The 57,236-nt window shown below is 64.2% G+C and carries 46 protein-coding genes and 2 pseudogenes (2 of these 48 only partly in view); 29 read left to right on the top strand and 19 right to left on the bottom strand.

Features of this window, described 5'->3' with window-relative positions; genetic code table 11:
• Positions 1 to 1,027 carry the 3' portion of an L-serine ammonia-lyase gene (locus tag E3U47_RS05020; RefSeq protein WP_134689909.1) on the top strand. The gene continues 350 nt to the left of window position 1, outside the view, so the window shows 1,027 of its 1,377 coding nt (coding positions 351-1,377); the start codon falls outside the window, past its left edge; it ends in the stop codon at positions 1,025 to 1,027.
• Between the two features lie 390 nt (positions 1,028 to 1,417).
• Positions 1,418 to 2,524, top strand: coding sequence for a GlxA family transcriptional regulator (locus E3U47_RS05015; RefSeq protein WP_134689908.1), 1,107 nt, complete (start codon positions 1,418 to 1,420; stop codon positions 2,522 to 2,524).
• 110 nt (positions 2,525 to 2,634) lie between these two features.
• Here E3U47_RS05015 and E3U47_RS05010 read toward each other — a convergent pair whose 3' ends face one another.
• The 5 genes from E3U47_RS05010 to choX form a co-directional block, all read right to left on the bottom strand.
• Positions 2,635 to 2,892 carry a hypothetical protein gene (locus E3U47_RS05010; RefSeq protein WP_134689907.1) on the bottom strand — a complete coding sequence of 86 codons (258 nt, stop codon included), beginning with the start codon at positions 2,890 to 2,892 and terminating at the stop codon, positions 2,635 to 2,637.
• A gap of 275 nt (positions 2,893 to 3,167) precedes the next feature.
• Entirely contained in the window at positions 3,168 to 3,647 is a 480-nt protein-coding gene (locus tag E3U47_RS05005; protein ID WP_134689906.1) for a thioesterase family protein, read from the bottom strand.
• An 11-nt stretch (positions 3,648 to 3,658) separates the two neighbouring features.
• Complete coding sequence (locus E3U47_RS05000; RefSeq protein WP_134689905.1) at positions 3,659 to 4,624, bottom strand: L-carnitine dehydrogenase; 966 nt, start codon at positions 4,622 to 4,624, stop codon at positions 3,659 to 3,661.
• Positions 4,625 to 4,706: 82 nt separating this feature from the next.
• On the bottom strand, positions 4,707 to 5,591 hold the full coding sequence (locus tag E3U47_RS04995) for a 3-keto-5-aminohexanoate cleavage protein (RefSeq protein WP_134689904.1): 885 nt from the start codon (positions 5,589 to 5,591) through the stop codon (positions 4,707 to 4,709).
• Between the two features lie 56 nt (positions 5,592 to 5,647).
• Positions 5,648 to 6,592, bottom strand: a complete 945-nt coding sequence (choX, locus tag E3U47_RS04990; protein WP_134689903.1) for a choline ABC transporter substrate-binding protein — start codon at positions 6,590 to 6,592, stop codon at positions 5,648 to 5,650.
• Positions 6,593 to 6,750: 158 nt separating this feature from the next.
• Here choX and E3U47_RS04985 point away from each other — a divergent pair, with 158 nt between their 5' ends.
• On the top strand, positions 6,751 to 7,701 hold the full coding sequence (locus tag E3U47_RS04985) for a GlxA family transcriptional regulator (RefSeq protein WP_134689902.1): 951 nt from the start codon (positions 6,751 to 6,753) through the stop codon (positions 7,699 to 7,701).
• Between the two features lie 76 nt (positions 7,702 to 7,777).
• On the top strand, positions 7,778 to 8,866 hold the full coding sequence (locus tag E3U47_RS04980) for a metallophosphoesterase (protein WP_134689901.1): 1,089 nt from the start codon (positions 7,778 to 7,780) through the stop codon (positions 8,864 to 8,866).
• A gap of 114 nt (positions 8,867 to 8,980) precedes the next feature.
• Here the strand turns inward: E3U47_RS04980 and E3U47_RS04975 are convergent, their stop codons facing one another.
• Positions 8,981 to 9,382, bottom strand: coding sequence for a lysozyme inhibitor LprI family protein (locus E3U47_RS04975; protein WP_134689900.1), 402 nt, complete (start codon positions 9,380 to 9,382; stop codon positions 8,981 to 8,983).
• 287 nt (positions 9,383 to 9,669) lie between these two features.
• Here E3U47_RS04975 and E3U47_RS04970 point away from each other — a divergent pair, with 287 nt between their 5' ends.
• From E3U47_RS04970 to E3U47_RS04945, 6 genes are all read left to right on the top strand, one after another.
• Positions 9,670 to 10,647 carry a dipeptidase gene (locus tag E3U47_RS04970; protein WP_134689899.1) on the top strand — a complete coding sequence of 326 codons (978 nt, stop codon included), beginning with the start codon at positions 9,670 to 9,672 and terminating at the stop codon, positions 10,645 to 10,647.
• Between the two features lie 78 nt (positions 10,648 to 10,725).
• Positions 10,726 to 11,256, top strand: a complete 531-nt coding sequence (locus E3U47_RS04965; protein WP_003255698.1) for a DUF5943 domain-containing protein — start codon at positions 10,726 to 10,728, stop codon at positions 11,254 to 11,256.
• A 15-nt stretch (positions 11,257 to 11,271) separates the two neighbouring features.
• A complete protein-coding gene (dgcA, locus tag E3U47_RS04960; protein WP_038707195.1) occupies positions 11,272 to 13,332 on the top strand; it encodes a dimethylglycine demethylation protein DgcA in 2,061 nt (686 codons plus the stop codon).
• A 208-nt stretch (positions 13,333 to 13,540) separates the two neighbouring features.
• Positions 13,541 to 15,493 carry a dimethylglycine demethylation protein DgcB gene (gene dgcB, locus E3U47_RS04955; protein ID WP_134689898.1) on the top strand — a complete coding sequence of 651 codons (1,953 nt, stop codon included), beginning with the start codon at positions 13,541 to 13,543 and terminating at the stop codon, positions 15,491 to 15,493.
• Positions 15,493 to 16,725, top strand: a complete 1,233-nt coding sequence (locus E3U47_RS04950; protein ID WP_134689897.1) for an electron transfer flavoprotein subunit alpha/FixB family protein — start codon at positions 15,493 to 15,495, stop codon at positions 16,723 to 16,725. Before dgcB ends, E3U47_RS04950 begins: the two co-directional genes overlap by 1 nt.
• Before the next feature lie 10 nt (positions 16,726 to 16,735).
• Positions 16,736 to 17,506: an electron transfer flavoprotein subunit beta gene (locus E3U47_RS04945; protein ID WP_134689896.1), complete on the top strand. Its 771-nt coding sequence runs from the start codon at positions 16,736 to 16,738 to the stop codon at positions 17,504 to 17,506.
• Positions 17,507 to 18,067: 561 nt separating this feature from the next.
• Here the strand turns inward: E3U47_RS04945 and E3U47_RS04940 are convergent.
• Positions 18,068 to 18,523, bottom strand: coding sequence for a transposase (locus tag E3U47_RS04940; protein ID WP_134689895.1), 456 nt, complete (start codon positions 18,521 to 18,523; stop codon positions 18,068 to 18,070).
• 219 nt (positions 18,524 to 18,742) lie between these two features.
• Positions 18,743 to 20,035 carry a glycine-betaine demethylase subunit GbcA gene (gene gbcA, locus E3U47_RS04935; RefSeq protein WP_134689894.1) on the bottom strand — a complete coding sequence of 431 codons (1,293 nt, stop codon included), beginning with the start codon at positions 20,033 to 20,035 and terminating at the stop codon, positions 18,743 to 18,745.
• Positions 20,036 to 20,333: 298 nt separating this feature from the next.
• Between gbcA and gbcB the strand changes: the two genes are divergently transcribed.
• Complete coding sequence (gene gbcB / locus E3U47_RS04930) at positions 20,334 to 21,434, top strand: glycine-betaine demethylase subunit GbcB (protein ID WP_134689893.1); 1,101 nt, start codon at positions 20,334 to 20,336, stop codon at positions 21,432 to 21,434.
• Here the strand turns inward: gbcB and E3U47_RS04925 are convergent.
• Positions 21,428 to 22,279, bottom strand: a complete 852-nt coding sequence (locus E3U47_RS04925) for a nitrilase-related carbon-nitrogen hydrolase (RefSeq protein ID WP_134689892.1) — start codon at positions 22,277 to 22,279, stop codon at positions 21,428 to 21,430. The two genes, gbcB and E3U47_RS04925, sit on opposite strands and share 7 nt — an antisense overlap.
• Positions 22,276 to 23,688, bottom strand: coding sequence for a cytosine permease (locus E3U47_RS04920; protein WP_134689891.1), 1,413 nt, complete (start codon positions 23,686 to 23,688; stop codon positions 22,276 to 22,278). Before E3U47_RS04920 ends, E3U47_RS04925 begins: the two co-directional genes overlap by 4 nt.
• Positions 23,689 to 23,870: 182 nt before the next feature.
• On the opposite strand from E3U47_RS04920, the gene E3U47_RS04915 reads away from it, so the two are divergent.
• Positions 23,871 to 25,757 carry an NAD(P)/FAD-dependent oxidoreductase gene (locus E3U47_RS04915; RefSeq protein ID WP_134689890.1) on the top strand — a complete coding sequence of 629 codons (1,887 nt, stop codon included), beginning with the start codon at positions 23,871 to 23,873 and terminating at the stop codon, positions 25,755 to 25,757.
• Here E3U47_RS04915 and E3U47_RS25405 read toward each other — a convergent pair.
• On the bottom strand, positions 25,726 to 26,589 hold the full coding sequence (locus tag E3U47_RS25405) for a methyl-accepting chemotaxis protein (protein WP_372239480.1): 864 nt from the start codon (positions 26,587 to 26,589) through the stop codon (positions 25,726 to 25,728). The two genes, E3U47_RS04915 and E3U47_RS25405, sit on opposite strands and share 32 nt — an antisense overlap.
• A pseudogene (locus E3U47_RS25400) lies at positions 26,581 to 27,336 on the bottom strand (MCP four helix bundle domain-containing protein); the annotation flags it as partial. The pseudogene E3U47_RS25400 and the gene E3U47_RS25405, both read right to left, overlap by 9 nt.
• A gap of 291 nt (positions 27,337 to 27,627) precedes the next feature.
• On the opposite strand from E3U47_RS25400, the gene E3U47_RS04905 reads away from it, so the two are divergent.
• The 4 genes and pseudogenes from E3U47_RS04905 to E3U47_RS25390 all read left to right on the top strand — a co-directional run bounded on the left by E3U47_RS04905 (position 27,628) and on the right by E3U47_RS25390 (position 30,322).
• The gene (locus E3U47_RS04905) at positions 27,628 to 27,858 is read left to right on the top strand and encodes a hypothetical protein (RefSeq protein ID WP_134689888.1); all 231 of its coding nucleotides are present in this window, start codon (positions 27,628 to 27,630) and stop codon (positions 27,856 to 27,858) included.
• On the top strand, positions 27,855 to 28,157 hold the full coding sequence (locus E3U47_RS04900; protein ID WP_134689887.1) for a cell division protein ZapA: 303 nt from the start codon (positions 27,855 to 27,857) through the stop codon (positions 28,155 to 28,157). The genes E3U47_RS04905 and E3U47_RS04900 overlap by 4 nt, the downstream gene beginning before the upstream one ends.
• Positions 28,158 to 28,219: 62 nt before the next feature.
• Positions 28,220 to 29,458, top strand: a pseudogene (locus tag E3U47_RS25395) (cache domain-containing protein); the annotation flags it as partial.
• 126 nt (positions 29,459 to 29,584) lie between these two features.
• Entirely contained in the window at positions 29,585 to 30,322 is a 738-nt protein-coding gene (locus E3U47_RS25390) for a methyl-accepting chemotaxis protein (RefSeq protein ID WP_372239479.1), read from the top strand.
• Between the two features lie 68 nt (positions 30,323 to 30,390).
• Here the strand turns inward: E3U47_RS25390 and E3U47_RS04890 are convergent, their stop codons facing one another.
• Complete coding sequence (locus E3U47_RS04890; protein WP_134689885.1) at positions 30,391 to 31,431, bottom strand: low specificity L-threonine aldolase; 1,041 nt, start codon at positions 31,429 to 31,431, stop codon at positions 30,391 to 30,393.
• A gap of 292 nt (positions 31,432 to 31,723) precedes the next feature.
• Between E3U47_RS04890 and E3U47_RS04885 the strand changes: the two genes are divergently transcribed.
• The 8 genes from E3U47_RS04885 to E3U47_RS04850 all read left to right on the top strand — a co-directional run bounded on the left by E3U47_RS04885 (position 31,724) and on the right by E3U47_RS04850 (position 41,429).
• Positions 31,724 to 32,977: a serine hydroxymethyltransferase gene (locus tag E3U47_RS04885; RefSeq protein ID WP_134689884.1), complete on the top strand. Its 1,254-nt coding sequence runs from the start codon at positions 31,724 to 31,726 to the stop codon at positions 32,975 to 32,977.
• A gap of 15 nt (positions 32,978 to 32,992) precedes the next feature.
• Entirely contained in the window at positions 32,993 to 34,243 is a 1,251-nt protein-coding gene (locus E3U47_RS04880; protein WP_134689883.1) for a sarcosine oxidase subunit beta family protein, read from the top strand.
• A gap of 16 nt (positions 34,244 to 34,259) precedes the next feature.
• Positions 34,260 to 34,595, top strand: coding sequence for a sarcosine oxidase subunit delta (locus E3U47_RS04875; protein ID WP_134689882.1), 336 nt, complete (start codon positions 34,260 to 34,262; stop codon positions 34,593 to 34,595).
• A complete protein-coding gene (locus tag E3U47_RS04870; RefSeq protein WP_134689881.1) occupies positions 34,592 to 37,609 on the top strand; it encodes a sarcosine oxidase subunit alpha in 3,018 nt (1,005 codons plus the stop codon). The genes E3U47_RS04875 and E3U47_RS04870 overlap by 4 nt, the downstream gene beginning before the upstream one ends.
• Positions 37,610 to 37,769: 160 nt before the next feature.
• Entirely contained in the window at positions 37,770 to 38,402 is a 633-nt protein-coding gene (locus tag E3U47_RS04865; RefSeq protein ID WP_134689880.1) for a sarcosine oxidase subunit gamma, read from the top strand.
• An 11-nt stretch (positions 38,403 to 38,413) separates the two neighbouring features.
• Positions 38,414 to 39,271 (top strand): formyltetrahydrofolate deformylase, encoded by an 858-nt coding sequence (gene purU / locus E3U47_RS04860; RefSeq protein WP_134689879.1) that lies wholly within the window; start codon positions 38,414 to 38,416, stop codon positions 39,269 to 39,271.
• Positions 39,272 to 39,528: 257 nt separating this feature from the next.
• Entirely contained in the window at positions 39,529 to 40,728 is a 1,200-nt protein-coding gene (gene fdhA / locus E3U47_RS04855; protein ID WP_134689878.1) for a formaldehyde dehydrogenase, glutathione-independent, read from the top strand.
• Positions 40,729 to 40,856: 128 nt separating this feature from the next.
• On the top strand, positions 40,857 to 41,429 hold the full coding sequence (locus E3U47_RS04850; RefSeq protein ID WP_134689877.1) for a DUF2780 domain-containing protein: 573 nt from the start codon (positions 40,857 to 40,859) through the stop codon (positions 41,427 to 41,429).
• A 36-nt stretch (positions 41,430 to 41,465) separates the two neighbouring features.
• On the opposite strand, the gene E3U47_RS04845 is transcribed toward E3U47_RS04850, so the two are convergent.
• A complete protein-coding gene (locus E3U47_RS04845; protein ID WP_134689876.1) occupies positions 41,466 to 42,353 on the bottom strand; it encodes an acyltransferase in 888 nt (295 codons plus the stop codon).
• A 182-nt stretch (positions 42,354 to 42,535) separates the two neighbouring features.
• On the opposite strand from E3U47_RS04845, the gene E3U47_RS04840 reads away from it, so the two are divergent.
• The 4 genes from E3U47_RS04840 (at position 42,536) to creD (ending at position 46,696) form a co-directional block, all read left to right on the top strand.
• On the top strand, positions 42,536 to 43,036 hold the full coding sequence (locus E3U47_RS04840) for an ATP-dependent zinc protease (RefSeq protein WP_134689875.1): 501 nt from the start codon (positions 42,536 to 42,538) through the stop codon (positions 43,034 to 43,036).
• A gap of 108 nt (positions 43,037 to 43,144) precedes the next feature.
• Positions 43,145 to 43,825, top strand: coding sequence for a two-component system response regulator CreB (gene creB / locus E3U47_RS04835; protein ID WP_134689874.1), 681 nt, complete (start codon positions 43,145 to 43,147; stop codon positions 43,823 to 43,825).
• Positions 43,825 to 45,258: a two-component system sensor histidine kinase CreC gene (creC, locus tag E3U47_RS04830; protein ID WP_134689873.1), complete on the top strand. Its 1,434-nt coding sequence runs from the start codon at positions 43,825 to 43,827 to the stop codon at positions 45,256 to 45,258. The genes creB and creC overlap by 1 nt, the downstream gene beginning before the upstream one ends.
• A gap of 109 nt (positions 45,259 to 45,367) precedes the next feature.
• Positions 45,368 to 46,696: a cell envelope integrity protein CreD gene (gene creD / locus E3U47_RS04825; protein WP_134689872.1), complete on the top strand. Its 1,329-nt coding sequence runs from the start codon at positions 45,368 to 45,370 to the stop codon at positions 46,694 to 46,696.
• Between the two features lie 170 nt (positions 46,697 to 46,866).
• On the opposite strand, the gene E3U47_RS04820 is transcribed toward creD, so the two are convergent.
• The 5 genes from E3U47_RS04820 to aceE all read right to left on the bottom strand — a co-directional run bounded on the left by E3U47_RS04820 (position 46,867) and on the right by aceE (position 55,557).
• On the bottom strand, positions 46,867 to 47,475 hold the full coding sequence (locus E3U47_RS04820; protein WP_134689871.1) for a glutathione S-transferase: 609 nt from the start codon (positions 47,473 to 47,475) through the stop codon (positions 46,867 to 46,869).
• Positions 47,476 to 47,478: 3 nt separating this feature from the next.
• Positions 47,479 to 48,147 (bottom strand): peptide-methionine (S)-S-oxide reductase MsrA, encoded by a 669-nt coding sequence (msrA, locus tag E3U47_RS04815; RefSeq protein ID WP_134689870.1) that lies wholly within the window; start codon positions 48,145 to 48,147, stop codon positions 47,479 to 47,481.
• Positions 48,148 to 48,278: 131 nt separating this feature from the next.
• Positions 48,279 to 50,969, bottom strand: coding sequence for a bifunctional diguanylate cyclase/phosphodiesterase (locus tag E3U47_RS04810; protein WP_134689869.1), 2,691 nt, complete (start codon positions 50,967 to 50,969; stop codon positions 48,279 to 48,281).
• 303 nt (positions 50,970 to 51,272) lie between these two features.
• Positions 51,273 to 52,898 (bottom strand): dihydrolipoyllysine-residue acetyltransferase, encoded by a 1,626-nt coding sequence (gene aceF, locus E3U47_RS04805; protein WP_134689868.1) that lies wholly within the window; start codon positions 52,896 to 52,898, stop codon positions 51,273 to 51,275.
• A 13-nt stretch (positions 52,899 to 52,911) separates the two neighbouring features.
• On the bottom strand, positions 52,912 to 55,557 hold the full coding sequence (aceE, locus tag E3U47_RS04800) for a pyruvate dehydrogenase (acetyl-transferring), homodimeric type (protein WP_134689867.1): 2,646 nt from the start codon (positions 55,555 to 55,557) through the stop codon (positions 52,912 to 52,914).
• A gap of 383 nt (positions 55,558 to 55,940) precedes the next feature.
• On the opposite strand from aceE, the gene glnE reads away from it, so the two are divergent.
• Positions 55,941 to 57,236, top strand: the start of a protein-coding gene (gene glnE / locus E3U47_RS04795) for a bifunctional [glutamate--ammonia ligase]-adenylyl-L-tyrosine phosphorylase/[glutamate--ammonia-ligase] adenylyltransferase (RefSeq protein WP_134689866.1). It continues 1,638 nt past the right edge of the window; the window shows 1,296 of its 2,934 coding nt (coding positions 1-1,296); its start codon is at positions 55,941 to 55,943; its stop codon lies off the right edge, out of view.

Below are 57,236 nucleotides of genomic sequence, written 5' to 3'. Positions count from 1 at the left end.
CGAGAACCTGCCGTATCACCCCAACGCCATGACCCTGATCGCCCAAGGCCAGGGCGGCGAATTGCACCGCGACACCTACTATTCGGTGGGCGGCGGCTTCGTCGTCGATGCCGCCCAGGCCGCCAGCGGCGTGCTGGATGCCGACCAGACCGTGCTGCCCTACGATTTCAACAGCGCCGCCGAACTACTGCGCTTGTGCAGGCAAAACGACCTGAGCGTGTCGCAATTGATGCTGGCCAACGAAAAGGTCTGGCGCAGCGAAGACGAGATCCGCGCCGGTTTGCTCAAGCTGTGGCAGGCCATGCAGGAATGCGTGAACAACGGCCTCAAGCACGAAGGCATCCTGCCCGGCGGGCTCAATGTGCGGCGCCGCGCCGCCCGCCTGCACCGCAGCCTGCAAGAGCTGGGCAAGCCCAACGTGATCGGCTCGACCATGAGCGCCATGGAGTGGGTCAACCTGTTCGCCCTGGCGGTCAACGAGGAAAACGCCGCCGGTGGGCGCATGGTCACCGCGCCCACCAATGGCGCGGCCGGGATCATCCCGGCGGTGCTGCATTACTACATGCGCTTTTCCGATGCGGTGGACGAGTCCAACGTGGTGGACTTCTTTCTTGGCGCGGCGGCGGTGGGCATCTTGTGCAAGAAGAACGCCTCGATCTCCGGCGCCGAGGTCGGCTGCCAGGGCGAGGTCGGTTCGGCCTGCGCCATGGCCGCCGCCGGCCTGGCCCAGGTGCTCGGGGCTACCCCGGCGCAACTGGAGAACGCCGCCGAGATTGCCCTGGAGCACAATCTTGGCCTCACCTGCGACCCGGTCGGCGGGCTGGTGCAGGTGCCGTGCATCGAGCGCAACGCCATCGCCGCGGTGAAGGCGATCAACGCCGTGCAGATGGCCCTGCGTGGCGACGGCGAGCACTTCATCTCCCTCGACCAGGTGATCCGCACCATGCGCGACACCGGCGCCGACATGCACGACAAGTACAAAGAGACCTCCCGCGGCGGCCTGGCGGTCAGCGTCATCGAGTGTTGATGCGCCGTTCTGGCCCAATCGTGACCGTTGCGCCACATTCTGGCGCAGCGGTGCCGCTGACCGACCGTCGGCTGTCGTTACCAGTAGCGTCGTTGTCGGTGACACTCAAGTCTGTCGCTTCTGGGCAACCTTCCCATAAGTGCTACCGAACTGCTCAGCAGCAAAACGCAGAGGCGCTGGTGCGCTGTTTTGCGTGGCAATACCCACTCGATGAAAAAGGCTCTGGCGGCAACAGGATGAGGTCGTTTTTGGGTTTTTTTGGATGACCGTTCAATTTCAGGCACGGCGTTTGCGTCGAGATTGACAAAGCCCTTGCATCCGAACGGGGGCGCTAACAAGAAACCCGTGCTCGCCTGAAGCACACCCTGCATTGTGTGAGGAGAAATCGCGATGACGTCGTACACCTCCGGGAACCCAGCCCAGAACCGCACAGCACCCCAGTCCATCGGCTTTCTCCTGCTGGACAACTTCACCCTGATTTCCCTGGCCTCGGCGGTCGAGCCGCTGCGCATGGCCAACCAGCTGTCCGGCCGCGAGCTGTACCGCTGGCATACCTTGACCGTCGACGGTGGCCAGGTCTGGGCCAGCGACGGCTTGCAGATCACCCCTGACGCCGCCATGCACAGCGCCCCGCCGATCGACACGGTGATCGTCTGTGGCGGCGTTGGCATCCAGCGCACCGTCACCCGCGAGCATGTCACCTGGCTGCAAGCCCAGGCTCGCCAGTCGCGCCGCCTGGGCGCGGTGTGCACCGGCAGCTGGGCGCTGGCCTGTGCCGGGTTGCTCGACGGCTTCGATTGCAGCGTGCACTGGGAATGCCTGGCGGCGATGCAGGAAGCCTACCCGCGGGTGAATATGAGCACCCGCCTGTTCACCCTCGACCGCAACCGCTTCACCAGCTCCGGCGGCACCGCGCCGCTGGACATGATGCTGCACCTGATCAGCCGTGATCATGGCCGCGAGCTGTCGGCGGCGATCTCCGAGATGTTCGTCTACGAACGCATCCGCAACGAGCAGGACCACCAGCGCGTGCCGCTCAAGCACATGCTCGGCACCAACCAGCCGAAGTTGCAGGAAATCGTCGCGTTGATGGAGGCCAACCTGGAAGAGCCGATCGACCTGGACGAACTGGCGGTGTACGTGTCGGTGTCGCGGCGCCAGCTCGAGCGCCTGTTCCAGAAGTACCTGCACTGCTCGCCGTCGCGCTATTACCTGAAGCTGCGCCTGATCCGCGCGCGGCAACTGCTCAAGCAGACGCCGATGTCGATCATCGAGGTGGCGTCGGTGTGCGGGTTCGTCTCCACGCCGCACTTCTCCAAGTGCTACCGCGAGTACTTCGGCATTCCGCCACGTGATGAGCGGGTGGGCTCGAACACCACCCAGCAAGTGGCGATGATGCCGATTCCCCAGGCCATGGCCTTGTCGCCGCACAGCGGGCCGATGGCGGCGCTGAGCCAGGCGCGCAACGAGTCGACCTTTGCCAGCGTAAGGCTTTAGGTCCATTCGCCGGCAAGGCCGGCTCCTACAGGTATGCGCCGCCCTTTAAACCGACCGGGCAACTGTAGGAGCCGGCCTTGCCGGCGAAAAGGATCAAGAGGGACGAAAGCTCAGGCGCGCCTGTTGAACTGCGCCAGTGCCGGCAGCAACTGCTTGTCGATGGCCTGGCGCACCGCCGGCAGGATCGTCGCGCTACCGGTGTACATCTGCTCCACCATGCCCTTGAGTGCCCGCGCGTTGGGCTCGGTCAGACCCCGCACCACCACCTCGCAGGCCTGCTCGGCACTGGCGCCGGCTGGAATATCGAAACCCCGCGAGCGCAATTGGCCCAGCAGGTCGTCCTGGTCGATCAGATCTGCATGCATCATGGCTGTTGTCCTTCGCTTGTGTTGTTTGCGACCGATTCTGTGACCGCCAGGGACAGACCGGCAAGGGCAGATTGTCACGATGGCCGCTTTGGCTAAGAACAGGTCGTTTACGGCTAAATCGACAGGTGGGGAAGGCCGCACACTGAGGTCATTCACGGCACCGAGGGTTTGGTCACCCTCCTGCGCGCCCAGTGGATGTTGCTCGCTCTTGGCCCCGGATGCTCACGGCTTTCCGGGGTTGTTTTTTGTGGGGGGGAAGCGGCTGGTTCCTACACTTACCTGGGGTGTTCAGGCAGCTGCAAGGTGCGCCCGATGAATTGAGGGGCTGGCAGATCACGCTGATCCTGCGCCAATGCCTGCAGCAATTGCACACTGCTTTCCCCGAACGGCGCCGACCGCGGCCCCGCCAGGTCCACATGCAGCAGCATCTGTTCACTGGCCGCCAATGCCTCGTCGAACCCCTCCCGGTGCAGGCTGTGGTACAGGTGCAGGCGCTTCTTGTCGAAGCCGATGATCTGCGTCTGCACCCATGCCTCGGTATCGAGCTTCACCTCGTGCAGGTAGTTGATATGCGCCTCCAGGGTGAACAGCGAATGCCCGCTCTGGCCTCGCGCATCGGCATCCAGGCCGATGCGCTCCATCAGCGCATCGGTGGCGTAGCTGAAGATCAGCAGGTAGTAGGCGTCGCGCAGGTGGCCGTTGTAGTCGACCCAGTCCGGCAGCACCCGGGTGCGGTAGGTGATCAGTGCGGGCATCGTCGTCTCCTTTAGTCGCCGAAGGCCATGCCATGGCTGGCCTTGCTGGCGCGTACCGCCTCCAGCACCGCCAGCAGGGTGTCGTCACGATAGCGCTCCAGCGCGGCGATGCTGCGCTCGCCCAGTTGCCCGGCGGTTCCTTCGACCACATCGTCGATCAGCTTGTCGGTCAGCTCCGGCGCCGGCAGGTAGGTCCAGGGTAGCTTCAGCGCTGGGCCGAACTGGGCCATGAAGTGACGCATGCCGGCGTCGCCGCCGGCCAGGGTGTAGGTGAGGAAGGTGCCCATGAACGACCAGCGCAAGCCTGCGCCGAAGCGGATTGCATCGTCGATCTCGCCGGTGCTCGCGACCCCGTCGTTGACCAGGTGCAGGGCCTCGCGCCAGAGCGCTTCGAGCAAGCGGTCGGCAATGAAGCCGGGAACTTCCTTGCGCACATGCAGCGGGCGCATGCCCAGGGCGGTGTAGATGGCTTTCGCCGCTTCGATGGCGTCTGGGGCGGTGCGATTACCGCCGACGATCTCCACCAGCGGCAGCAGGTAAACCGGGTTGAACGGGTGGCCGACCACGCAGCGCTCGGGGTGGGTGGCCGACTCGTAGAACTCGCTGGGCAACAGGCCCGAGGTACTGGAGCCGATGATGGCGTTGGGCTTGGCCGCGGCGCTTATCTTCGCGTGCAGGTCGAGCTTGAGGTCCAGGCGTTCGGGTGCGCTTTCCTGGATGAAATCGGCGTCGCGCACGCACTCCTCGATGGTGGCGACGAAGGTCAGGCGCTGCTGCGCGGCGCCGGGCGCCAGGCCCTGTTTCTGCAGGGCTGGCCAGGCGTTGGCGATGCGTTTGCGCAGGGCTGCTTCGGCGCCGGGCGCCGGGTCCCAGGCGATCACGTCCAGGCCGTGGGCCAGGGCGCGAGCGACCCAGCCGCTGCCGATCACGCCGCTACCCAGGGCGGCGAAGGTCTTGATCTCGGTGATGAAAGGCATGTCGAACTCCAGGGCATCTGATTGGGCGGTGGCTGGCACCGGCTTTGCCGGTGTTCGCAGGCTTTGCCGGCTCCTACAGGGGTTAGCGGCGCTTGAGATTCATTTTTTCCCGGCCTTGTGCCGGGCTGAGCACGCGACCACCCATGCGGGTGATGATCTCGGCGGCGCGTTCGACCAGCTGGCCGTTGCTGGCCAGCACGCCGCGGTCCAGGTAGAGGTTGTCTTCCAGCCCCACCCGCACGTTGCCACCGAGCAGCACCGCCTGGGCGGCCATGGGCATCTGCATGCGGCCGATGCCGAAGCCGGCCCAGGTGACGTTGGCTGGCAGGTTGTCGACCATGGCCTTCATGGTGGTGGTGTCGGCCGGGGCGCCCCACGGGATGCCCAGGCACAGCTGGAACAGTGGGTCTTCGAGCAGGCCTTCGTTGATCATCTGCTTGGCGAACCACAGGTGGCCGGTGTCGAAGATCTCCAGCTCCGCCTTCACGCCCAGTTCGGTGATGCGCTTGGCGCCGGCACGCAGCTGCGCCGGGGTGGAGACATAGATGGCGTTGCCGTCGCCGAAGTTGAGGGTGCCACAGTCCAGGGTGCAGATCTCCGGCAGCAGCGCTTCGACATGGGCCAGGCGCTCCAGCGGGCCGATCAGGTCGGTGCCGGCGCCGAACTCCATGGGGGTTTCGCCGGGGCCGATCTCCAAGTCGCCACCCATGCCGGCGGTGAGGTTGACGATGATGTCGACGTCGGCCTCGCGGATGCGCTCCATCACTTCGCGGTAGAGCTTGACGTCGCGGCTGAAACGGCCGGTTTCTGGGTCACGGACGTGGCAGTGGACCACGGTGGCGCCGGCCTTGGCGGCTTCGACGGCGGATTCGGCGATCTGTTTCGGGGTGACCGGGACCAGGTGGCTCTTGGCTACGGTGTCGCCGGCGCCGGTGAGGGCGCAGGTGATGATGACGTCATGGTTCATGGCGGGTTCCTGGTAATGATTTGGGCGATAGATTTTTGTAGGAGCGGGTAGACCTGTCAGTTGGCGGTGAGCTTGAGGTTGTCCGCGGCTGGCTTGCCGTCGAAGGTCGTAACCCCTTCAAGCCAGCGCGCCTGGTCCTCGGGGTGGTCCTTGAGCCACTGGCGGGCGGACTCCAGGGCATCCTTGTGATCGAGCAGCGGCTGCATCATCCGGCTCTCGTCTTCGGCGCTGAAATTCAGGTTGGCCAGCAGGCGGCTGGCATTGGGGCAGCGCTGGGCGTAGTCCGGCGCGGTCACGGTCCACACCGTGGCGCGGCCTTCGTCCGGGCCGAGGGCGTCCTGACTGTCGCCCAGGTAGACCATGTCGATGTTCACGTTCATTGGGTGCGGCGTCCAACCGAAGAACACCACCGCTTCCTGGCGCCGCACCGCGCGATCCACCGCGGCGAGCATGCCGGCCTCGCTGGATTCGACCAGCTGGAACTTGCCCAGGCCGAACTGGTTCTTGGCGATCATCGCCTTGATCTGGGTGTTGGCGCCGGAGCCGGGTTCGATGCCATAGATCTTGCTGCCCAGCTCCTTGGCGAACCTATGGATATCGGCGAAGTTCTTCAGGCCCTTGTCGGCCAGGTACTTCGGCACCGCCAGGGTGGCGCGGGCGTCTTCCAGGCTGGGCTTGTCGAGGACCTTGACCTGCTTGGCCTCGACGAACGGGGTGATGGTCTGGGTCATGATCGGGTTCCAGTACCCAAGGAACAGGTCCAGGCGCTTGTCGCGGATACCAGCGAAGATGATCTGTTGCGAGGCGCTGGTCTGCTTGGTCTGGTAGCCCAGGCCGTCGAGCAGCACCTGGGCCATGGCGCTGGTGGCAATGACGTCGGTCCAGTTGACCACGCCCAGGCGCACATTTTTGCAGGCCGCAGGCTCGGCGGCGAAAAGCGGGGTTGCAGCGATGCTGGTCAGGGCGAGGGTGGTCAGGCTGCGGCGGATCAAGCGATGCATGGTGGCTCTCCATCGGCAGGGCGTTTTTTATTGTGGGTCGGTGCGTTTTTCAAACAGTTGCACCGTGTGAACACGCTACGCTGCCATCAGGGTGGAAAATCGCACCCTGGCGACCAACACTTGTACGCAGGCGACCCTCTTCAGCCGTGGAGCATGCAATGGCGCAATTGATTCATTTCCTGCTGTTGCCCGGCTTTTCGGCAATGGGTTTCATCAGCGCCCTGGAGCCGCTGCGGGTGGCCAACCGTTTCAAGGGCCCTTCGTACCGCTGGCGGGTATTGAGCCTGGATGGCGGCGCGGTATTGGCCAGCAACGGCATGTCGGTGAACGCCGATGCTGCGCTGGGCAGCGGCGAGTCGGGCAGGGTGCTGCTGATCGTCGCCGGCTTCGAGCCGCTGGCCTGCTATGGGCCGCGCTTGCAGCAGGCGCTGCGCCGGCTCGACCATGAAGGGGTGACCCTGGGCGGTATCGATACCGGCCCGGTAGTGCTGGCAGAGGCCGGCCTGCTCGACGGTTACCGCGCGACCTTGCACTGGGAGGCGCTGGATGCGTTCAAGGAGCGCTATCCACGTCTGCAGGTGACCCAGGAGCTGTTCGAGATCGACCGCCGACGCATCACCTGCGCCGGCGGCACCGCCTCGATCGACCTGATGCTCGACCTGATCGCCCAGGCCCATGGCAGCGAGCTGGCGGTACAGGTGTCCGAGCAGTTCGTGCTCGGCCGTATTCGCCCGCGCCAGGACCATCAGCGCATGCAGATCGCCAGCCGTTACCGGATCAGCAACAAGAAGCTGGTGAAGGTGATCGGCGAGATGGAGCGCAACACCGAGCAGCCGCTCAACACCCAGGTACTGGCCGATGCGGTGCAGGTGACCCGGCGCCAGTTGGAGCGGCTGTTTCGCCTGCACCTGGACGACACCCCCACGGGTTTCTACCTGCGTCTGCGCCTGGACAAGGCGCGGCAGTTGTTGCACCAGACCGACATGAGCGTGCTCGAGGTTTCGTTGGCCTGTGGCTTCGAGTCTGCATCGTATTTCACCCGCTGCTATCGAGCACGGTTCGCGCGCTGTCCGCGCCAGGATCGTCAGGCGAGCGCTGCTCGTGAGTAGGATCTGTTTCCCGATTATTGTCGGAGGCATTCGCCTTTAGCGTAGGTAGTCCATTGAACGAACAAGGATTGCCGAGATGTTTCCTGCAACACATACCCCAAAGACCTGGCGCTTGGCCTTGGCATTCGCTTCGCTGCTCGCAGCCGGGCATGCCAATGCGGCGGTGCAGGGCTGCGAAGACACCACGACCGACACCTACCGGGATTATTACCAGCCCGGCTGGAACCGACTGGTGGATTACCCTCAAGGCCGGCAGAAAATGATCATCGCCTCCGACCCGCAGGCGTTTCGCTACATGAGCCAGCGTTTCGACGAGTACCAGGAGGAAATCGGTTCCTCCGGCTGGCACAAGACCGAGCCGGTCTACCAGGCCATCGCCCGCGAGCGTGCCGAGCCCTACCATGTGCCGGTGGTGATCAATGGCGATATCACCGAATTTGGCCATGGCGGCGAGCGCAGCGCGGTGCAGAAGATGTTCCGCAAGATGGCGGCTGGCGTGGGCGGGCCGCTGATGCTGCCTGGATTGGGCAACCATGACTACGACAACAATGTGAATGACTGCGGCAACAACGGTTGCGCCCGCGATGCGGTCTGCGACCAGATTGCCTGGGTCCAGGCCATGGGGCCGGTCAACGCCTTCGATTACCGCTATGAAAACGACACCCATGAGGGATCGCTGTCCTACTCGGTGACCGTCGGGCGCGTGCGTATCATCCAGTTGAACAACGAACCGACCTATGAGCGGCAATGGAGCACCGGGGGCGGTTGGTCATTCAAGCCCAAGCGCCATTTTGTTATCAACCGCTCGCTGGACTGGCTGGAGCGGCAGTTGGAGGAGGCTCAGGCCCAGGGCGAGACGGTGATCGTCAACATGCACATGTCCGAAGACTGGCGGGACAAGAGCATCCGTTACCATGAGTTTCCCAAGTTGCTGGAGAAACATGGCGTGGCAGCGGTGTTCACCGGTCATACCCACTGGAACCTTGGCTTGCACCATGACAGCTTTGGTCGTGTGCCCAACTTCAAGACCGGTGCCTTGAATGCAGGTACTTACCTGCGCCTGACCTTCGATTGGCCAGCGCAGCAGTTGCTGGTGGACGAGGTGAGCATGGACGGGCATTTCGGCAAGACCCATGTGGTCGAGCTGAAATCGGCAGAGGCCTGATTGCTTCCCCTGTAGGAGCCGGCTTGCCGGCGAACACCGGCATGGCCGGTGCCATCCACCACGGCGCTTGGTTCGCCAGCAAGGCTGGCTCCTACGGGAATTTGGCGTGACGCCTTACTGCTGCCCGATCGACTGCAAGTACTCCGAGCGCTCATCGCTACGCTGCGCCAAGCAGGTGTTCCAGGCCGCTTCGAAGGCCTTGCTGCCGGGTTTTTCGGCATAGGTCTCGACCTTGCAGTCGGCATCGCGCAATTGCACCCAAAGCTTTTCCGCCGCGTCCATCTTGGCGCTCAGCGCCGCGGCCTTGTCGCTGTCATCGGCATACTGGTCGCGGATACGCTGGATCAGGTCGTCGTAGGCTGCCTTCAGCTCGCGCTCGGCGGTCTGCTTGTTGTAGGCGGCGCACGCGTAGCCCTGCTGGTCGGTCTCGACGTTGTCGCAGGGCGTGCTGTCTTCCTCGGCGGCGTGGGCGCCGCCGGCCAGGGCCAACAAGACCAGCCATGCCATTGATTTCATCCGTTTTCTCCTGATCAGGCTGACGAACCCGCTGGGATTCTCGCTCAGCCTCGGCCTTGGCGATAGCTCCCTGGCGAAAAGTTCATCAAAGCCTTACAGCACCAGCAGACGAGACTTACTCTCATCTGCCCGAGGCGGGCCAGAGCCTGCCGTGGCGGCCCTTGACGCTTTCGGCAAACCCCCTGTCGTTTTTGCATCGGGGCGCCTCGGGCGGCAGGCATATGCTGGCCCCAAAGCGCCGGCACAAGGTTCGGCGCGGGCAAACTTCAATAAAAGGGGACAGCCTGATGAGCCCAGCCGAACTTCATGCCGACAGCATCGTCATCGACGGCCTGATCATTGCCAAATGGAACCGCGAGCTGTTCGAGGACATGCGCAAAGGCGGGCTGACCGCGGCCAACTGCACGGTGTCGGTGTGGGAGGGCTTCAAGGCCACCGTCGACAACATCGCTTCCAGCCAGAAGCTGATCCGCGAAAACAGCGACCTGGTGATGCCGGTGCGCACCACCGCCGACATCCGCAAGGCCAAGGAACTGGGCAAGACCGGCATCCTCTTCGGCTTCCAGAACGCCCATGCGTTCGAAGACCAGATCGCCTACGTCGACGTGTTCAAGCAACTGGGCGTGGGTATCGTGCAGATGTGCTACAACACCCAGAACCTGGTCGGCACCGGTTGCTACGAGCGTGACGGCGGCCTGTCGGGCTTCGGTCGCGAGATCGTCGCCGAGATGAACCGCGTGGGCATCATGTGCGACCTGTCCCATGTGGGCTCCAAGACTTCCGAAGAAGTCATCCTCGAATCGAAGAAGCCGGTGTGCTATTCCCACTGCCTGCCGTTCGGGCTCAAAGAGCACCCGCGCAACAAGTCCGACGCAGAGCTGAAGTTCATCGCCGACCACGGCGGCTTCGTCGGCGTGACCATGTTCGCGCCGTTCCTGGCCAAGGGCATCGACTCGACCATCGACGACTACGCCGAGGCCATCGAGTACACCATGAACATCGTCGGTGAAGACGCCATCGGTATCGGTACCGACTTCACCCAGGGCCACGGCCAGGACTTCTTCGAGTACCTGACCCACGACAAGGGCTACGCCCGGCGCCTGACCAACTTCGGCAAGATCATCAACCCGCTGGGCATCCGCACCGTCGGCGAGTTCCCCAACCTCACCGAGACCTTGCTCAAGCGTGGCCACAGCGAGCGCGTGGTGCGCAAGATCATGGGCGAAAACTGGGTCAACGTCCTAAAGGATGTGTGGGGCGAATAAAGCCGCACTCCGAGCCTGAAAGCCCCTGCCAGCAACGCCGGGGCACACCAATAAAAATTTGTATGGAGTTGAGTTTCCATGGCCAAGATCGCCCCGCAATTGCCAATCGAAGTCGACAGCGAGACCGGTGTCTGGACCAGCGACGCCTTGCCGATGCTTTACGTGCCACGGCATTTTTTCGTCAACAACCACATGGGCATCGAGGAAGTGCTGGGCGCCGACGCCTATGCCGAGATCCTCTACAAGGCCGGCTACAAGTCCGCCTGGCACTGGTGCGAGAAAGAGGCCGAGTGCCATGGCCTCGAAGGCGTGGCGGTATTCGAGCATTACATGAAGCGCCTGAGCCAGCGTGGCTGGGGCCTGTTCGAGATCCAGGACATCGACCTGGACAAAGGCACCTGCAGCGTCAAGCTCAAGCACTCGGCGTTCGTGTATGTGTACGGCAAGTGCGGGCGCAAGGTCGACTACATGTTCACCGGCTGGTTCGCCGGCGCCATGGACCAGATCCTCGCCGCTCGCGGCAGCAAGATCCGCACCGTGGCCGAGCAGGTCTACGGCGGGTCGGAAGAAGGCCACGAAGATGGCCTGTTCGTTACAAAGCCGTTGTAAGCCGGAGATAGCGTCATGGCCTTCGAAGCAATGTTCCAGCCGATCCAGATCGGCAAGTTGACCATCCGCAATCGCGTGCTCAGCACCGCGCACGCCGAGGTGTATGCCACCGACGGCGGCATGACCACCGACCGCTATGTGAAGTACTACGAAGAGAAGGCCAAGGGCGGCATCGGCCTGGCGATCTGCGGTGGTTCGTCGGTGGTGGCCATCGACAGCCCGCAGGAGTGGTGGGCCTCGGTCAACCTGTCCACCGACCGCATCATCCCGCACTTCCAGAACCTCGCCGACGCCATGCACAAGCATGGCGCCAAGATCATGATCCAGATTACCCACATGGGCCGGCGCTCGCGTTGGGACGGCTTCAACTGGCCCACGCTGATGTCGCCGTCGGGCATCCGTGAACCGGTGCACCGCGCCACCTGCAAGACCATCGAGGTGGAAGAGATCTGGCGGGTGATCGGCAACTACGCGCAAGCGGCGCGGCGTGCCAAGGAAGGCGGCCTGGACGGCGTCGAGCTGTCGGCGGTGCACCAGCACATGATCGACCAGTTCTGGAGCCCCAGGGTCAACAAGCGTACCGACGAATGGGGCGGCACCTTCGAAGGCCGCATGAAGTTCGGCCTGGAAGTGCTCAAGGCCGTGCGCAAGGAAGTCGGCGACGACTTCTGCGTGGGCATGCGCATCTGCGGCGACGAATTCCACCCCGATGGCCTCAGCCACGAGGACATGAAGCAGATCGCGGCCTACTACGACGCTACCGGCATGCTCGATTTCATCGGCGTGGTCGGCTCGGGCTGCGACACCCACAACACCCTGGCCAACGTCATCCCCAACATGAGCTACCCGCCGGAGCCGTTCCTGCACCTGGCGGCCGGCATCAAGGAAGTGGTCAAGGTACCGGTGCTGCACGCGCAGAACATCAAGGACCCGAACCAGGCCACGCGCATTCTCGAAGGCGGCTACGTGGACATGGTCGGCATGACCCGCGCGCACATGGCCGACCCGCACCTGATCGCCAAGATCAAGATGGGCCAGATCGACCAGATCAAGCAGTGCGTCGGTGCCAACTACTGCATCGACCGCCAGTACCAGGGCCTGGATGTGCTGTGCATCCAGAACGCCGCCACCTCCCGTGAATACCTGGGCGTGCCGCACATCATCGAGAAGACCACCGGGGTCAAGCGCAAGGTGGTGGTGGTTGGCGCAGGCCCCGCTGGCATGGAAGCGGCCCGCGTGGCAGCCGAACGTGGCCATGACGTGACCCTGTTCGAGAAGAAAGAGCAGATCGGCGGGCAGATCACCATCGCCGCCAAGGCCCCGCAGCGTGACCAGATTGCCGGTATCACCCGCTGGTACCAGCTGGAGCTGGCACGCCTGAAGGTCGACCTGCGCCTGGGCACCGCCGCTGATGTGGCGACCATCCAGGACCTGCGCCCGGATGTGATCGTGCTGGCTGTGGGCGGGCACTCGTTCCTTGAACAGAACGAGCACTGGGGCGCTGCCGAAGGCCTGGTGGTCAGCAGCTGGGACGTGCTCGACGGCAAGGTCGCCCCAGGCAAGAACGTGCTGGTGTACGACACCATCTGCGAGTTCACCGGCATGTCGGTGGCCGACTTCATTGCCGACAAGGGCAGCCAGGTCGAGATCGTCACCGACGACATCAAGCCGGGCGTGGCCATGGGCGGCACCACCTTCCCGACCTACTACCGCAGCATGTATCCGAAAGAAGTGATCATGACCGGCGACATGATGCTGGAGAAGGTCTACCGCGAAGGCGACAAGCTGGTGGCGGTGCTCGAGAACGAGTACACCGGCGCCAAGGAAGAACGGGTGGTCGACCAGGTGGTGGTGGAGAACGGTGTGCGTCCCGACGAGCAGTTGTACTACGCGCTCAAGGACGGTTCGCGCAACAAGGGCCAGATCGACGTGGAGGCGCTGTTCGCCATCAAGCCGCAGCCGATCCTCAGCCAGCCGGGCGAGGGTTACCTGCTGTACCGCATCGGCGACTGCGTGGCCCAGCGCAACGTGCATGCGGCGATCTATGACGCCTTGCGCCTGTGCAAGGATTTCTGATCGCACCGCCTCGCTAGAGGCGGGACTGGCCCCCCTGTAGGAGCGGCCTTGTGTCGCGAAAGGGCTGCGTAGCAGCCCCGGCAATTTGTAGCGTTACTCAAATGCTGGGGCCGCTTCGCGACCCTTTCGCGGCACAAGGCCGCTCCTACAGGGGTCCGCGCCCCTCTTGAGAGTGGCGCAAGAATCCAGCTGTTTGTGGGAGCCTCCCATGTTGAACACCCTCTTACCCATCCTGCTGTTCACCGCCCTTGGCCTGGCGGTGCTCGGCGCCCTGCGCCGGGTGCGCATGTGGCGGCGCGGGCGGCCGAGCAAGGTCGATCTGCTTGGCGGCCTGTTGGCCATGCCGCGGCGCTACCTGGTGGATCTGCACCATGTGGTCGAGCGCGACAAGTACATGTCCAAGACACACGTGGCCACCGCCGGCGGCTTCGTGCTCTCGGCCGTGCTGGCGATCCTGGTGCATGGCTTTGGCCTGCACAGCAAGATCCTCGGTTACGCCCTGCTGGTGGCCACGGTGATCATGTTCAGTGGTGCCCTGTTTGTCTTCAAACGCCGGCTGAACCCGCCCTCCCGACTGTCCAAGGGCCCGTGGATGCGCCTGCCCAAGAGCCTGCTGATGTTCGCGGCGAGCTTCTTCATTGCTACCTTGCCGGTGGCGGGGATCCTGCCTGAAGGCACAGGCGGCTGGGTATTGGTCGCACTGCTGGGGATCGGCGTGCTGTGGGGCGTGTCCGAGCTGTTCTTCGGCATGACCTGGGGCGGGCCGATGAAGCACGCCTTCGCCGGTGCCCTGCACCTGGCCTGGCACCGCCGCGCCGAACGCTTTGGCGGTGGCCGTTCCACCGGCCTCAAGCCGCTGGACCTGGAAGACCCCAACGCGCCGTTGGGTGTGGAAAAACCCGTCGATTTCACCTGGAACCAACTGCTCGGTTTCGACGCCTGCGTGCAGTGCGGCAAATGCGAGGCCATGTGCCCGGCGTTCGCCGCTGGCCAGCCGCTGAACCCGAAGAAACTGATCCAGGACATGGTCATCGGCCTTGCCGGTGGCACCGATGCGCGGTTCGCCGGCAGCCCGTACCCGGGCAAGCCGATCGGCGAGCATGGCGGCCACCCGCACCAGCCGATCGTCAACGGCCTGGTGGATGCCGAGACGCTGTGGTCGTGCACCACCTGCCGCGCCTGTGTCGAGGAATGCCCGATGATGATCGAGCACGTCGATGCCATCGTCGACATGCGCCGCCACTTGACCCTGGAAAAAGGCACCACGCCGAACAAGGGCGCCGAGGTGCTGGACAACCTGATCGCAACCGACAACCCCGGCGGTTTCGCCCCCGGCGGGCGGATGAACTGGGCCGCCGACCTCAACCTCAAGCTGCTGGCGCAGGTGAAAACCACCGAGGTGCTGTTCTGGGTGGGCGATGGCGCCTTCGACATGCGCAACCAGCGCACCCTGCGCGCCTTCGTCAAGGTGCTCAAGGCTGCGGGCGTGGACTTCGCCGTGCTCGGCCTGGAAGAGCGCGACAGCGGCGACGTGGCCCGGCGCCTGGGTGACGAAGCGACGTTCCAGCACTTGGCCAAGCGCAATATCCAGACCCTTGCCCAGTACAGGTTCCAGCGCATCGTCACCTGCGACCCGCACAGCTTCCATGTGCTGAAGAACGAATACGGCGCCCTTGGCGGCGAGTACCAGGTGCAGCACCACAGCACCTACATTGCCGAACTGATCGCCGCCGGCAAGCTCAACCTCGGCCAGCACAAGGGCGGCAGCGTCACCTATCACGATCCCTGCTACCTGGGCCGCTACAACGGCGAGTACCAGGCCCCGCGCGACGTGCTCAAGGCCCTCGGTATCGAAGTGCGCGAGATGCAGCGCTCGGGCTTGCGTTCCCGCTGCTGCGGCGGTGGCGGCGGTGCGCCGATCACCGATATCCCCGGCAAGCAGCGTATCCCCGACATGCGCATGGACGATATCCGTGAGACCGAAGCGGAGCTGGTGGCCGTGGGTTGCCCGCAGTGCACGGCAATGCTCGAGGGCGTGGTCGAACCGCGCCCGCAGATCAAGGACCTTGCCGAGCTGGTCGCCGATGTACTGATCGAAGATGAGGCCCCCGCCAGCGCAAAGTCGCAGGCGGCCAAACGTGAACCTGCGGAGGTGCACTGATGAGCGACATCATCCGCCGCGACCCACGCGCCGAGTGGATCGCCCGTAACCGCCTGCACCCGCTGCATGCGGCGATGCAGACGCAACAGACGAGCTGGATGGGCCCCAACGGCCTGATGCGCAAGAACCCCCATGCCATTGCTGCTGGCTTCATCGGCCCCAACGGCCTCAAGCGTATCGATCGCAGTGGCGCACAGCAGGGCACTGGTGTGGGTGGGCGGCGCACAGCAGCCACCCAGGTGCAGCTGCCGCTGCACCAGGTTGCCGCGCCCGCGTTCTATATCGCCGTGGTCCCGGACATGGTCGGTGGCCGCCTCGGTAGCCACGACCGCGACCTGCTCGGTCTGGCCCACAGCCTGGCCGGCAACGACGGCGCGGTGCTGGCCGTGGTGTTCGGTGAACACAAGGAAAGCAACTTTTCCACAGCCGGCGTTGACCGCCTGCTGGTCATCGAGGGCGAGGCCTTCGAAGGTTATGCACCGGAGCAACTGGTCCAGGGCCTACGGGCTGTGGATAACCAGTTCGCGCCGCGCCACTGGCTGCTGCCCGACAGCCGCACCGGTGGCGGTGAATTGGGCCGGCGCTTCGGCGCAGCCGTGGGTGAACGCCCTGCGACGCGGGTATGGCAAGTCAAGGATGGCCAGTGCATCGGCCGTGCCGGCGCCGGTCAGCAGGATATCCAGCGCGACATGCCGCGGTTGATCCTGGCCGCTGCCGAATGTGCGGAGCCTGTGAGCGAAACCCGCCACGAAGCCCTGCCCGTGGAGTTGTCCACAGGCGTGGCGCGCAGCCTGTCGCGCATCGAAGACCTCGGCTCGGTAGCCGTGGACCCGGCCGCCATCGCCATGGCCGAGGCCGAGTTCATTGTTTCCGGCGGCAACGGCGTCAAGGACTGGGACCTGTACCACAAGGCCACCAAGGCCCTCGGCGCCACCGAAGGGGCCTCGCGGGTGGCGGTGGACGACGGCTTCATGCCGCGCAACCGCCAGGTCGGCGCCACCGGCACCTGGGTCACGGCGCGGGTCTATGTGGCTGTGGGTATCTCCGGCGCCATCCAGCACCTGCAAGGCATCGGCGCCTGCGACAAGGTGGTGGCGATCAACATGGACCCAGGCTGCGACATGATCAAACGGGCCGACCTGTCGGTGATTGGCGACAGCTCGGCGATTCTCCAGGCACTGATCGAGGCTGTGGACAACTTCCGCAGCGGCGGCCAGCGCGACGCGGCATAGGGGCGCGAGCATGAGTACGAAAGTCATCAGCCTGGTTTCCATAGGCGCCCACCCCAGCTCCGGTCGTGCGCGCCGAGCCGAGCAGGATGCCCGGGCGGTGGAACTGGGCTTGCAGCTGGCTGGGGATAACTTGCAGGTGGTGCATGCCGGCGACCCGCGTGAGGAGGCGCTGCGTGGTTACCTGGGGATGGGCCTGGCGCACCTCGATGTGCTCGAGCAGCCCGCTGGCGCCGATGTGCTGGGCGTGCTCGGCGACTACCTGCGCGATGCCGGGGCCCAGCTGGTGCTGGCCGGCAGCCAGGCCGAGACGGGCGAGGGCTCGGGCATGCTGCCGTTCCTGTTGGCCGAGAAGCTCGGCTGGCCGCTGGTGGTGGGCTTGGCTGAGGTGGAATCCATCGAAAATGGCACTGCCCAGGTCTTGCAGGCCTTGCCACGGGGGCAGCGTCGCCGACTGAAAGTGCGCTTGCCGTTGCTGGCCACTGTGGATAACGCCGCGCCCAAGCCTCGGCAAAGCGCGTTTGGCCCGGCGCGCCGGGGTGTGCTGGCGGCGCGCAGCGTGGTGGTGGTGGACGACCCGATATTGGCCGAGGAGGCCTTGCAACCGGCGCGTCCCCGGCCCAAGCGGCTGAAGGTGATCAAGGCCAAGAGTGGTGCCGACCGCATGAAGGCGGCGACGGCGAAGGCCAGCGGCGGCGGTGGCAAGGTGCTCAAGGATGTTTCTCCACAGGAAGGTGCCGAGGCAATCCTCAAGCTGCTGGTGGAAGAGAGCGTGTTGCGCTGAGCGGTTTTACCCAAAAACTGTTGGCCTCTCTGTGGATAAAGTGTTTGTCTGTTGATGCAGCCCTTTATTTACGGGGGCTGTGAAAGATTGATCAATTTTTATTCAATAGTAGCCACGGCTTTGTCCGTGGCTTTTTATTTTGTCTGGTGGTGGGGTACTCACATTACTCACAATCGCTGTTGGTCGCTCTGTGGATAATATGTTCGGTTAGTTCTGCAGCCTTTGATTTATATGGGCTGCGTGGATTTGATCAAAAATTGAACAATAGCTTTGGTTTTTGCTTAAAGTCGCTGATTTACGGGCGCTTTGGGGTTTATCCACAGTTCTGGGCAATGCAGCAGAACTTTCGTTCACAAAGTCTGTTGGCGACCCTGTGGAAAAGGTGTTCGGATACCCTCCCAGGCCTTTGAATCAGAGGGTTACGCAAGTTTGGTCAATATTTGATCACTGGCCCTGGACAACAGTTTCCACAATTGCTGTTGGCGGGTCTGTGGATAAAGTGTTTGTGCATGGCGCGCGGCCTTGCAGCTTGCGGGCTGCACACGTTTGATCGTTTTTTGATCAAAGCCACATGGCATCCCAGTGAGGGTAGTGGCGCAGGGTTGTGACGAGTCCGGCGCGCAGTGGGTTGGCGACGATGTAGCGGGCGGTGGCGCGCAGGTCTTGATCCTTGCGCAGGGCATGGTCGTGGAAGTTCTTTTGCCACAGGCGGCCTTGGCGGGAGGCTATGCGGTTTACTCGCTGCGTGCTTCTGGATTTGACCTTGCGCATAAGCTCGGAAAGGTCGGTGTCTCGCAGTTCGATCAACCAGTGGAAGTGATCGGGCATCACAACCCAGCAGAGGCTATGCGCCCATTGTTGCTCGTGGGCGAAGCGCAGTTCGGTGATGAGTGCGCGGGCGAGGCGCAGTTCCAGAAAAATGGGTTGTCTGTGCAGTACCACGCTGGTGACGATGTAGCGACGTCCAGTTTCAGAGTAGCGTCCGGTACGCAGCCGGTGAGCATGTGCGATTCGCATGGTGGACCTCCCTGGTACCAGGACAAGTCTAGGTGGCGAGCACATTTAGGCGTGGGTGCTATCGAGGCAGGATGTAACAACAGCGGGCGTTCGCCAGCAAGCTGGCTCCTACGGGCAATGCGCAAACCCGTAGGAGCCGGCTTGCCGGCGAACCAACCCATCAGGAGGCAGGAGGTTCGCCAGCAAGCTGGCTCCTACGGGATTGGGAGTGTTAGCGGACTACTGCGCCTTGATCTCCTTGAGATAAGCCGCCGGCTCCGCGCCAAGGTTGTTCAGCAACCGCTGGCTGTACCAATCGATGAAATTCACCACGCCGAACTCGTAAGTTTTCGAATAAGGCCCTGGCTGGTACGCCGTGGAATTGATCCCGCGCTGGTTCTCCTCGGCCAGGCGGCGGTCCTGGTCGTTGGTCGCGTCCCACACCTTGCGCATTTCTTCAGGGTTGTAATCCACCCCCTCCACCGCATCCTTGTGCACCAGCCACTTGGTGGTGACCATGGTCTCCTGCGCGCTGATCGGCCACACGGTGAACACGATCATGTGGTCGCCCATGCAATGGTTCCACGAATGCGGCAGGTGCAGGATGCGCATCGAGCCCAGGTCCGGGTTCTTGATCCGGCCCATCAGCTTCTTGCATGCCACCTTGCCGTCCATGGTCATCGACACGGTGCCCTTGAGCAGCGGCATGCGCACGATGCGGTTACGCAAGCCATGGCTCTTGTGCAGGTAGGGAATCTTCTCGGCTTCCCAGGCCGCGGCCGAGGCGGCGACGTGGTCCTTGAATTCCTGGCTGGCGCGCGGGTCGTTGGTGTCGTCCCATTCCAGCAGGGTCTTGAGCAATTCCGGGTGCGAGCCGTTGCAGTGGTAGCACTCGCGGTTGTTCTCCAGCACCAGTTTCCAGTTGGCCTTTTCCATCAAGGTGGTCTGCACCGCCACCTTGGTGTTCTCCATGTCGTACGGCTCCATGTAGTGGTCCAGGGTGGCGAGGAACTCGTCGATGGCCGGCGGGTTCTCGGCCAGGCTGATGAAGATGTAGCCACCAGCCACCTTCACGTTCACCGGTTTCAGGCCGTACTGGTTCATGTCGAAGTCGACGCCCATCTCGGTGCCGGCGAACAGCAGGCGGCCGTCGAGCTCGTAGGTCCACTGGTGGTAGGGGCAGACCAGCTTGGCCACCTTGCCCTTTTCGCTGACGCAAAGGCGCGAGCCGCGGTGGCGGCAGACGTTGTGGAAGGCATGCACTTTGCCCTCGGCGCCACGCACCACGATGATCGGATTCTTGCCGATCTGCAGGGTGATGTAGTTGCCCTTGGCCGGGATCTCGCACACCAGGCCTGCGATCAGCCATTCCTTGTGGAAGATCTCCTGCAGGTCGATCTGGAACAGGCGCTCGTCGCAATAGAACGGCTGCGGCAGCGAGTAGGTACGCTCGCGGGTCTGCAGCATCTCGGCTGTGGCCTTGCGTGCAGGTTCCAGTGGATCGCCCAGGCTCAGGGTTGCGGTGACGTCCATCGTGTGGTCCTCGGGGCCGCATGCGGCCAGCAAAAGGTGGCTAATCGTTGTTGTTGTGCCGCAAGGCTGTCTGCTTTTGGAATCAGCAGTTGGTTTTGCCGAGGAGTGTGCGTTCGAGCACTGAAACGACCATGTCCATGGGCGACATGGCCGAATCGAATTCCGACGCGCCAGCCCCTGTAGTGCGGGGCTGGTCGCGATAAGCACGCCGATGTCGCGGATGGGAATGTACGGCGGCGGCGGGATGCGCATTATCGGAGCCATAAGAAAGGCCGACAGTCGGCTGCTGGAGATGAACATGTCCGATACCTTCCTCAATCCGGTCACCACCCAGACCTGGACCAATGGCCGCCATATCGTGCGCTGCGTCAAGGTCATCCAGGAGACCTGGGACGTGCGCACCTTCTGCTTCATGGCCGACCAACCGATCATGTTCTTCTTCAAACCGGGGCAGTTCGTCACCCTGGAGCTGGAGATCGAAGGCCGGCCGGTGATGCGTTCGTACACCATCTCCAGCTCGCCGTCGGTGCCCTACAGCTTCTCGATCACGGTCAAGCGGGTGCCGGGCGGGCTGGTGTCGAACTTCCTCCACGACACCATGCACGAAGGCGCCGAGCTGCCGGTGCACGGGCCAGTGGGGCTGTTCAATGCCATCGATTTCCCGGCGGGCAAGGTGCTGTACCTGTCCGGTGGCGTCGGTATCACCCCGGTGATGTCCATGGCGCGCTGGTTCTACGACACCAATGCCAACGTCGACATGGTGTTCGTGCACAGCGCGCGCTCGCCGAAAGACATCATCTTCCACCGCGAGCTGGAGCAGATGGCCTCGCGCATCCCCAACTTCAGCCTGCACATCGTCTGCGAGAAGCACGGCCTGGGCGAGCCATGGGCGGGGTATCGCGGTTACCTCAACCAACGCCTGATGGAGTTGATCGCGCCGGACTACATGGAGCGAGTGATCTTCTGCTGTGGCCCTACGCCCTATATGAACGCGGTCAAGCGCATGCTCGAGGCGGTCGGCTTCGACATGAGGAACTACCACGAGGAGTCGTTCGGCGCTACGCCGCCGGAGGCCAAGGCCGACGCGGTGGAACACGCCGAAGCGGCGGCCGATGCGCCGGAACTGGACGTGGCCGACCTCAACCTGGTGGAGTTCGTCGGCAGCGACAAGAGCATTCGCGTGGCCCCGGGCGAGACCGTGCATGCGGCGGCGGCCAAGGTCGGGCTGATGATTCCCAAGGCTTGCGGCATGGGCATCTGCGGCACCTGCAAGGTGCTCAAGCTCGGTGGCGAGGTGCAGATGGAGCACAACGGCGGGATCACCGAGGAGGATGAGGCCGAGGGCTACATCCTGTCGTGCTGCAGCGTGCCGAAGGGCGATGTGCGCATCGACTATTGAGCGCAGGGCACTGCTCGGAGCAGGCCGTGGTAGAGCTGCGGGCGACGGTCATGCAGTACATGATTGTGCGAGCTGATGCGTTTCTCATCGGCCTCTTCCAGGGCGATGTCGGCCAGTAATAACTGGGGGTGATCGAGGGTTTCGCCACCAGCGAGCAGGTAGCCGTTGGCATCCACCAGCGAAGAGCCGCCCACCCAGCGAACCCCACGCTCCTCGCCGCTGCGATCGCAGGCCAGCATGAACAGGCGGTTGAGCGAGGCATTGGCCTGGACCCGAGTCACCTCCGCAGGCCGTTGTCCGCGGGGGCGAGGCCCATCAGGCCAGTTGACTGGCGCGCACAGCAGTTGGGCCCCGGAAAGTGCGACCAGGCGTACCCATTCGGGGAATTCCAGGTCGTAGCAGATCATCATCGCGACCCGACCGATGGCGGTGGTGATAACCGGTGGAGGCTGGTCGCCGGGAGTGAAGATCAGGGTCTCGCGATCCCACAGATGGGCCTTGCGGTAGAAGGTGCGCCGTCCGTCTGGCTCGATCAGCACCGAACTGTTGGCCACTGCACCGTCGGCCAGGCGCTCACAGAACCCCCCAACCACGATCACGTCATGCCGGCATGCCCGCTCGGCCCAGGCGGCCAAGGCCGGACCATCACGTTCCTCGGCGAGTTCGTAGGCCTCTGCCCGATCACGGAATGCATAGCCACTGAGGGCCAGTTCCGGCAGTACCACCAATCGCGCCCCGGCATGCGCAGCTTCGCTGATCGCCGCCAGGGAACGCGCCAGGTTTCGCTCGGATTGGCCGAGTTCGGGAGCCAGTTGCTGGCAGGCCACGCGCTGGATGCTGTTCATGACTGGTTTTCCTTGGCCCACAGTACGGTTTCACGCTGATGGTCGCGTTGGCGTGTCAGGTAGAAATAGAGCAGGGCTGCCACGGCGAACCCGGTCGGCGCGGCCAGGTCCACCCCACCCAACACAGTGACCATCCAGCCGCTGTAGTCACCGATGCTGGCCAATGGCAGCATGGCCAGCAGGGCCCCGGCATAAGCCAGTATTCCGGGCAGCGCCCAGCGTCCGTAGATGCCTTGGGTATCGAACAGGTCGGCAATCACATAACGTCCTTTGCGCAGCAGGTAGAAGTCGGTGAGGTTGATCGCGCTCCAGGGCAGCAGGAAGTACAGCATCATCTGCAGGAACAGGCTGAAGCTTTCCAGATACCCTTCAGGAAGGCCGATGGCGATCAGATAGACCGCCAGCCCGACCAGGCCGATTCCGCCGATGCGCGCCCCCGAGCCAGGACGCAAGGGGCGGAATGCAGTCAGGGCGCTGGCACCGGTGAGCATGGCGCCATAGCAGTTGACGGCCATGATGCCGACCAGCGCCGGTACTGCCAGCAGCACCGCCAAGCTGCCGAAACCCGGGTATATTAGGTCGCCCAGTTGCGTTACATAACTGATCGGGCCGTTGCCCGGCAGTGCGGAGCTCGCCAGGGCGCCCAGCGACATGAGCCAGATGGCCGATGTGGCTGCGCCCAGGTAGGTCCAACCGATGACTCGGCGGGCGGGCGTGTCGCTGGGCAAGTAGCGCGAGTAATCGGAAACGTAGACGGCATAGCTGACCTGATAGGCGGCAGCGGCCGACATCTGAGCGATGAATACCGCCCAGGAGAACGGCTGCAAGGGCTGCACACTGTCGAGCTCAAGGGTATTCAGAGCGCTGATGCTGAGCAGGCCGAACACGCCGATCAGCAGATAGGTCAGCCACCGCTGTACGGTGTGCAGCAGGTCGTGACCGACGATCGCGATGAACATCGCCACCCCCAGGAACAACCCCTGCCACAACATGCTAGGGCCTCCCACTACAGGGCTTAGCGCTTGGCTGGCCAGTGTCAGGTTGAACACGTTGAAACCGATATAGACACAGACCACCACCGCAAATGGCAGGACCGCGCCGCGAATGCCGAACTGGGCCCGTGACTGGATCATCTGGGCCAGCCCCAGGCGCGGGCCCTGGTTGGCGTGCAAGGCCATGCACAGGGTACCGAGGGCGACCCCGAGAACGATCGCGAGGATCGCGTGCAGTGCGGCAAGGCCGCTGGCTGGGCCGATGAACCCGGTCGCCATGGTCGTGAGCACGAAGTTGCCGGTGAACCAGAAAGGCCCCAGTTGCCAGGCCTGTCCATGACGTTCCTCGTGAGGGACCTGCTCGATACTGCGGGTTTCGACTTCAAGACGCTTGTTGTCGGGTTTTGCGCAAGGCATGGCAGCTCCAGGTGACTTGAATATTTGCCTTGGATGACAGTCCGGGACATTGGAAAAAGCTGTCAACTGGTACTTTTGTCAGTGTTGGGGAGCGAATTAATAGCCCAATATGAAGAAAATGTGCGTAGGTGTTTTCTTAAAGGGCTTGGGAAAAACTGACTATTTGCTGAGGAATAATCCATATGGCCGCCACCCCCAATAGGATGCGACGCAACTTGCTGGCCCGTGCCAGTGCTGTCAGTGCATTGGTTCCGGACTTCCCGTTCGACTATGCCGCTTACTTGGCCAGCAAGGGGAAAAGCCCCTTGGGCAGTGTGACGGCGGAACACCTGGGCCAGCCTGTACTGGTGGTCGGTGCCGGTGTAGCGGGGCTGGTGGCGGGTTATGAATGCATGCGCATGGGCCTGCGACCAGTTGTGGTCGACGCCAGTGGGCGGGTCGGTGGTCGCATGTTCTCGACGGCGCTGGGGAACACCCCGTTCGAGCGAGGCGCGATGCGTTTTCCGGTGTCCGGCAGAACATTGATGCACTATTTTGCAAAAGTACGCATGCGTGAAAACAGTGAAGACTTCCCCAACCCAGGCAGTGTCGCCGCAGTAAGTACAGTGGTCGACTACGAGGGCGTCAAGTACTACTTCGAAGGGGATGAGGGCAAGTTTGCGCGGCCTGAAAAGTTTAAAGCCATCGAGGACCGCTTCTTTGGAGAGTTCCTCGAGCAACAGCCGATTCTGTTTTCGCAAATGGAACGGGCCATGTCCGACGGAAGTGTCGATACAGGCCGTATAAAAACTATCTGGAACACCATTTTGGCCCACGGCTGGGACAACTTGAGTTTCCATGCCGCGATGGTCGAGCAGGCCCGCTGGCCTGCATCGGATATCAACCTGTTCGGCCAGATCGGTTTCGGCACCGGTGGGTGGAACACAGATTTCCCCAACAGTTTTCTGGAAGTCTTGCGAGTGTTGTACACCGGCCTGGATGTATCGCACCAACTGATGCGCGATGGCGCCGAGCAATTGCCGCAGCGGTTGTGGACCCAGAGTGCGGCCAGTTTTGGCGATCAACAAGTGTATTGGCAAGCCGAGGCTACTGTAGAGACGCTGACCCGGGACGCGTTGCCGGGCCACGACCCGTTACGTCAGCAAGTGAGCCTGGTCAGCCGCCTGGATGATGGCCATTTCGAGGTCAGCCTGCGCGACCTGGATACCCAGCAGGACTACACTCAGCGGTTTGCCGCGGTGGTCTACACGCCGCACGTGCGTCTTCTCGACAAGTTCCGCTATCGCCATGCCGCGCCCGAACGGCCACTGCTCAGTCAGAAGCAATGGGAAGCGGTGATGTACACCCATTACATGCAGTCGACCAAAGTCTTCGCGGCAACCAAGGATGCGTTTTGGAAGCAGCGGGACGAGCAAGGCCGTCAGTTGATGAGTATCACGCTTTCCGACCGCCTGACGCGTGGTACCTACCTGGTGGACTACTCGGCCAGCCACGGCCCCTACAAAGGCTCTGGCCTGCTTCTTTCGTATACCTGGAACGATGACAGCCTCAAGCTGCTGGCTGGGCAGCCAGACATGTCAAACGGCGCGTTGTGTACAACGTTGCTCGAGCAGATCTACCCAGGGCTGGGCTTGCGTGGGCGCCTGGAGGGCAGCGACCCTTTCGCGCAGATCCATTGGGAGGGCGAGCCCTTTTATCTGGGCGCTTTCAAGATGAACCTGCCGGGACAGTACGAATATCAGAGGTTGCTGTTCAGCCAGTTCCATGATGGCGGCAACGGCGTTGTCGACGATGGTTTCATCCTGGCCGGTGACGATGTGTCCTGGACTGGCGGCTGGGCCGAAGGCGCGGTAACGACCGCGTTGAACGCAGTGGACAAGCTGGCCAAGAAATTCAACGACGGCTCGGTTGTGGAAGGTGGGCCGCTCTCGCAATGGCAGCATCTAAAGCCCGTGGCCCTGGCTGACTTGCCGCCGCTTCCACAGCCAAAATGGAACCGGTTCATCGGGTGGTTGATGAACCGGCTTTGCCCAGGCCTTAAACGCGGAAGCGGGAGACCAGGCCACTGAGATCCACCGCCAGGCGCGACAGCTCGGCGCTCGCCGCGCTGGTCTGGTGCGCGCCGGTGGCGCTCTGCACCGACAGGTCGTTGATGTTCACCAGGTTGCGGTCCACCTCGCGGGCCACCTGGGCCTGCTCCTCGGCGGCGCTGGCGATCACCAGGTTGCGTTCGTTGATCTGCGCCACCGCGCCGGCGATGGTGTCCAGCGCCAGGCCCGCGCCACGGGCAATGTTCAGGGTCGATTCAGCGCGTTCGGTGCTGGTGCGCATCGAGTCCACGGCCTGCTCGGTGCCGCCCTGGATGCTGCCGATCATCCGCTCGATCTCGCTGGTGGACTGCTGGGTGCGGTGGGCCAGGGCCCGTACTTCATCGGCGACCACGGCGAAGCCACGGCCGGCTTCACCGGCGCGGGCGGCCTCGATGGCGGCGTTGAGCGCCAGCAGGTTGGTCTGGTCGGCCAGGCCGCGGATCACGTCCAGCACCTTGCCAATGTCACGGGACTGCTCGGCCAGTTGGCTGATCAGCTTGGCGGTGGCCTGCACGTCGCCGCTCATGCGCTCGATGGCGCCCACGGTCTCCATCACCAGGTCGCGGCCATCGCCGGCCGAGCGGCTGGCCTCGCCGGAGGCCTCGGAGGTGCTCACGGCATTGCGCGCCACTTCTTCCACGGCGCTGGTCATCTCGGTGACGGCGGTGGCGGCCTGCTCGATCTCGTTGTTCTGTTGCTGCAGGCCACGGGCGCTTTCGTCGGTGACGCTGTTCAGCTCCTCGGCGGCGGAGGCCAGCTGGGTGGCGGAGCCGGCGATCAGCTGCAGGGTGTCGCGCAGCTTGTCCTGCATCTTGGCCATGGCCTGCAGCAGGCGCGCGGCTTCGTCGGTGCCATCGGGGCGGATGGTATGGGTGAGGTCGCCTTCGGCGATCTGCTCGGCGGCCTTGAGTGCTTCCTCGATGGGCTTGACGATGCTGCGGGTCAGCAGGAAGGCGAACAGCAGGGTCAGCACGGTGGCGGCGACCAGCAGGCCGATCACCAGGGCAAAGGCGCCGGCATACTGGCTGGCGGCGGCGGCGTTGGTGTCGGCGGTCTGGTCGGTGTTGATGCGCACCAGGGTATCCATCACCTTGTTGATCTGCTCGGAGTTGGCCGGCAGGTCGCTGTTGAGCAGGTCGCGCAGGGCGTCCAGGTCGCCGGCCTGGCTCAGGCTGCGCATGCGCGCCTCGAGCTGGCGGTATTGATTGAGCAACTGGCCATACTGGTCGAACGCGGCCTTCTCGTCGGCGGCGGTGACCAGCGGCTCATAGACCTGGCGGGCCTTGTCGATCTGCGCATTGCGCTGGTCGAGCAGGCGCAGGGTCTCCTGCTGGGTGGCCGGTTCGCGGTTGAGCAGCAGGCGGTAGGAGAGGGTGCGCAGGCGCAGGTTCAGCGCGGTCAGCTCGTCGAGGGTCTTGATGCTGGGCACGCTGACTTCCTCGATGGTCACGCCAGCCTGGCGGATGTTGCCCATCTGGATCAGCGAGAAGATACCCAAGCCGAGCATCAGCACGCCGATCACGGCGAAACCGAGCAACGCGCGGGGCGCGATATTCATATTGCGTAGGGACATGGAGGCGGTTTCCAAGGCAGATGAGGTGCCGCGATCCATGCGACGAAGAGTGACCTGCCGAGCTATCGGTCGTGACCGCCGAGTCTTGAGGCCGAAATGATGAAACTGTGAGCCAGCTATCTATTTTCCTGACCAGCGGTTGATCCAGGTCGGAACAAGGCAGGGGTTGGCCTGTCAACCTGACCGGGTAAACACTTCCTGAATCCTATATTTAATGGCGGGGGCGCAGGTTTTTCCTTATCGTGTGCGCCCTCTGCAACAACCCGAGATAGACGCATGTTGGAAACTTCCCTGAATCAACTCGAGCAACTGGTCAGCGACCTGATGCATAAAAACGCCCAGCTGAGCGAACAGAACACCAGCCTCAGCCAGGAATTGGCCCAGGCCAAGGAAGAGAACGACAGCCTGCAGTTGTCCCTGATGGAACAGGAAGAGAAGCACGGCGCCACCGCCGCCCGCATCCAGGCCCTGGTCGAGCGCGCCAGCGCGGGTGTCGTGAACGCATGAGACTGCAAGCGCAGCCGGTCAACGTCGTGTCGATCCTGGGCAACGACTATTCGCTCAAGGCGCCTGAAGGCCAGGAGGAAACGCTCTCCCAGGCCGTGCGCATGCTCAACGTCGCCCTGGCCGAAACCAAGCGCAACTACCCGACCCTGATCGGCGACAAGCTGCTGGTGCTGGCGGCCCTGAACCTGTGCTCCAAGCAGATCGAACTGCAGCGCGAGCACGCCCAGACCCTCGAGCGCACCCAGGCGCAGATCGACGCCACGGTCGATGCCATCAGCAAGGCCGTCTCCGACGTCTGACGCGCCTGCGCGCGGCTAAACCATAGGAGCCAGCCTTGCTGGCGAATCAGGCACCGTGCTGGATGGCACCGGCCGCGCCGGTGTTCGCCGGCAAGCCGGCTCCTACGCTGTTTTCGGCCTGCCCGCTGGAGCGCTATGCGTGCCAGGCCTTGTCGCGGATCACTGGAACAACTGGATACTTAAGTGTATACACTTCCCGAAAAACAATAATTATCGGGGAGTGGCATATGCGCATCTGGCGGCGAAGCATCCAGTGGCAATTGATCGCGAGCATGGGCGCAGCCCTGCTGGCGAGCATCCTGGTGGTGGTGGCGATCTACACGGTGGCGCTCAACCGCCTCACCGAGCGCTACCTGGTCGACACGGCGCTGCCGGCCAGCATCGAAGCCATCCGCAACGATATCGAGCGCATGCTTGGCCGCCCGTTGGTGGCAGCCGCGGACATCGCCGGCAACACCCTGCTGCGCGACTGGCTGGCTGCCGGTGAAGATTCCGCCGCGCTGCCGGCGTTCATCGAGTACCTCGACGCCGCCAAGCAGCGCAACCACGCCTTTACCACCCTGTTCGCCTCTACGGTGAGCGGCAACTACTACAACGAAAAAGGCCTGGACCGCACCCTCAGCCGTGCCAACCCCAAGGACAACTGGTTCTACGGCTACATCGACAGCGGCGCCGACCGCATGTTGAACATCGACATCGATGGCTCCACGGGGGAGCTGGCGCTGTTCATCGACTATCGCGTGGAAAAGGCCGGCCAGCTGGTGGGCGTGGCAGGCATGGGCCTGCGCATGACCGAACTGTCCAAGCTGATCCACGACTTCAGCTTCGGCGAGCACGGCAAGGTGTTCCTGGTGCGCAACGACGGGCTGATCCAGGTCCATCCCGACCAGCAGTTCAGTGGTAAGCGTCAACTTGCCGAGCAACTGGACGTCGAGGCGGCGAAGGCTGTGCTGGTGGGCGGCGAGGGCCTGCGCAGCAGCCGTTTCCAACGTGATGGTGAGGACTACCTGGCGTTGGGCTTGCCCTTGCGTGACCTGAACTGGACGCTGGTGGCCGAAGTGCCGGAAGCCGAAATCTACGCCCAGGCGCGCCAGGCCATCTGGCAGACCTGCCTGATTGGCGGCGGCGTGGCGCTGATCTCGTTGTTGCTGGTGGTGCTGCTGGCGCGCGGGTTGGTGCGGCCGATCCGCCAGGTCACGGCGGCGCTGGTGCAGATCGGTAGTGGTGCGGGCGACCTCAGCCACCGTCTGGACGATGCGCGCCAGGACGAACTGGGCGATCTGGCCCGGGGCTTCAACCGTTTTCTCGACAGCCAGCGCGGTCTGATCGGCGAGGTGCTGCGCACCACCGAACGCCTGCACCAATCGGTGGAACAGGTGACCCAGGTGGTGGACAACACCGCCGAGCGCTCGGGCCGCCAGCAGGAAATGACCGAGATGGTCGCCACCGCCGTGCACGAGATGGGCCTGACCGTGCAGGATATCGCCCAGAACGCCGGCTCCGCCGCCCACGCCTCGCAATCGGCGCGGGATGAGGCGCTGCAGGCGCGGGAGGTGGTGCGCCGCTCCATCCACAACATCGAGGGCATGTCCGGGGAGATTGGGCGCGCCGCCGAGGCCGTGACCCAGCTGGCCGACGAGGTTGCCTCGATCGATGAAGTGCTGGCGGTGATCCGCAGCATCTCCGAGCAGACCAACCTGCTGGCGCTCAACGCCGCCATCGAGGCAGCGCGGGCCGGTGAGATGGGCCGGGGCTTCGCGGTTGTCGCCGATGAAGTACGCACCTTGGCGCGACGCACCCAGGTGTCCACCGACGAAGTGCAACAGATGATCCAGCGTCTCAAGCACGGCGCCGGCATGGCGGTGGCTTCGATGCAGGCCGGGCGCGAAGCAACGGGCAGCGGGGTCGAGTCGAGTCAGCGTACCGGTACGTCGCTCGGTGCGATCACCGATCAGGTCGAGCGCATCAGCGGCATGAACGAGCAGGTGGCCACGGCCACCGAGGAGCAGTCGGCGGTGACCGAGGAGATCAACCGGACGGTCCAGGGCATTTCCGACCTGGCGCGGCAGACGGCCGCCGAGGTGCAGGATTGCCGCGAGGAGTGCCAGGCGCTGCGTGGTTTGGCCGATGACCTGGCGCGGCAGATGGGTGGGTTCAGGCTCTAGATCGCTTCGCCGGCAAGCCGGCTCCTACAAGGGTCCCGTAGGAGCGGCTTGCCGGCGAATGCCATCGGTCAGGCGCCGAAGATCGCGCGGATATCCTTCGCCAGTTCGCGCACTCGCGCTTGCTCCGTATCCCACGAGCACATGAACCGCGCGCCGCCGCTGCCGATGAAGGTATAGAAGCGCCAGCCCTTGTTGCGCAGCGCCTCCAGCGCATGCTCCGGCATCTGCAGGAACACCCCGTTGGCCTCCACCGGGAACATCAGCTCCACTCCCGGCAGGTCACTCACCAGCGACGCCAGCAATTGCGCGCAGTGGTTGGCATGCTGGCCATGGCGCAACCAGGCGCCATCTTCCAGCAGCCCGACCCACGGCGCCGAAAGGAAGCGCATCTTCGACGCCAGTTGCCCGGCCTGCTTGCAGCGGTAGTCGAAGTCTTCGGCCAGCTGGCGGTTGAAGAACAGGATCGCCTCGCCCACCGCCATGCCGTTCTTGGTACCGCCGAAGCACAGCACATCGACGCCCGCTTTCCAGGTCAGATCCGCCGGGCTGCAACCCAGGAACGCACAGGCATTGCTGAAGCGCGCGCCATCCATGTGCAGGTTCAGGCCCAGCTCCTTGCAGGTGGCGCTGATCGCCTTGAGCTCGTCGGGGCGGTACACGCTGCCCACTTCAGTGGCCTGGGTGAGGGTCACCACGCGCGGCTTGGGGTAGTGGATGTCCTGGCGCTTGAGCGCCACTTCGCGGATCGATTCGGGGGTGAGCTTGCCGTTGACGCTCGGCGCGGTCAGCAGCTTGGAGCCGTTGGAGAAGAACTCCGGCGCGCCGCATTCGTCGGTCTCGACGTGGGCGGTCTCGGAGCAGATCACGCTGTGGTAGCTCTGGCACAGCGAGGCCAGGGCCAGGGAGTTGGCGGCGGTGCCGTTGAAGGCGAAGAACACTTCGCAGTCGGTCTCGAACAGCTTGCGGAAGTATTCGGCGGCGCGTTCGGTCCACTGGTCGTCGCCGTAGGCGCGTTCGTGGCCCTGGTTGGCTTTTTCCATTGCGGCCCAGGCTTCGGGGCAAATACCGGAATAATTGTCGCTGGCGAATTGCTGGTTGTTGTTGGTCATGACGCCCTGTCCTTTTTACGACGCAGGCACGCACTCTAAACCATCGATTCAGCGGTTGCCTATACAGGCCACGATGCTTACCGGTAGGAGCCAGCCTTGCTCTGGCAGTCAAAGCGGTTCGCCAGCAAGGCTGGCTCCTACAGGCCCGTGCGACGCGTGGAGGCGAATGTCGTAAACGCGCCATTGCAAGGCGCGCGCAGGCATCTGTACCGCCGTGCCCGGTCATACCATCGCTGCAAAGGGTGGGAAAACCCTCACCAGACAAGAAACGATCGCTGCCGGGAGATACACGATGTTCAGCAAGCAAGACCAGATCCAGGGTTACGACGACGCACTGCTGGCGGCGATGAATGCCGAAGAGCAACGCCAGGAAGATCATATCGAGCTGATCGCCTCGGAAAACTACACCAGCAAGCGCGTGATGCAGGCCCAGGGCAGCGGCCTGACCAACAAGTACGCCGAAGGCTACCCGGGCAAGCGCTACTACGGCGGCTGCGAGCATGTGGATAAAGTCGAGGCGCTGGCCATCGAGCGCGCCAAGCAGCTGTTCGGCGCCGACTACGCCAACGTCCAGCCGCACTCCGGCTCCTCCGCCAACGGCGCCGTGTACCTGGCCCTGCTGCAGGCCGGCGACACCATTCTGGGCATGAGCCTGGCCCACGGCGGCCACCTGACCCACGGCGCCAAGGTGTCGTCCTCGGGCAAGCTGTACAACGCCGTTCAATACGGGATCGACACCGCAACCGGCTTGATCGACTACGACGAAGTCGAGCGCCTGGCCGTGGAACACAAGCCGAAGATGATCGTCGCCGGCTTCTCGGCCTACTCCAAGACCCTGGATTTCCCGCGTTTCCGCCAGATCGCCGATAAAGTCGGCGCGCTGCTGTTCGTCGACATGGCTCACGTCGCCGGCCTGGTCGCCGCCGGCCTGTACCCCAACCCGATCCCATTCGCCGACGTGGTCACCACCACCACCCACAAGACCCTGCGCGGTCCACGTGGCGGCCTGATCCTGGCCAAGGCCAACGAAGAGATCGAGAAGAAGCTCAACGCCGCGGTGTTCCCCGGCGCCCAGGGCGGCCCGTTGATGCACGTGATCGCCGCCAAGGCGGTGTGCTTCAAGGAAGCGCTGGAGCCTGAGTTCAAGAGCTACCAGAAGCAAGTGATCGAAAACGCCCAGGCCATGGCCCAGGTGTTCATCGAGCGCGGCTACGACGTTGTGTCGGGCGGCACCGACAACCACCTGTTCCTGGTCAGCCTGATTCGCCAGGGCCTGACCGGCAAGGACGCCGACGCCGCCTTGGGCCGCGCCCATATCACCGTCAACAAGAACGCCGTGCCTAACGACCCGCAGTCGCCTTTCGTCACCTCGGGCCTGCGCATCGGCACCCCGGCCGTCACCACCCGTGGCTTCAAGGTCGCCCAGTGCGTGGCCCTGGCTGGCTGGATCTGCGATGTGCTGGACAACCTGGGCGACGCCGATGTCGAGGCCGATGTGGCCAAGAACGTCGCCGCGCTGTGCGCCGACTTCCCGGTCTACCGCTGAGTGGAGCAGAACACCATGCAACGTTATTCGGGCTTCGGCCTCTTCAAGCACTCCCTCAGCCACCACGAAAACTGGCAGCGCATGTGGCGCACGCCAACGCCGAAGAAGGTCTACGACGTGGTCATCGTCGGCGGTGGCGGCCATGGCCTGGCTACCGCCTACTACCTGGCCAAGGAGCACGGCATCACCAACGTCGCGGTGATCGAGAAGGGCTACCTGGGCGGTGGCAACACCGCCCGCAACACCACCATCGTGCGTTCCAACTACCTGTGGGACGAGTCGGCTCATCTGTACGAGCACGCCATGAAACTGTGGGAAGGCCTCTCGCAGGACATCAACTACAACGTGATGTTCTCCCAGCGCGGCGTCTACAACCTGTGCCACACCCTGCAGGACATCCGCGACTCCGAGCGCCGGGTCAACGCCAACCGCCTCAATGGCGTGGACGGCGAGCTGATTCGCACCGAGCAGGTGGCGGCCGAGATCCCGTACCTGGATTGCTCGAAGAACACCCGCTACCCGATCCTTGGCGCCACCGTGCAACGGCGTGGCGGCGTGGCCCGCCACGATGCCGTGGCCTGGGGCTTCGCCCGCGCCGCCGACGCCTTGGGCGTGGACCTGATCCAGCAGACCGAAGTGATCGGTTTCCGTAAAGAGAACGGCGCCGTGATCGGCGTGGAGACCAACAAGGGCTTCATCGGCGCCAAGCGCGTCGGCGTGGTCACTGCCGGCAACTCCGGACACATGGCCAAGCTGGCTGGCTTCCGCCTGCCGCTGGAGTCGCACCCCTTGCAAGCCTTGGTGTCGGAGCCGATCAAACCGATCATCGACAGCGTGATCATGTCCAACGCCGTGCACGGCTACATCAGCCAGTCCGACAAGGGCGACCTGGTGATCGGCGCCGGTATCGACGGCTGGGTCGGCTACGGCCAGCGCGGCTCCTACCCGATCATCGAACACACCTTGCAGGCGATCGTCGAGATGTTCCCGATCCTCTCCCGGGTGCGCATGAACCGCCAATGGGGCGGCATCGTCGACACCACCCCCGACGCCTGCCCGATCATCTCCAAGACCCCGGTGAAGAACATGTTCTTCAACTGCGGCTGGGGCACCGGCGGCTTCAAGGCCACCCCAGGCTCGGGCAACGTGTTCGCCGCGAGCCTGGCCAAGGGCGAGATGCACCCGCTGGCCGCGCCTTTCTCCATCGACCGTTTCTACAACGGTGCGCTGATCGACGAACACGGCGCCGCTGCCGTCGCCCACTGACCCGGAGACAACCGTCATGTTGCAAATCTTCTGTCCCCACTGCGGCGAGCTGCGCTCCGAGGAAGAATTCCACGCGTCCGGCCAGGCCCATATCGCCCGCCCGCTGGACCCGAACGCCTGCTCCGACGAGGAGTGGGGCACCTATATGTTCTTCCGCGACAACCCGCGCGGTATCCACCACGAGCTGTGGGACCACGTCGCCGGCTGCCGCCAGTACTTCAACGTCACCCGTGACACGGTGACCTACGAGGTGCTGGAAACCTACAAGATCGGCGAGAAGCCGCAGGTCACCGCCACCTCGAAACAGAGCAGCGCGCCAGCGACCGCCAAGGGCCAAGGGGAAAAAGTATGAGCCAGACCTATCGCCTCGCCAGCGGCGGCCGTATCGACCGCAGCAAGGTGCTGAACTTCACCTTCAACGGCAAGACCTACCAGGGCTATGCCGGCGACACCCTGGCCGCCGCGCTGCTGGCCAACGGCGTGGATATCGTCGGGCGCAGCTTCAAGTATTCGCGCCCGCGCGGGATCATCGCCGCCGGTACCGAAGAACCGAATGCGATCCTGCAGATCGGCGCCAGCGAAGCCACCCAGATCCCCAACGTGCGCGCCACCCAGCAGGCGCTGTACGCAGGCCTGGTAGCCACCAGCACCAACGGCTGGCCGAACGTCAACAACGACATGATGGGCATCATCGGCAAGGTCGGCGGCAGCATGATGCCGCCCGGGTTCTACTACAAGACCTTCATGTACCCCAAGTCGTTCTGGATGACCTACGAGAAGTACATCCGCAAGGCGGCGGGCCTGGGCCGTGCGCCGCTGCAGAATGACCCGGACAGCTACGACTACATGAACCAGCACTGCGACGTGCTGATCGTCGGCGCCGGCCCCGCCGGCCTGGCCGCCGCTCTGGCTGCCGCGCGTAGCGGTGCCAGGGTGATCCTGGCGGACGAGCAGGAAGAGTTCGGCGGCACCTTGCTCGACAGCCGCGAAACCCTCGACGGCAAACCGGCCGCCGATTGGGTCAATGCGGTTGTGGCCGAGCTGGAAAGCCTGCCGGAAGTTACCCTGCTGCCGCGCAGCACGGTCAATGGCTACCACGACCACAACTTCCTGACCATCCATGAACGGCTCACCGATCACCTCGGCGACCGCGCCCCGATCGGCCAGGTGCGTCAGCGCGTGCACCGCGTGCGCGCCAACCGCGTGGTGCTGGCGGCTGGCGCCCATGAGCGTCCGCTGGTGTACGGCAACAACGACCTGCCGGGCAACATGCTGGCCGGCGCCGTGTCCACTTACGTGCGCCGTTATGGCGTCGCCCCGGGCCGCAAGCTGGTGCTGTCGACCAACAACGACCATGCCTACCGCGCCGCGCTGGACTGGCACGACGCCGGCCTGCAGGTGGTCGCCATCGCCGATGCGCGCCACAACCCACGCGGTTCGCTGGTCGAGGAAGCCCGCGCCAAGGGCATCCGCATCCTCACCTCCAGCGCCGTGATCGAGGCCAAGGGCAGCAAGCACGTCACCGGCGCCCGCGTGGCCGCCATCGATGTGCAGGCGCACAAGGTCACCAGCCCTGGTGAAACCCTCGACTGCGACCTGATCGCCACCTCCGGCGGCTACAGCCCGGTGGTGCACCTGGCTTCGCACCTGGGCGGTCGCCCGGTGTGGCGTGAGGACATCCTTGGCTTCGTGCCCGGCGATGCCCCGCAGAAGCGCGTGTGCGTCGGTGGCGTGAATGGCGTCTATGCCCTGGGCGATGTGATCGCCGACGGCTTCGAAGGTGGCGTGCGCGCTGCCACCGAAGCCGGTTTCAAGGCCAGCATCGGCACCGTGCCGAAAACCTTGGCCCGCAAGGAAGAGGCCACCGTGGCGCTGTTCCAGGTGCCCCACGACAAAGGCACCGCCCGTGCGCCGAAGCAGTTCGTCGACCAGCAGAACGACGTCACCGCCGCCGCCATCGAGCTGGCCACCCGCGAAGGCTTCGAATCGGTCGAGCACGTCAAGCGCTACACCGCGCTGGGCTTCGGCACCGACCAGGGCAAGCTGGGCAACATCAACGGCCTGGCCATCGCCGCCCGTTCGCTGGGCATTGGCATCCCGGAAATGGGCACCACCATGTTCCGTCCCAACTACACGCCGGTGACCTTCGGCGCGGTAGCCGGCCGGCACTGCGGCCACCTGTTCGAGCCGGTGCGCTTCACCGCCCTGCATGCCTGGCACGTCAAGAACGGCGCCGAGTTCGAGGACGTCGGCCAATGGAAGCGCCCGTGGTACTTCCCCAAGCCCGGCGAAGACATCCACAGCGCCGTGGCCCGCGAATGCAAGGCCGTGCGTGACAGCGTCGGCCTGCTGGACGCCTCCACTCTGGGCAAGATCGATATCCAGGGCCCGGACGCCCGCGAGTTCCTCAACCGCATCTACAGCAACGCCTGGACCAAGCTCGACGTGGGCAAGGCCCGCTACGGCCTGATGTGCAAGGAAGACGGCATGGTCTTCGACGACGGCGTCACCGCCTGCGTCGGCGACAACCACTTCATCATGACCACCACCACCGGCGGCGCCGCCCGCGTGCTGCAATGGCTGGAGCTGTACCACCAGACCGAATGGCCGGAAATGAAGGTGTACTTCACCTCGGTCACCGACCACTGGGCGACCATGACCCTGTCCGGCCCCAACAGCCGCAAGCTGTTGGCTGAGATCAGCGATATCGACCTGGACAAGGACGGCTTCCCGTTCATGAGCTGGAAGGAAGGCATGGTCGGCGGCGTGCCGGCGCGAGTGTTCCGCATCTCGTTCACCGGCGAGCTGTCGTACGAGATCAACGTGCAGGCCAACTACGCCATGGGCGTGCTGGAGCAGATCGTCGAGGCGGGTAAAAAGTACAACCTGACCCCGTACGGCACCGAGACCATGCACGTGCTGCGCGCCGAGAAGGGCTTCATCATCGTCGGCCAGGACACCGACGGCTCGATGACCCCGGACGACCTCAACATGAGCTGGTGCGTGGGCCGCAACAAGGCCTTCTCGTGGATCGGCCTGCGCGGCATGAACCGCGAGGACACCACCCGCGAGAACCGCAAGCAGCTGGTGGGGTTGAAGCCAGTAGACCCGAACGTCTGGCTGCCGGAGGGGGCGCAGCTGGTATTCGACCCCAAGCAGCCGATCCCGATGGACATGGTTGGCCACGTCACCTCCAGCTATGCGGCCAACTCCCTGGGCTATTCGTTCGCCATGGGCGTGGTCAAGGGCGGCCTCAAGCGCATGGGCGAGCGGGTGTATTCGCCGCAGGCCGATGGCAGCGTGATCGAGGCCGAGATCGTGTCTTCGGTGTTCTTCGATCCGAAGGGTGAGCGGCAGAACGTTTGATTCCGGGCCCTGTGGGGGCTGGCCAGGCCCTTCGCCGGCAAGCCGGCTCCTACGGGTTCGACGCAGTTCTTGTAGGAGCCGGCTTGCCGGCGAACAGGGCCCTGGGCCTCACCACACCGCTGCGTCGTATCGACGAACAAGAATTCAAGGCAGGTAACAAATGAGCGCTATCAACGTCTTCCAGCAAAACCCCGGCGCCGACGCCAAGGCCCAGTCGCCACTGCACCACGCCGACCTGGCCAGCCTGGTCGGCAAGGGCCGCAAGAACGCAGGCGTGACCCTGCGCGAAAAGAAATTCCTCGGCCACCTGACCCTGCGTGGCGATGGCCATGATCCGGCCTTCGCTGGCGCCGTGCACAAGGCCCTGGGCCTGGAACTGCCGGTGGCCCTTACCGTGGTCGCCAACGGCGAGATGTCGCTGCAGTGGATGGGCCCGGACGAGTACCTGCTGATCGTCCCCGGCGGCCAGGAGTTCGCCGTCGAGCAGAAGCTGCGCGACGCCCTCGACGGCCAGCATGTCCAGGTGGTCAACGTCAGCGGCGGGCAGACCCTGCTCGAGCTGCGCGGCCCGAACGTGCGCGATGTTCTGATGAAATCCACCAGCTATGATGTGCATCCGAACAACTTCCCGGTCGGCAAGGCCGTCGGCACCGTGTTCGCCAAGTCGCAACTGGTGATCCGCCGCACCGCCGAGGACACCTGGGAGCTGGTGATCCGCCGCAGCTTCTCCGACTACTGGTGGCTGTGGCTGCAGGACGCGTCGGCCGAGTACGGCCTGGCCATCGAAGCCTAAGGAGCAGCACCATGAGTCGGGCACCGGACACCTGGATTCTCACCGCCGACTGCCCGAGCATGCTCGGCACGGTCGATGTGGTGACGCGTCATCTCTACGAGCAGCGCTGCTACGTCACCGAGCACCATTCCTTCGACGACCGGCTGTCGGGGCGGTTCTTCATTCGCGTGGAGTTCCGCGCCCCGGACGCTTTCGACGAAGACGGTTTTCGCGCAGGCCTGGCTGAGCGCAGCGAAGCCTTCGGCATGGCCTTCGAGCTGACCGCGCCCAACCACCGCCCCAAGGTGGTGATCATGGTGTCCAAGGCCGACCATTGCCTGAACGACCTGCTGTACCGCCAGCGCATCGGCCAGCTGGCCATGGACGTGGTCGCGGTGGTGTCCAACCACCCCGACCTCGAACCCCTGGCGCATTGGCACAAGATTCCCTACTACCACTTCGCCCTCGATCCCAACGACAAGCCGGCGCAGGAGCGCAAGGTGCTGCAGGTGATCGAGCAGAGTGGTGCCGAGCTGGTCATTCTTGCCCGCTACATGCAGGTGCTGTCGCCGGAGCTGTGCCGGCGCCTGGATGGCTGGGCGATCAACATCCATCACTCGTTGCTGCCGGGGTTCAAGGGGGCCAAGCCGTATCACCAGGCCTACAACAAGGGCGTGAAGATGGTTGGCGCCACGGCGCACTACATCAACAACGACCTGGACGAAGGGCCGATCATCGCCCAGGGGGTCGAGGTGGTGGACCATGGCCACTACCCCGAGGACCTGATTGCCAAGGGGCGGGATATCGAGTGCCTGACCTTGGCGCGGGCGGTGGGGTATCACATCGAGCGGCGGGTGTTCCTCAATGCCAATCGCACCGTGGTGCTCTGATTTGCCACGATTCCTGTAGGAGCCAGCCTTGCTGGCGAACCGCCGCGCCACGCAGTTGCTGCTATTCGCCAGCAAGGCTGGCTCCTACAGGGTAGGCGGTGCTTCGGCGTTATCAGACATCCCCCTGTCGCATCCAGTCACCGCCCCACCACCTATCCAGCCCACAATCCCCCTCATTCCAGTAACACAGGCCGCCCACGGAAACGGCGGCGCTTTCCACCACCGCTGCATAAATACAAATCAAGCGAGGTAAGAGCATGTCTGGTAACCGTGGAGTGGTGTATCTCGGCGCGGGCAAGGTCGAGGTGCAGAAGATCGACTACCCCAAGATGCAGGACCCGCGCGGCAAGAAGATCGAGCACGGTGTCATCCTCAAGGTGGTCTCCACCAACATCTGCGGCTCTGACCAGCACATGGTCCGCGGCCGCACCACCGCCCAGGTCGGCCTGGTGCTAGGCCACGAAATCACCGGTGAAATCGTCGAGATGGGGCGTGACGTCGAGCGCCTGAAAATCGGTGACCTGGTCTCGGTACCCTTCAACGTCGCCTGTGGCCGCTGCCGTTCGTGCAAGGAGATGCACACGGGTGTCTGCCTCACCGTCAACCCGGCCCGCGCCGGTGGCGCCTATGGCTATGTCGACATGGGCGACTGGACGGGTGGCCAGGCCGAGTACGTGCTGGTTCCCTATGCCGACTTCAACCTGCTGAAACTGCCCGACCGCGACAAGGCGATGGCCAAGATTCGCGACCTGACCTGCCTGTCGGACATCTTGCCCACCGGCTACCACGGTGCTGTCACCGCCGGTGTTGGCCCAGGCAGCACCGTGTATGTCGCCGGTGCCGGCCCGGTCGGCCTGGCCGCCGCCGCGTCCGCCCGCTTGCTGGGCGCCGCCTGCGTGATCGTCGGCGACCTCAATCCGGCCCGCCTGGCCCACGCCAAGGCCCAGGGCTTCGAAGTGGTCGACCTGTCCAAGGACACGCCGCTGCACGAGCAGATCGTCGACATCCTCGGCGAGCCGGAAGTCGACTGCGCTGTTGACGCGGTCGGCTTCGAGGCTCGTGGCCATGGCCATGAAGGCGCCAAGCACGAGGCCCCGGCCACCGTGCTCAACTCGCTGATGCAGGTGACTCGTGTCGCCGGCAAGATCGGTATCCCGGGCCTTTACGTGACCGAGGACCCGGGCGCGGTGGATGCCGCGGCCAAGATCGGCGCGCTGAGCATCCGCTTCGGCCTGGGTTGGGCCAAGTCGCACAGCTTCCACACCGGCCAGACCCCGACCATGAAGTACAACCGTCAGCTGATGCAGGCGATCATGTGGGACCGCATCAACATCGCCGAAGTGGTGGGGGTGCAGGTGATCAGCCTCGACCAGGCGCCGGAAGGCTATGGTGAGTTCGATGCCGGCGTGCCGAAGAAATTCGTCATCGACCCGCACAGGACCTTCAGCGCCGCGTAAGCGCGTTCCGGCAAGCCGCTTCCTGGCGGGGGCGGCTTGCCGAGCGATGGCCGGCCCGGAACAAAGCTTCGGCGTGCCAGTCATATGCCTCGTTTCCCGGCCATTCCGGCCGACCGAGGTCCCTCCCGATGAAAGCACTCACCCTGGCAACCCTGATGACCCTGGCCGCAAGCCCGGTGTTCGCCTTCAACTTAAGCGACGTCGCCAATGCCGTGTCCGCCGCGCAAAGCCCGCAGCAGAATGGCCAGGTCCAGGCGCCCGCCGCCCAGGCCAACCTGCTCAACACCTTGGGCAGCGAATTGAAGATCACCCCCGAGCAGGCCGTTGGCGGTGCCGGGGCGATGCTGGGGCTGGCACGCAACAACCTGAGCAGCGATGACTATGGCCAGCTGACCAAGGCGGTGCCGGGCCTGGACCTGCTGTCCGGTGCCAATGGATTGGGCGGCCTGAGTGGCCTGGGGCAGTTGCTGGGCAACGACAAGACTGCCCCTGCCTTGAGCAACGCCCTGGGCAACCAGGTGGAGAACCGCGGCGACCTGGACAATGCGTTCAAGGCGCTGGGCATGGATACCGGCATGATCGGCCAGTTCGCGCCGCTGATCCTGCAGTACCTGGGGCAGCAGGGGATTGCCGGGTCGTTGCTGCAGAATCTGGGAAACTTGTGGAACACCCCTGCGCCGTTGAGCCAGCCATCGGTCTGAGTGCCTGACGCGGACATTGTAGGACCGCGTGTGGCTTCAGCGTATCTCGGCGCGTAGCTCCTCGATACGCTGGTCCTTGTCCAGCCACAGCTGGTTGACCCACGCCTGCACGGTCTGGCGGAACGCGGGGTCGTTCTCGTAATCGCCCGCGCACAGCGCCGGGTCCAGTTCGCGTACGCGGATATCGATGATCACCCGGCTGATGCTGCCGTTGAGTAGCGCCCAGAACCCCGGCGCCTGGTCACCGGGATAGACGATGGTCACGTCCAGCAGCGCGTCCAGTTGCTCGCCCAGCGCCGCCAAGACGAAGGCCACGCCGCCGGCCTTGGGCTTGAGCAGGTGGCGGTAGGGCGATTGCTGCTGCGCGCGCTTGGCCTCGGTGAAACGGGTGCCTTCGAGGTAGTTGACCACGGTCACCGGCTGGCGCTTGAACAGCTCGCAGGCGGCCTTGGTGATTTCCAGGTCGGTGCCCTTGAGCTCGGGGTGCTTGTCGAGGAAGGCCTTGCTGTAGCGCTTCATGAACGGGTAGTCCAGCGCCCACCAGGCCAGGCCCAGCAGCGGTACCCAGATCAGTTCCTTCTTGAGGAAGAACTTGAAGAATGGCACCCGGCGGTTGAGGCTTTCGATCAGCGCGGGGATGTCGACCCAGGTTTGATGGTTGCTGACGCACAGGTAGGAGGTGTCCTGGCGCAGTTTGTCGACGCCGCGGATGTCCCACTGGGTAGGGATGCACAGGGCGAAGATGGCCTTGTCGATTTCCGACCAGGTTTCGGCGATCCACATCACCGCCGCCGAGGCGTAGTCGCGGCCCCGACCGGGCAAGACCAGCTTGAGCAGGGCGAAGACCAGCAGCGGGCCGATCAGCACCAGGGTGTTGAGCAGCAGCAGGGAGAGGGTGAGGATGCCGGTCAGCAGGCGACGCATAAGGGAACTCTTGTTGTGTGAGGTAAACGGTTGGCAATGATAAGCAGGGCAGCGGCCTACGCCAAACGTCGTACGTCCATTAACTGGGACAAATGTTTCACATTGTGTTGTTTACCCTGTGGCAACGAACCTATCCTGCCTGCGTAGTCTAAGCACTGTCCCAACTCAAGGAAGCCTTGCCCGTGAAATCCCTGCTTGCCCTGTTGTCCCTTGTGGCGCTGCCGGTCATGGCCGCCGAACCGACGATCTACGGACGCTACGAGAACATCAAGCTGCCGGAAATCGGCCAGACCCTCAAAGCCAAGATGGACACCGGTGCCTGGACCGCCTCGTTGTCGGCCAAGGACATCGAGATGTTCAGCCGCGACGGCAACGAGTGGGTGCGCTTTCGCCTGGCCACCGAAGGCGCCAGCGACAAGGTCTACGAGCATGAAGTGTCGCGCATCAGCAAGATCAAGAACCGCGCCGATGAAGAAGACGAGGAAGAGGCGCCAGCGCTCTCTCACCGCCCGGTGATCGACCTGGAAATGTGCCTGGGCGATGTGAAGCGCACCGTGGAGGTCAACCTGGTCGACCGCAGCAACTTCCGCTACCCGCTGCTGATCGGCTCCAAGGCCCTGCGCAAGTTCAAGGCGGCGGTGGATCCGCGCGCGAAATTCACGGCGGGCAACCCGGGCTGCTGATCCAGCAGCCGCAAGCATTGAGCGACAAGCTGCAAGAAACGGCGGATCGGTGTAAGTTGCCGCGATCCGCTTTCACTTGAAGCTTGCAGCTCGAGGCTTGCCGCTCAGATGCCCCATATCCTCATTGTCGAAGACGAATCCGCCATCGCCGACACCCTGATCTTTGCCCTGCAGGCCGATGGCCACAGCACTGAGTGGGTGAGCCTGGGCAGCGCCGCCGTCGAGCAGCAGCGCCTGCGTCCGGCCGACCTGGTGATCCTCGACATCGGCCTGCCCGATATCAGCGGCTTCGAAACCTGTCGCCAGCTGCGCCGCTTCAGCGAGGTGCCGGTGATGTTCCTCAGTGCCCGCGATGCCGAGATCGATCGGGTGCTGGGCCTGGAAATCGGCGCCGACGATTACGTGGTCAAGCCGTTCAGCCCCCGTGAGGTGGCCGCGCGGGTGCGGGCGATCCTCAAGCGCATGGCACCCCGGCCAGAGCCGGTCGAGCAGGCATCGCCGTTTCAGCTCGACACGCTGGCCATGCGCATCGTCTATCGCAACCAGCCGCTGGCCCTGACCCGTCACGAGTTTCGCCTGCTGCAAAGCCTGCTCGAACAGCCGCGGCGGGTATTGAGCCGCGAACAGTTGCTCGACCGCCTGGGCGTGGCCTCGGACGCCGGCTACGAGCGCACCATCGACAGCCATATCAAGGGCCTGCGCGCCAAACTGCGCCAGGTGGTACCCGACGCCGAGCCGATCCAGACCCATCGCGGCCTGGGCTACAGCTACAGCCCGGAACACGCCTGATGCGCCTGGGCATTCGGATTTTCCTGGTGTACTTCCTGTTCGTCGGGCTGGCCGGCTATTTCCTGCTCAACACCGTGCGCGAGCAGATTCGCCCGGTGGTGCGCCAGTCGTCCGAGGAGACCCTGGTGGACACCGCCAACCTGCTGGCGGAGATTCTGCGCGACGACGTCAAGCGCGGCACCCTGGACCAGAGCCGGCTGGCCCAGGTGCTTAAGGCCTATGGCGAACGGCGCCCCAGCGCGCAGATCTGGGGGCTGGCGAAGAACCAGGTCAGTCACCGTATCTACGTGACCGACGCCAATGGCATCGTGCTGCTCGACTCCACCGGACAGGACCTGGGCAAGGACTATTCGCGCTGGAACGATGTCTACCTGACCCTGCGTGGCCAGTACGGCGCGCGCTCGACCCGCAGTGACCCGGACGACGAGAGCACCTCGGTGATGCATGTGGCGGCGCCGATCCTCGATGAGGGCCGGGTCATCGGCGTGGTCACCGTGGCCAAGCCCAACAGCTCGCTGCAACCCTACATCGACCGCTCCGAACAGCGCCTGTTGAGTCTGGGCCTGGGCCTGATCGTGCTCGGCTTGCTGGTCGGCGCGGCACTGTCATGGTGGCTGGCCCGCTCGCTGCGGCGGCTCACCCACTACGCCCAGGCGGTCAGCGCGGGCGAGCGCGCCGCCTTGCCGCACTACAAGGGCGGCGAGCTGCTGCAACTGGCCACGGCGGTGGAGCGCATGCGCACGCAGCTGGAGGGCAAGGCCTATGTCGAGCGCTACGTGCACACCCTCACCCATGAGCTGAAAAGCCCGCTGGCGGCGATACGCGGCGCTTCCGAGCTGTTGCAGGGCGAGATGGCGGATGCGCAGCGGGCGCGTTTCGCCGGCAATATCGAGCGCGAAAGCGAGCGCTTGCAGCAGATGATCGAGCGCCTGCTCAACCTGGCCCGGGTCGAACAGATGCAGGCGTTGGAGGACGAACAGCAGGTGCCGCTGGCGGGGCTGGTGGAGGAGCTGCTGCTGGCCCAGGGCGCGCGTATCGAGGCGGCAGGGGTAGGGGTGCGCCAGGACATACCGGCCAGCGCCAGGCTGCTCTGCGACCCGTTCCTGATGCGCCAGGCCCTGGCCAACCTGCTGGACAACGCGCTGGACTTCACCCCAGCGCAAGGCATGTTGGCCTTTGCGCTGGAGGTCGCAGGCGAGCGGGTGGCGCTGAGCTTGGTCAACCAGGGGCCGGCCATTCCCGACTATGCGCTGGAACGGGTGAGCGAGCGATTCTATTCGCTGCCAAGGCCCGCCACCGGGCGCAAGAGCACTGGGTTGGGGCTGAACTTCGTGGCCGAGGTGATGCAGTTGCATGGTGGGGCATTGGCCGTGGACAACGTCGAGGATGGGGTACGGGTGCGGCTCTGGCTGCCGGCGCGACGGTTCAACTGAAGTACCGAGGCCGCTTTGCGGCCCATTCTCCACACAATCTCCACATTCGCTCCCTGAAGGCTCCATGTAGCAGGCAGACACTGCCGCCATCGCAAACGGAGCCCTACCCATGAACAAGACCCTCGGTTTCAAGCTCGGCCTGATTGCCGTGCTGATCCTGCTGTTGCTGATCCCCCTGCTGATGATCGGCGGCCTGATCGATGAGCGCCAGGCGCTGCGCGACGGCGTGTTGCGCGACATCGCCCAGAGCTCCAGCTTCGACCAGCAGATCACCGGTCCCTTGCTGGTGGTGCCGTACCGCAAGTACGAGCGGCGCTGGATCGACAAGGACGGCCAGAGCGTGCAGGAAACCAGCACGGTCACGGGCAATCTGTACTTCCTGCCAGAAACCTTCGAGGCCGATGTCGGCGTTGACACCGAACTGCGCGCCCGCGGCATCTACCAGGCGCGGCTGTTCCACGCCAAGAGCCGTATCAGCGGGCGCTTCAAGCTGCCGGAGCGCTGGGGTATCGACAAGGACTACCAGGACTACCGCTTCGACAAGCCGTACCTGGCGGTCGGGATCAGTGATATCCGCGGTATCGAGAACGGTCTGGAGCTGACCTTCGACGACCAGAGTCTGGCGTTCGAGGCGGGCACTGGCCTGGACTGGCTGCGTGGCGGCGTGCATGTCGGCCTGCCCCAGCTCGATGGCCAACAGGCCCGCGAGTTCGCCTACGGCTTCGACCTGGCCTTGCAGGGCACCGGCCAGTTGCATGTGCTGCCGGTGGGCCGCAGCAGCAGTGTGGACATGCGCGCCAACTGGCCGCACCCAAGCTTTATCGGTAGCTACCTGCCCAGCCGCCGGGCCATCGATGACCAGGGCTTCAGCGCCCACTGGCAGACCTCGTTCTTCGCCACCAACCTGGAAGATGCCCTGCGCCAGTGCGTCGGCGCCCAGCAGTGCGCGGACTTCACCGGCCCGACCTTTGGCGTGAGCTTCGTCGATCCGGTGGACCAGTACCTCAAGAGCGAACGGGCGATCAAGTATGCGTTGCTGTTCATCGCCCTGACCTTTGCCGGCTTCTTCCTCTTCGAGGTGTTGAAGCACCTGAGCGTGCATCCGGTGCAGTACATCCTGGTGGGCGTGGCGCTGGCGTTTTTCTACCTGCTGTTGCTGTCGCTGTCCGAGCACCTGGGCTTCGCCCTGGCCTATGGCTTGTCGGCCTCGGCCTGTGTGCTGCTGATCGGCTTCTACCTGGCGCATGTGCTGCGCAGCCTGGGCCGTGGAGTCGGCTTCGCGGCGGGGCTGGCGGCGTTGTACGCGATGCTTTATGGGCTGCTGAGCGCCGAGGACTACGCGCTGCTGATGGGCTCGCTGCTGTGCTTCGGCTTGCTTGGGGTGTTCATGGTATTGACCCGGCGGCTGGACTGGTCGCGGGTGGGGAGGGCGGCATGAGGGAGGATAGGGAGCTTGGGCGCTGGTTGGCGGTTCGCATCAGTACGCTATTTGCCGGCACGCCGGCGGTAGAAGCCAGCCTTGCTGGCGAACACCGGCGCCGCCGGTGCCATCCACCGCGTTGCCTGCTTCGCCAGCAAGGCTGGCTCCTACCCGGTTAGCGAGGCCCTTCAGGGAGCGCTGGCCAGCATCGACGGCCGCTGGCTGACCTGGGCGAACCAGGTGGCCAGCCCTGGGTACAGCGATCGCCAGTCGAACGCTGGCTGGCGCAGATCCAGGTAACCCAGGGCGCAGGCCACGCCGATGGAGGCGATATCGAACCCGGAGATGATCTCTGCCAGGTGCTCCTGTTCCAGATTCGCCAGCCCGCGGCGAATCTTCTCGCCCTGGGCCTCGACCCAGCCGTCCCATTGTTTGTCCGCCGGGCGCAGGAAGGTCTCGTAGCGCGTGGCCACCGCGGCATCCATGATCGCGTCGGCCTGGGACGCCAGGGTCAGGCGCCGCCAGCGCATCGAGCCCTCGCGGGGCACTAGCGGCAGGCCGACATGCTGGGTGTCGAGATACTCGCAGATCACCCGGCTGTCATGCAGCACGCTGCCATCGTCCAGGCGCAGGGCCGGGATCTTGCCGATCGGGTTGCCCTGGTTGAGCTGCGCGTCACCATTCACCGGGCTGATGTTCACGCCCTGCAGGCTGACGCGCTCCAATTGGCCGGTCTCGTGCAGCACGATCATGACCTTGCGCACGAACGGCGACAGCGGTGAATGGAACAGGATCATGGCTCAGTTACCTTGCAGGCTGGGCGGCAGGCACACGCCAGTGCCACCGATGCCGCAGTAGCCGTCCGGGTTCTTGGCCAGGTACTGCTGGTGGTAGGCCTCGGCGAAGTACACGGTCGGCGCCTGGGCGATCTCGGTGGTGATCGCGCCGAAGCCGGCCTTGCTCAGCTCGGCCTGGAAGGCGGCCTGGCTGGCCTGGGCTTGCTCGAGTTGCTGCGGCGAGGTGCAATAGATCGCCGAGCGATACTGGGTGCCGACGTCATTGCCCTGGCGCATGCCCTGGGTCGGGTTGTGCAGCTCCCAGAACATCGCCAGCAGTTCGCGGTAACTGACCTTGTTCTTGTCGAACACCACCAGCACCACCTCGGTGTGGCCGGTCAGGCCCGAACAGACTTCCTCGTAGGTGGGGTTGGGGGTGAAGCCGCCGGCGTAGCCGACCACGGTGCTGACCACGCCTTCGCGCTGCCAGAAGCGCCGTTCGGCGCCCCAGAAGCAACCCAGGCCGAAGATGGCGAAGTCGATGTCGCCTTCGAAGAACGGGCCAAGCAGCGGGGTGCCTTCGAACACGTAGTGGAACTCGGGCAGGGTCATCGGGGTTTCGCGGCCAGGCAGGGCCTGTTCCGCGGTGGGCAGGACGTTTTTGTTCACCAGGATTTGCGAACGCAGGACCATGGCCGTTCCTCTGAGTTTTCCAGTTGGATAGGGGGTGGGCCATTCGCCGGCAAGCCGGCTCCTACGTAGGAGCCGGCTTGCCGGCGAATGGGGCCGAATGGTCCCTATAGTGCCCGAGGTTTGCGCCGCTGTCAGTCCATCGGCCCGCGCGGATAGCGGCGCAGTTTCTCGCTCAGCTCACGTCCCGGAATCGGCCGGTCGAACAGATAACCCTGGCCGACGTCGCAGCGGTGGCGGCGCAGGAACGCCAACTGCTCGGGCGTCTCGATCCCTTCGGCCACCACCTTGAGCTTGAGGTTGTGGGCCATGGCCACCACTGCCGAGGTGATCTCCATGTCATCCTGGTTGTCGGGGATCTCGTTGATGAAGCTGCGGTCGATCTTGATGATGTCGATCGGGAATTTCTTCAGGTAGCTCAGCGACGAATAGCCGGTGCCGAAATCGTCCATGGCCAGGGTCAGGCCCAGGGCCTTGAGCTCGTCGAGCTGGCGATGGGTGTCCTCGGTGGCCTCCAGCAGCAGGCCTTCGGTCAGCTCCAGCTCGAGCAGGTGCGGCGGCAGCGCCTCCTCCTTGAGGATGGTGCCGATCGAGGCGACCAGCTCCGGGTCGGAGAACTGCTTGGGCGACAGGTTGATGGCCACGTGCAGGTTGCCCAGGCCCGCTTCGCGCAGTTGCTGGCTCATGCGGCAGGCCTGGCGCACTACCCACTTGCCGATGGGAATGATCAGGCCGGTTTCCTCGGCCACGCTGATGAACTGGTCGGGGCGGATCATGCCGCGCTCGGGGTGGTTCCAGCGCAGCAGCGCCTCCAGCCCGAGCAGGCGGCCGCTGCGCAGGCACAGCTTGGGCTGGTAGAACACTTCCAGTTCGTTCTGGGTCAGGGCGCGGCGCAGGTTGTTCTCGACGAACAGCTTGTAGCTGGCCTCGGCGTTGAGCACCTCGGTGAACACCTGGACCTGGTGCTTGCCGTTGGCCTTGGCCTTGTGCAGGGCCAGGCCGGCGTTTTTCATCAGGGTCGCCGGGTCGGCGCCGTGCAGCGGCGCGCAGGCCAGGCCTACCGAGGCGGTGACGTTGATCAACTGGTTGTCGACGAACATCGGCTTGTCGAGGGTGCGCAGCAACTGGTGGGCGACGCCCTGGCCGTCTTCCAGGTGGGTGTCGTCGAGCAGCACGGCGAATTCGTTGCTGGCAAAGCGCGCCAGGCTGCCGCCATTGCTCAGGCTGTTGCGCAGGCGTCGGGCCAGGCTGACCAGCAGCTTGTCGCCGGTCTGGTGGCCGAGGCTGTCGTTGATCCGCTTGAAGTTGTCGATATCCACCAGCAGCAGGCAGATCGGGCTGTCGCTGTCGCGGGCGAAGCGCTCGTCGAGGTTGCGGATGAACGCCGGGCGGTTGCCCAGGTTGGTCAGGTTGTCGGTGTAGGCCAGGCGCTCGATGCGCTGCTGGGCCAGCTTGCTCTGGGTGACGTCCTCGTAGATGCCGATGTAGTGGGTCAGCTCGCGGTTGTCGCCGTACACCTTGGAGATCGACAGCTGGCCCCAGTAGGGCTCGAGGTTCTTGCGCCGGCTCTTGAATTCGCCCTGCCAGCTATTGCCCATGGCCAGGCTCGAGGGCGAATCGAACAGCAGCTCGCTAAGGTTCTCCAGCGCCGGCAGCTCGCCCAGGTGGTGGCCCTGGACCTCCTCGGTGCTGTACTGGGTGATGGCGGTGAAGCTTGGGTTGACGTATTCCACCACGCCGTCGCGATTGACCAGCAGGAAGGCGCTGGCGCTCTGTTCCACGGCGCGCTGGAACAGGTGCAGGGCGCTGGCGGCGGTGCGCCGGTTGTGATTGTTGATCACCTGGGCGAACTGGTCGGCCAGCTCGCCGGCGAAGGCGATCTCATCCGACTGCCAGGCCCGGGCGCGACCGGTCTGCTCCAGGCACAGCACACCGACCACCTGGCCATCGATGCGGATGCTGGCGTCGAGCATGGCGTTGTCGTCGCTGGCGTACAGCGATTCGGCCATCTCGCGAGTGCGCGGGTCATGGCTGGCGTTGTGGGCGTCGATGGCGCGGCTGGCGTGCAGCGCCTCGAGGTAGTCGGGGAACTGGCTGGCGTCGATCGCCTCGGGCATGCGGTGCTGCCGGTCGCGGCGGTACCAGGCGATGATCGGCTCCAGACGCTGCTCGTGCAGGTACCAGATGCTGGCGCAGTCGACGTTGTAGATCTCGCAGGCGCTCTGGGTGATCAGTTCGGCGGCCTCGATCAGCGAGTTGCCGATGCTGTAGCGCTGGCGGGCCAGGCGCAGGATCAGGTCTTGCTGGGCGCGCACCCGCTCCAGGTGCTCGAGCTGTTCCTGCTGGGCTCGCTGGTTCAGTTGCAGGGCCAGTTGCAGGCGGTTGTTGCGCGACTCCAGGTCGTGGGTGTCGAGGTCCGGGGTATCGACCTGCTGGTCGAATACGGTCAGGTAGCCGCGCAGCAGTTGGCGGTTGTGCTGCTTGTAGCTTTCACCGACTTCCAGCAGGCGCAGCGGCGCCGGGTGGGCGTGCAGGGTGTAGCGCACCCGGTAGTAGCCGCGCTGGCTCAGTTGCAACTGGATCTCGTCGTGCAGCTTGTAGCGTGCCTCGGGCTCCATCAGGCTGGCGTAGGGCGAGCCGATCAGGGCACACAGCTCGGCGGCGGGCAAGCCGAATTGGCGTTCGCAGGCCGGGTCGAGGTAAAGCATGGCCCAGCTGGCTTCGTTGAGCCGTTCGAAACGCAGCATGCCGAGCCGCGAGGGCACGGGAAGCTGCGTGACGACCTCGGCCGCCACACGGCTGGCGGCATCGGGTTGGCTTTTCATCGAAGACTCGCTTGAACTGGGGGCACGGCGTGAAACCGGCGTATCGGGCAAGGTTGCATCATGTCCCGTGGGCTGGCAAGCGGCCATGCGGGATGCTGTGAACAGGTTGTCGGCCAGTTGCATGAAATCTGTAGGAGCCAGCTTGCTGGCGAACCACGCACCTGTTCGCCAGCAAGCGGGCTCCTACAGGGTCGTGGCATTCATGCGGACAAAAAAAGCCCCGCCAGATGGCGGGGTTGAGGTACGAGCGTGGCAGCTCGAAAGGGTACCTGCCCCTCGACACAGGGGCAGGCAAGCAACGGTTTACAGCAGCATGGTGCGGATATCGCCCAACACGTCGCCCAGGCGCTTGGTGAAGCGCGCCGCGGCGGCGCCGTTGATCACACGGTGATCGTAGGACAGCGACAGCGGCAGCATCAGCTTGGGTTGGAAGGCCTTGCCATCCCAGACCGGTTGCATGGTTGCCTTGGACACACCGAGAATCGCCACCTCAGGCGCGTTGACGATCGGCGTGAAGCCGGTACCGCCAATGTGGCCGAGGCTGGAGATGGTGAAGCAGGCACCCTGCATGTCGTCGGCCGACAGCTTCTTGGTGCGTGCCTTCTCTGCCAGAGCGGCGGCCTCGGCAGCCAGTTGCAGCAGGCTCTTCTGGTCGACATTCTTGATCACAGGGACCAGCAGGCCGTCCGGAGTGTCCACGGCGAAGCCGATGTGCACGTACTTCTTACGGATGATCGCCTTGCCGCTTGGCGCCAGCGAGCTGTTGAAGTCCGGCAGTTCCTTGAGCAGGAAGGCGCAGGCCTTGAGCAGCAGCGGCAGCACGGTCAGCTTGACGCCAGCCTTCTCGGCCACGGCCTTCTGCGCCACGCGGAAGGCTTCCAGCTCGGTGATGTCGGCGGAGTCGAACTGGGTCACGTGCGGCACGTTCAGCCAGCTGCGGTGCAGGTTGGCGGCACCGACCTGCATCAGGCGGGTCAGGGCGACTTCTTCGACTTCGCCGAACTTGCTGAAGTCCACGGCAGGGATCGGCGGGATGCCGGCACCACCGGTAGCGCCGGCAGCCGGGGCTTCCTTGGCCTTCTGCATCATCGCCTTGACGTAGACCTGCACGTCTTCTTTCAGGATGCGGCCGTGCGGACCGGTAGCCGCGACCGAACCCAGGTCGACGCCGAATTCACGGGCCAGCTGACGAACGGCAGGGCCGGCATGGACCTTGGCGTTGCTGCCAGCAGCCGGCGCGGTGGCGACCGGAGCAGGGGCGGCGATAGGCGCCGGAGCCGCGGCCGGTGCGGCGGCTTGGGCAGGAGCGGCAGCCGGGACAGCAGCGGCCGGAGCAGTAGCAGCAGGGGCTGCGCCTGCGGCCTTGATCTTGAAGATCAGGTCGCCGGTGCCGACTTCGTCTTCCAGCTTGCACAGCACGGCTTCGATCACGCCAGCGGCGGGCGACGGGATCTCCATGGAGGCCTTGTCGGACTCCAGGGTGATCAGCGACTGGTCGGCTTCGACGGTGTCGCCGACCTTGACCAGCACTTCGATGATCTTGGCCTTGCCCGACGAGCCGATGTCCGGCACGTGGATATCTTGCACGCTGGCGGCAGCCGGGGCGGCGGCAGGGGCCGGGGCGGCGGCTTCAGCGGCGGGCGCTGGAGCAGCAGCCGGGGCCGCCGTGGCCGGAGCCTCGGGCGCCGCGGCGGCGCCCTCGACTTCCAGGACCAGCAGCTCGTCGCCTTCTTTCAGGCGGTCGCCCAGCTTGACCTTCAGTTCCTTGACCACGCCGGCCTTGGGCGCAGGGATTTCCATGGAGGCCTTGTCGGACTCCAGGGTCAGCAGGCTCTGGTCTGCTTCGATACGGTCACCGACCTTGACGAACAGCTCGATGATTTCACCTTCACCGCTGCCGATGTCAGGTACGCGAATGAGTTCGCTCACTTAAAAATACTCCTCAGCAGTCCAGTGGGTTGCGCTTGTCCGGATCGATACCGAACTTGACGATGGCGTCAGCCACAACCTTGGGTTCGATCTCGCCACGGTCAGCCAGGGCTTCCAGGGCAGCCAGCACCACGAAGTGGCGGTCGACTTCGAAGAAGTGACGCAGCTTCTTGCGGCTGTCGCTGCGACCGTAGCCGTCGGTACCCAGGACCTTGAACTCTTTGCTCGGCACCCACTGGCGGATCTGCTCGGCGAACAGCTTCATGTAGTCGGTGGAGGCGATGACCGGGCCCTTGCGACCGGCCAGGCACTGCTCGACGTAGGTCTGCTGTGGCTTCTGGCCAGGCTTGAGGCGGTTGGCGCGTTCCACGGCCAGGCCGTCGCGACGCAGTTCGTTGAAGCTGGTGACGCTCCAAACGTCGGCGCCGACGTTGAACTCTTCACGCAGGATCTTCGCAGCTTCGCGGACTTCGCGCAGGATGGTGCCGGAGCCCATCAGCTGGACGTGGTGCGCGGCTTCGCGGGTATCTTCCTCGAGCAGGTACATGCCCTTGATGATGCCGTCCTCGACACCGGCCGGCATGGCTGGCTGCTGGTACGACTCGTTCATCACGGTGATGTAGTAGAAGATGTCCTGTTGCTCTTCGGTCATCTTCTTCATGCCGTCCTGGATGATCACCGCCAGCTCGTAGCCGTAGGTCGGATCGTAGGTGCGGCAGTTCGGGATGGTGCCCGCCATCATGTGGCTGTGACCGTCTTCGTGCTGCAGGCCTTCACCGTTGAGGGTGGTACGGCCGGCGGTACCGCCGATCAGGAAACCACGGGTGCGGCTGTCGCCAGCGGCCCAGGCCAGGTCGCCAATGCGCTGGAAGCCGAACATCGAGTAGAAGATGTAGAACGGCAGCATCGGCTGGTTGTGGCAGCTGTACGAGGTGCCGGCAGCGATGAACGACGACATGGCGCCGGCTTCGTTGATGCCTTCCTCGAGGATCTGACCCTTCTTGTCTTCGCGGTAGAACATTACCTGGTCTTTATCGACTGGCTCGTAGAGCTGGCCGACCGACGAGTAGATGCCCAGCTGGCGGAACATGCCTTCCATACCGAAGGTACGGGCTTCGTCCGGGATGATCGGGACGATGCGCTGGCCGATGTCCTTGTCCTTGACCAGCTGCGCCAGGATGCGCACGAAGGCCATGGTGGTGGAGATTTCGCGGTCGCCCGAGCCGTCCAGGATTGCCTTGAGCGTTTCCAGTGGCGGGGTCGGCACGCTGAAGCTCTTGGCGCGGCGCTGTGGCACGAAGCCGCCCAGGGCGGCGCGGCGCTCGGCCAGGTACTTGGCTTCGGCGGAACCTTCTTCGGGCTTGAAGAACGGCAGGTTCTCGAGGTCGGCATCCTTGACCGGGATGTCGAAGCGGTCACGGAAGTGACGCAGGCTTTCGACGTCGACCTTCTTGGTGTTGTGCGCGGTGTTCTTGGCTTCGCCGGCACCGGTACCGTAACCCTTGATGGTCTTGGCCAGGATGACGGTCGGCTGCTCCTTGTGGTTCACCGCCTGGTGGTATGCCGCGTAGACCTTGTACGGGTCGTGGCCGCCACGGTTGAGCTTCCAGATCTCGTCGTCGGACAGGTCTTCGACCATGGCCTTGAGCTCTGGGGTGTTGAAGAAGTTCTCACGGACGTACGCGCCGTCCTTGGCCTTGTAGTTCTGGTACTCGCCGTCGATGACTTCGTCCATGCGGCGCTGCAGGGCACCGTTGGTGTCCTTGGCCAGCAGTGGGTCCCAGAAACGGCCCCAGACCACCTTGTTGACGTTCCAGCCACCGCCACGGAACACGCCTTCGAGTTCCTGGATGATCTTGCCGTTGCCGCGAACCGGGCCATCGAGGCGCTGCAGGTTGCAGTTGATGACGAAGATCAGGTTGTCCAGCTTCTCGCGGCCGGCCAGGGCGATCGCGCCCAGGGATTCCGGCTCGTCGCACTCGCCGTCGCCCATGAAGCACCAGACCTTCTGCTTGCCGGCGGGGATGAAGCCGCGCGCTTCCAGGTACTTCATGAAACGTGCCTGGTAGATCGCCTGGATCGGGCCCAGGCCCATCGACACGGTCGGGAACTGCCAGAAGTCAGGCATCAGCCACGGGTGCGGGTACGAAGACAGGCCGTTGCCGTCGACTTCCTGGCGGAAGTTGTTCATTTGGTCTTCGTTGATGCGGCCTTCCATGAAGGCGCGGGCGTAGACGCCTGGCGATGCGTGGCCCTGGAAGAAGATCAGGTCGCCGCCGTGTTCTTCGGTCGGGGCCTGGAAGAAGTAGTTGAAGCCGATGTCGTACAGGGTGGCACTGGAGGCGAAGCTGGAGATGTGGCCGCCCAGGTCCGAGTCCTTCAGGTTGGTGCGCATCACCATGGCCAGCGCGTTCCAACGCACCATCGAGCGAATGCGGCGTTCCATGAACAGGTCGCCAGGCATGCGTGCTTCGTGGGTGACAGGGATGGTGTTGCGGTATGGCGTGGTGATTGCGTACGGCAGCTGGGAGCCACTGCGGGTGGCCAGCTCGCCCATGCGGGTCATCAGGTAATGAGCGCGGTCTTCGCCTTCTTTGTCGAGGACCGACTCCAGGGCATCCAGCCATTCCTGGGTTTCGATTGGATCGAGGTCTTGCATGGCTTGCTCCAGGGCGGAAAGGCCACCAGAATCGATGGCCTGAGTTTGCGACTGGCCTTATGGGCAGACGTCGTGAATTCTTGGATTACCGGACAGTCATCCGGCGCGGTGTAGTTTTACTACAAATGGATTCGCATTTCATGCTTTCGCACGGCGAGGGTAGTAGTAAAACTACACAAATGCGACGTTTGGTCGCACCCTGGGTTGTGAGGAAAAACGTTCATGTTGGTTGGCGCTGTGTTGCTAGTGGGTAAATGCCGATGTTTTTTGCCAATCTTTCAGCTATTTCAGCTATTTCCAACTTTTGTACGACAGTCCAACCGTGGTCCAGCCTGCGCTTGACCCCCTCAACCCCTCTCATTCACGCCGATCAAGGATAGACCATGCGCCTGCCTTTGCCGCTCGATCTGCCTGCCGCTCTCCAACCGCTGGTCGCCCGCAATCGACAATTCCTGGCGGACGCCCTGACCGCCCATCCTGGCCTGGCTACCGACATCTGGAGTGCCGAGCAGCGCCAGCAGTTCGACCAGGTGGCCGCCGCCAGTGATTTCGTGCTGGCCCAGACCCAGCGCGATCCGGCGATGCTGTTCGAGCTGCTGGGCACGGGCGAGATGGGCCGGGCCTTCGCCCCGGGCGAGCTGCGCGCGCGGATCCATGCCGCCGCCCAGGCCGCGCAGAGTGAGGACGAACTGGCGCGCAACCTGCGCCGCGAGCGCAATCGCCAGCAGGTGCGCATCATCTGGCGTGACCTGACCCGCCAGGCGGCGCTGGCCGAAACCTGTCGCGACCTGTCCGACCTAGCCGACGCCAGCATCGACGAAGCCTATCAATGGCTGTACCCGCGCCACTGCCAGCAGTTCGGCACGCCCATGGGTAACCGCAGCGGCCAGCCGCAGCAGTTGGTGGTGCTGGGCATGGGCAAGCTGGGGGCGGTGGAGCTGAACCTGTCGTCCGACATCGACCTGATCTTCGCTTTCCCCGAAGGCGGGGAAACCGAGGGCGTGAAGCGTTCGCTGGACAACCAGGAGTTCTTTACCCGCCTGGGCCAGCGGCTGATCAAGGCGCTCGACCCGGTCACCGGCGATGGCTTCGTGTTCCGCGTCGACATGCGGCTGCGCCCCTACGGTTCGGCCGGCGCGTTGGTGCTCAGCTTCAATGCCCTGGAGCAGTACTACCAGGACCAGGGGCGCGACTGGGAGCGCTACGCGATGATCAAGGCGCGGGTGGTGGCCGGGGACCAGGCCGCTGGTGCCCAGTTGCAGGACATGCTGCGTCCGTTCGTCTACCGCCGTTACCTGGACTTCTCCGCCATCGAGGCGCTGCGCACCATGAAGCAGCTGATCCAGCAGGAAGTGCGGCGCAAGGGCATGGCCGAGAACATCAAGCTGGGTGCCGGGGGCATCCGTGAAGTGGAGTTCATCGCCCAGGCATTCCAGTTGATTCATGGCGGGCGTGACCTGAGCCTGCAGCAGCGGCCGCTGTTAAAAGTGCTGGGCACTTTGGAAGGGCAGGGTTACCTGCCGCCGGCGGTGGTGGCCGAGCTGCGCGAGGGCTATGAGTTCCTGCGCTACACCGAGCACGCCATCCAGGCCATCGCCGATCGCCAGACGCAGATGCTGCCGGACGACCAGACCGACCGTGCGCGCATCGCTTATATGTTGGGCTATGCCGACTGGGAC

Source organism: Pseudomonas sp. RIT623 (assembly GCF_004519305.1).
Classification (GTDB): Bacteria; Pseudomonadota; Gammaproteobacteria; order Pseudomonadales; family Pseudomonadaceae; genus Aquipseudomonas.
Note: the sequence above shows the minus strand (reverse complement) of the source record. Positions and strands in the feature narration are given on the sequence as shown.

Excerpts from the sequence above, each read along its gene's own strand:
- E3U47_RS05015 (WP_134689908.1), top strand. The coding sequence starts at position 1,418 with ATGACGTCGTACACCTCCGGGAACCCAGCCCAGAACCGCACAGCACCC.
- E3U47_RS05010 (WP_134689907.1), bottom strand. The coding sequence starts at position 2,892 with ATGATGCATGCAGATCTGATCGACCAGGACGACCTGCTGGGCCAATTG.
- E3U47_RS05005 (WP_134689906.1), bottom strand. The coding sequence starts at position 3,647 with ATGCCCGCACTGATCACCTACCGCACCCGGGTGCTGCCGGACTGGGTC.
- E3U47_RS05000 (WP_134689905.1), bottom strand. The coding sequence starts at position 4,624 with ATGCCTTTCATCACCGAGATCAAGACCTTCGCCGCCCTGGGTAGCGGC.
- E3U47_RS04995 (WP_134689904.1), bottom strand. The coding sequence starts at position 5,591 with ATGAACCATGACGTCATCATCACCTGCGCCCTCACCGGCGCCGGCGAC.
- choX (WP_134689903.1), bottom strand. The coding sequence starts at position 6,592 with ATGCATCGCTTGATCCGCCGCAGCCTGACCACCCTCGCCCTGACCAGC.
- E3U47_RS04985 (WP_134689902.1), top strand. The coding sequence starts at position 6,751 with ATGGCGCAATTGATTCATTTCCTGCTGTTGCCCGGCTTTTCGGCAATG.
- E3U47_RS04980 (WP_134689901.1), top strand. The coding sequence starts at position 7,778 with ATGTTTCCTGCAACACATACCCCAAAGACCTGGCGCTTGGCCTTGGCA.
- E3U47_RS04975 (WP_134689900.1), bottom strand. The coding sequence starts at position 9,382 with ATGAAATCAATGGCATGGCTGGTCTTGTTGGCCCTGGCCGGCGGCGCC.
- E3U47_RS04970 (WP_134689899.1), top strand. The coding sequence starts at position 9,670 with ATGAGCCCAGCCGAACTTCATGCCGACAGCATCGTCATCGACGGCCTG.
- E3U47_RS04965 (WP_003255698.1), top strand. The coding sequence starts at position 10,726 with ATGGCCAAGATCGCCCCGCAATTGCCAATCGAAGTCGACAGCGAGACC.
- dgcA (WP_038707195.1), top strand. The coding sequence starts at position 11,272 with ATGGCCTTCGAAGCAATGTTCCAGCCGATCCAGATCGGCAAGTTGACC.
- dgcB (WP_134689898.1), top strand. The coding sequence starts at position 13,541 with ATGTTGAACACCCTCTTACCCATCCTGCTGTTCACCGCCCTTGGCCTG.
- E3U47_RS04950 (WP_134689897.1), top strand. The coding sequence starts at position 15,493 with ATGAGCGACATCATCCGCCGCGACCCACGCGCCGAGTGGATCGCCCGT.
- E3U47_RS04945 (WP_134689896.1), top strand. The coding sequence starts at position 16,736 with ATGAGTACGAAAGTCATCAGCCTGGTTTCCATAGGCGCCCACCCCAGC.
- E3U47_RS04940 (WP_134689895.1), bottom strand. The coding sequence starts at position 18,523 with ATGCGAATCGCACATGCTCACCGGCTGCGTACCGGACGCTACTCTGAA.
- gbcA (WP_134689894.1), bottom strand. The coding sequence starts at position 20,035 with ATGGACGTCACCGCAACCCTGAGCCTGGGCGATCCACTGGAACCTGCA.
- gbcB (WP_134689893.1), top strand. The coding sequence starts at position 20,334 with ATGTCCGATACCTTCCTCAATCCGGTCACCACCCAGACCTGGACCAAT.
- E3U47_RS04925 (WP_134689892.1), bottom strand. The coding sequence starts at position 22,279 with ATGAACAGCATCCAGCGCGTGGCCTGCCAGCAACTGGCTCCCGAACTC.
- E3U47_RS04920 (WP_134689891.1), bottom strand. The coding sequence starts at position 23,688 with ATGCCTTGCGCAAAACCCGACAACAAGCGTCTTGAAGTCGAAACCCGC.
- E3U47_RS04915 (WP_134689890.1), top strand. The coding sequence starts at position 23,871 with ATGGCCGCCACCCCCAATAGGATGCGACGCAACTTGCTGGCCCGTGCC.
- E3U47_RS25405 (WP_372239480.1), bottom strand. The coding sequence starts at position 26,589 with ATGCAGGACAAGCTGCGCGACACCCTGCAGCTGATCGCCGGCTCCGCC.
- E3U47_RS04905 (WP_134689888.1), top strand. The coding sequence starts at position 27,628 with ATGTTGGAAACTTCCCTGAATCAACTCGAGCAACTGGTCAGCGACCTG.
- E3U47_RS04900 (WP_134689887.1), top strand. The coding sequence starts at position 27,855 with ATGAGACTGCAAGCGCAGCCGGTCAACGTCGTGTCGATCCTGGGCAAC.
- E3U47_RS25390 (WP_372239479.1), top strand. The coding sequence starts at position 29,585 with ATGACCGAGATGGTCGCCACCGCCGTGCACGAGATGGGCCTGACCGTG.
- E3U47_RS04890 (WP_134689885.1), bottom strand. The coding sequence starts at position 31,431 with ATGACCAACAACAACCAGCAATTCGCCAGCGACAATTATTCCGGTATT.
- E3U47_RS04885 (WP_134689884.1), top strand. The coding sequence starts at position 31,724 with ATGTTCAGCAAGCAAGACCAGATCCAGGGTTACGACGACGCACTGCTG.
- E3U47_RS04880 (WP_134689883.1), top strand. The coding sequence starts at position 32,993 with ATGCAACGTTATTCGGGCTTCGGCCTCTTCAAGCACTCCCTCAGCCAC.
- E3U47_RS04875 (WP_134689882.1), top strand. The coding sequence starts at position 34,260 with ATGTTGCAAATCTTCTGTCCCCACTGCGGCGAGCTGCGCTCCGAGGAA.
- E3U47_RS04870 (WP_134689881.1), top strand. The coding sequence starts at position 34,592 with ATGAGCCAGACCTATCGCCTCGCCAGCGGCGGCCGTATCGACCGCAGC.
- E3U47_RS04865 (WP_134689880.1), top strand. The coding sequence starts at position 37,770 with ATGAGCGCTATCAACGTCTTCCAGCAAAACCCCGGCGCCGACGCCAAG.
- purU (WP_134689879.1), top strand. The coding sequence starts at position 38,414 with ATGAGTCGGGCACCGGACACCTGGATTCTCACCGCCGACTGCCCGAGC.
- fdhA (WP_134689878.1), top strand. The coding sequence starts at position 39,529 with ATGTCTGGTAACCGTGGAGTGGTGTATCTCGGCGCGGGCAAGGTCGAG.
- E3U47_RS04850 (WP_134689877.1), top strand. The coding sequence starts at position 40,857 with ATGAAAGCACTCACCCTGGCAACCCTGATGACCCTGGCCGCAAGCCCG.
- E3U47_RS04845 (WP_134689876.1), bottom strand. The coding sequence starts at position 42,353 with ATGCGTCGCCTGCTGACCGGCATCCTCACCCTCTCCCTGCTGCTGCTC.
- creB (WP_134689874.1), top strand. The coding sequence starts at position 43,145 with ATGCCCCATATCCTCATTGTCGAAGACGAATCCGCCATCGCCGACACC.
- creC (WP_134689873.1), top strand. The coding sequence starts at position 43,825 with ATGCGCCTGGGCATTCGGATTTTCCTGGTGTACTTCCTGTTCGTCGGG.
- creD (WP_134689872.1), top strand. The coding sequence starts at position 45,368 with ATGAACAAGACCCTCGGTTTCAAGCTCGGCCTGATTGCCGTGCTGATC.
- E3U47_RS04820 (WP_134689871.1), bottom strand. The coding sequence starts at position 47,475 with ATGATCCTGTTCCATTCACCGCTGTCGCCGTTCGTGCGCAAGGTCATG.
- msrA (WP_134689870.1), bottom strand. The coding sequence starts at position 48,147 with ATGGTCCTGCGTTCGCAAATCCTGGTGAACAAAAACGTCCTGCCCACC.
- E3U47_RS04810 (WP_134689869.1), bottom strand. The coding sequence starts at position 50,969 with ATGAAAAGCCAACCCGATGCCGCCAGCCGTGTGGCGGCCGAGGTCGTC.
- aceE (WP_134689867.1), bottom strand. The coding sequence starts at position 55,557 with ATGCAAGACCTCGATCCAATCGAAACCCAGGAATGGCTGGATGCCCTG.